This window comes from Streptomyces johnsoniae (genome assembly GCF_031845565.1).
Classification (GTDB): domain Bacteria; phylum Actinomycetota; class Actinomycetes; order Streptomycetales; family Streptomycetaceae; genus Streptomyces; species Streptomyces johnsoniae.
The window spans coordinates 113,454-154,885 of record NZ_JAVREV010000019.1 but is presented as its reverse complement, the minus strand read 5'-3'; the positions used below and the strand labels follow the sequence as shown (position 1 = coordinate 154,885).

The 41,432-nt window shown below is 75.2% G+C and carries 14 protein-coding genes and 2 pseudogenes; 11 read left to right on the top strand and 5 right to left on the bottom strand.

The window, feature by feature from the left end; all coding sequences use genetic code 11:
* The 10 genes and pseudogenes from RM779_RS28325 to RM779_RS28280 all read left to right on the top strand — a co-directional run.
* A partial coding sequence (locus RM779_RS28325) for a type I polyketide synthase (protein WP_311620620.1) occupies positions 1-2,203 on the top strand: 2,203 nt, incomplete at its 5' end.
* A 57-nt stretch (positions 2,204-2,260) separates the two neighbouring features.
* The gene (locus tag RM779_RS28320) at positions 2,261-7,582 is read left to right on the top strand and encodes an SDR family NAD(P)-dependent oxidoreductase (protein WP_449657309.1); all 5,322 of its coding nucleotides are present in this window, start codon (positions 2,261-2,263) and stop codon (positions 7,580-7,582) included.
* Positions 7,583-7,603: 21 nt separating this feature from the next.
* A pseudogene (locus RM779_RS28315) lies at positions 7,604-14,074 on the top strand (SDR family NAD(P)-dependent oxidoreductase); the annotation flags it as partial.
* A 25-nt stretch (positions 14,075-14,099) separates the two neighbouring features.
* Positions 14,100-19,646 carry an SDR family NAD(P)-dependent oxidoreductase gene (locus tag RM779_RS28310; protein ID WP_311620618.1) on the top strand — a complete coding sequence of 1,849 codons (5,547 nt, stop codon included), beginning with the start codon at positions 14,100-14,102 and terminating at the stop codon, positions 19,644-19,646.
* A 14-nt stretch (positions 19,647-19,660) separates the two neighbouring features.
* Complete coding sequence (locus tag RM779_RS28305; RefSeq protein WP_311620617.1) at positions 19,661-26,611, top strand: type I polyketide synthase; 6,951 nt, start codon at positions 19,661-19,663, stop codon at positions 26,609-26,611.
* On the top strand, positions 26,608-27,297 hold the full coding sequence (locus RM779_RS28300) for a class I SAM-dependent methyltransferase (protein WP_311620616.1): 690 nt from the start codon (positions 26,608-26,610) through the stop codon (positions 27,295-27,297). Before RM779_RS28305 ends, RM779_RS28300 begins: the two co-directional genes overlap by 4 nt.
* A 64-nt stretch (positions 27,298-27,361) precedes the next feature.
* Positions 27,362-27,904 carry an SRPBCC family protein gene (locus RM779_RS28295; protein ID WP_311620615.1) on the top strand — a complete coding sequence of 181 codons (543 nt, stop codon included), beginning with the start codon at positions 27,362-27,364 and terminating at the stop codon, positions 27,902-27,904.
* A gap of 1 nt (position 27,905) precedes the next feature.
* Positions 27,906-29,747: an asparagine synthase (glutamine-hydrolyzing) gene (gene asnB, locus RM779_RS28290; protein ID WP_311620614.1), complete on the top strand. Its 1,842-nt coding sequence runs from the start codon at positions 27,906-27,908 to the stop codon at positions 29,745-29,747.
* 12 nt (positions 29,748-29,759) lie between these two features.
* Complete coding sequence (gene ubiG, locus RM779_RS28285; RefSeq protein WP_311620613.1) at positions 29,760-30,554, top strand: bifunctional 2-polyprenyl-6-hydroxyphenol methylase/3-demethylubiquinol 3-O-methyltransferase UbiG; 795 nt, start codon at positions 29,760-29,762, stop codon at positions 30,552-30,554.
* Positions 30,541-32,352, top strand: a complete 1,812-nt coding sequence (locus RM779_RS28280) for an FAD-dependent monooxygenase (protein WP_311620612.1) — start codon at positions 30,541-30,543, stop codon at positions 32,350-32,352. Before ubiG ends, RM779_RS28280 begins: the two co-directional genes overlap by 14 nt.
* 20 nt (positions 32,353-32,372) lie before the next feature.
* Here the strand turns inward: RM779_RS28280 and RM779_RS28275 are convergent, their stop codons facing one another.
* On the bottom strand, positions 32,373-34,421 hold the full coding sequence (locus tag RM779_RS28275; RefSeq protein WP_311620611.1) for a GTP-binding protein: 2,049 nt from the start codon (positions 34,419-34,421) through the stop codon (positions 32,373-32,375).
* Between the two features lie 299 nt (positions 34,422-34,720).
* Here RM779_RS28275 and RM779_RS28265 point away from each other — a divergent pair.
* Positions 34,721-35,910: pseudogene (locus RM779_RS28265) on the top strand (S8 family peptidase).
* 37 nt (positions 35,911-35,947) lie between these two features.
* Here the strand turns inward: RM779_RS28265 and RM779_RS28260 are convergent.
* The 4 genes from RM779_RS28260 to RM779_RS28245 all read right to left on the bottom strand — a co-directional run bounded on the left by RM779_RS28260 (position 35,948) and on the right by RM779_RS28245 (position 41,305).
* Positions 35,948-37,195 carry a CynX/NimT family MFS transporter gene (locus RM779_RS28260; RefSeq protein ID WP_311620610.1) on the bottom strand — a complete coding sequence of 416 codons (1,248 nt, stop codon included), beginning with the start codon at positions 37,193-37,195 and terminating at the stop codon, positions 35,948-35,950.
* Positions 37,196-37,281: 86 nt separating this feature from the next.
* Positions 37,282-37,971 carry an HAD family hydrolase gene (locus tag RM779_RS28255; protein ID WP_311620609.1) on the bottom strand — a complete coding sequence of 230 codons (690 nt, stop codon included), beginning with the start codon at positions 37,969-37,971 and terminating at the stop codon, positions 37,282-37,284.
* A gap of 503 nt (positions 37,972-38,474) precedes the next feature.
* Positions 38,475-39,575, bottom strand: coding sequence for a LacI family DNA-binding transcriptional regulator (locus RM779_RS28250; protein ID WP_311620608.1), 1,101 nt, complete (start codon positions 39,573-39,575; stop codon positions 38,475-38,477).
* Between the two features lie 98 nt (positions 39,576-39,673).
* Positions 39,674-41,305: a cellulose-binding domain-containing protein gene (locus RM779_RS28245; protein ID WP_311620607.1), complete on the bottom strand. Its 1,632-nt coding sequence runs from the start codon at positions 41,303-41,305 to the stop codon at positions 39,674-39,676.
* Positions 41,306-41,432 lie beyond the last annotated feature (127 nt).

The following is a 41,432-nucleotide window of genomic DNA, read 5'->3' as shown; positions in this document are numbered from 1 at the left end:
GGCGTTCCGGGGGTTGCGTGCGGCGTGGCGGCGCGGGGAGGAGATCTTCGCGGAGGTGCGGCTGCCCGAGGAGCGGCACGGCGACGACTTCGACCTGCATCCGGCACTGCTCGACGCGGCCCTGCACACCAGCCTGCTCGGCGGGGTGGACGAGGTGCGGCTGCCGTTCTCCTGGACCGGGGTGGCCCTGCATGCCACGGGCGCGACGGCCCTGCGGGTGCGGCTCACGCCGACCGGCCCGGACACCATGAGCCTGGCCCTGGCCGACGAAACGGGCGCGCCCGTCGCCACGGTCGAGTCCCTGGCGGTGCGGCCGGTGCGGGCGGAGCAACTGCGCGACGTGGTCGGGGAAGCGCTGTTCGGCGTGGACTGGGCCGAGGTGCCGCCGGCGCCCGCCGACGCGGCGCGCCAGGCGCCGGTCGAGTCGGCCGAGTTGCTGCCCGGGGAGCCGGCGCCGCCCGCCGTGGTGGTGCGGTGGCTGCCCGAGCCCGGCGGCGGCCCGGCCGAGGCGGTGGTGCGCGCGGTGGCGTTGCTTCAGGAGTGGCTCAGGGACGAGCGGTTCGTGGCCAGTCGCCTGGTGTGGGTGACGCGCGGTGCGGTGAGCGTGTCCGAGGGCGAGGACGTCACGGATCTCGCGGGCGCGGCCGTGTGGGGAGCCGTGCGGTCCGCCCAGGCCGAACACCCGGGCCGGATCGTGCTCGTCGACCTCGATGTCGCCTCGGCCGACGGGGGTGGGGAGCCTGCGGCGCTGCCGTCGGCCCTGCCCCTGGAGGCCGAGCCGCAGCTCGCCGTTCGCGGCGGGCGGGTGCTGGCGCCGCGTCTGGCCCGGCTGCGGCGGCCCGCTGCCGCGCCCGCCGGGCCGGGACTCGGCGGCACGGTGCTGATCACCGGCGGGACGGGAACGCTGGGCGGCCTGGTCGCCCGCCACCTCGTGGAGGCGCACGGCGTGCGGCACCTGCTGCTGCTCAGCCGCCGCGGGCCGCGGGCGGCGGGCGCGGACCGGCTCGCCGCCGAACTGACCGGTCTGGGTGCCGAGGTGACGACGGTGGCGTGCGACGCCGCGGACCGCGACGCGCTGGCGGCCGTGCTCGACACCGTTCCGGCCGACCGCCCGCTGGCCGGGGTGGTGCACGCCGCAGGCGTGCTGGACGACGGCGTCCTCGGCTCGTTGACGCCGGAACGGGTGCGTGCGGTCGTCCGCCCGAAGGCGGATGCCGCCCGCCACCTGCACGACCTGACGCGGGACGCGGACCTGTCGATGTTCGTGCTGTTCTCCGCGGCGGGCGGCGTGCTGGGCGCGGCGGGGCAGGCCAACTACGCGGCGGCGAACGCGTTCCTCGACGCCCTGGCCCAGCGCCGCCGGGCGCTGGGTCTGCCCGCCGTGTCGATGGGCTGGGGCCTGTGGGAGGCCGTGAGCGGGATGACCGGCGGCCTCGACGGAACGGACCGCGCGCGCATGCGGCGTTCCGGGGTGCTGCCGCTGGCTTCGGCGGACGGCCTCGCGCTGTTCGACGCGGCTCTCGCCGAGGGACGGCCCGTCGTGCTGCCCGTCCGGCTGGATCTCGCCGCGGTGCGCGAGGCACAGGAGCCGCCGCCGCTGCTGCGCCGACTTGTCGACAAGGCCGCCCGGCGCGTGGTGCGGGCTCGGGCGGCGGGGGCGGGGGCGGAGCGCGACGCGGCGGGCATCCCTGGCGGACTGGCGGAACTGCCCGCCGCGGAACGGGCGGAGGCGCTGGTCGACCTGGTGCGGTCGCATGTCGCGACCGTTCTCGGGCTCGCCGGTCCCGGCCAGGTGGATGCCGGCCGCGGCTTCCTGGAGTCGGGGTTCGACTCGCTCCGCGCGGTGGAGCTGCGGAACCGGCTGGGTACGGCGACCGGGCTGCGGCTGCCCGCCACGTTGATCTTCGACTTCCCCACGACCGCCGCGCTGGCCGCGCACTTGGACGCGCAGTTGGCGCCGGAGCCGGCGGCCCCGCCGGTGCTCGCCCGCCTGGACGGTGTGGAAGCCGGTCTCGCCGGCCTTTCACCCGACGATCCGGTCCGCGGGCTCCTCGCTGCCAGGCTCCGGAGCCTGCTCACCCGACTCGGCGAGAACGGCGAGAACGGCGAGGACGGCGAGGACGGCGGCGGTTCAGGAGAGATCGAGGCCGCCGGCCTGGAGGAGATCTTCGACATCGTCGAGAACGAACTGCGCAACTCATGACGTGCCGCATGCGCCGGGCGCGGACTCTTCGTCGCGAAGGAAGGGCTCAGGGTCAACATGACGAGTGACGAGAAGGTGCTCGACTACCTCAAGCGCCTGACCGCCGACCTGCGGAAGACCCGTCAGCGGCTGCACGAGGTGGAGGCGGCCTCCAGCGAGCCGGTGGCGATCGTGGGCATGGCCTGCCGTTTTCCCGGCGGCGTCCGGTCCCCGGAGGACCTGTGGCGGCTGCTCGCGGACGGAACGGACGCGATCTCGGAGTTCCCGGCCGACCGCGGCTGGGACGAGGATCTGTACGACCCCGATCCCGCCCGGCACGGAAAGGTCTCCGTGCGGGAGGGCGGCTTCCTGCACGACGCGGACCGGTTCGACGCGGCGTTCTTCGGCATGAGCGCGCGGGAGGCGTCGGCCACCGATCCGCAGCAGCGGCTGCTGCTGGAGACGGCGTGGGAGGCGTTCGAACGCGCCGGGCTCGATCCGGCGGAGCGGCGCGGCAGCCGCACCGGGGTGTTCGCCGGGGTGATCTACCAGGACTACGCCTCGCGGCTGCGCCGGGTGCCGCCGGAGTACGAGGGGTACGTGGGGAACGGCAGCACGGGCAGCGTCGCCTCCGGGCGGGTCGCCTACACGTTCGGCCTCGAAGGTCCGGCCGTCACCGTGGACACGGCCTGCTCCTCGTCGCTGGTCGCCCTGCATATGGCCTGCCAGTCCCTACGGCAGGGCGAGTGCTCCATGGCGCTGGCCGGCGGGGCGACCGTCATGGCGTCCCCCATGGCGCTCGTCGAGTTCAGCAGGCAGCGGGGCCTCGCCGCGGACGCGCGGTGCAAGGCGTTCGCGGGGCAGGCGGACGGCACCAGCCTGGGCGAGGGCGTCGGGCTCCTGCTGCTCGAACGGCTGTCGGACGCGCGCCGCAACGGGCATCGCGTTCTGGCCGTGATCCGCGGCAGTGCCGTCAACCAGGACGGCGCGAGCAGTGGCCTGACGGCGCCGAGCGGCCCGGCACAGCAGCGCGTGATCCGCGAGGCCCTGGCGAACGCCCGCCTGTCTGCGGCCGACGTGGATGTGGTGGAGGCGCACGGCACGGGCACGTCGCTCGGCGACCCGATCGAGGCGCAGGCCCTGCTGGCGACGTACGGGCAGGAACGGCCCGCGGGGCGGCCGTTGTGGCTGGGCTCGGTCAAGTCGAACATCGGCCACGCGCAGGCCGCCGCCGGGGTGGCCGGGGTCATCAAGATGGTGATGGCCCTGCGCCACGCCACGCTGCCGGCCACGCTGCACGTCGACCGGCCGACGCCCGTCGTGGACTGGTCGGCGGGGGCGGTCTCCCTGCTGACGGAAGCGCGGCCCTGGCCGCGCGGCGTGACGCCGCGCCGGGCCGGCGTCTCGTCGTTCGGCGTGAGCGGCACCAACGCCCATCTCGTGATCGAGGACGCGGCGCCGACCGCGCCGGAAGGGCCAGGCGACGACGGTGTCGGGAGCGGGCCGGTCGCCGTGCCGTGGGTGCTGTCCGGCCGTACCGGGGAGGCGCTGCGCGCCCAGGCGGAACGCCTCGCCGCGCATCTGGCGGACCGGCCGGGCGCCACCGCGGCCGGGATCGGCGCGGCCCTGGCCCGCACCCGGGCCGTGTTCGAGCAGCGCGCCGTCATCGTGGGGACCGGCCGCGCGGACCTCGTGCGCGGCCTCGCCGCGCTCGCGGCGGGCGGCAGCGCGCCCGGCGTGACGTCGGGCGCGGCGGGGGAGGCGGGGAAGGTCGTATACGAGTTCCCCGGCGGCGGCGCGTGGTGGCCCGGCTCCGCGGCCGGACTCCTCGACGCCGCCCCGGTGTTCGCGCGGCGCTTCGCCGAATGTGCCGCGGCGCTCGCCCCGCTGACGGACTGGTCGCCGCAGGACGCGCTGCGCGGCGCGCCCCGCGGGGAGGCCGTGGCCGGGCCGCTGCGGTGGGCCGTGCTGGTCTCCCTGGCCGAGCTGTGGCGCGCGCACGGCGTGCACCCCGCCGCCATGGCGGGTGACGCGGCCGGTGAGATCGCCGCGGCCTGCGGTACGGGCGCCCTGCCGCTGGCGGCGGGCGCCCGCGCGGTGGTCTCCGGTACCGCGCCGCCCGCCGCGGTACCGGCCGCGCAGACGCCGTTCCACCGCACCGACACGGCAGACGCCGCCGCGGTGCTGCACCGGCTGCGGGAACGCGGACACCGGGTGTGCGTCCGCCTCGGCCCGGAGCCGGAGCCGGAGCCAGAGCCGGAGCCGGAGCCGGGCGAACGTGACGCCCCCCGAACGCTGACCGTCAGCTCCCTCCGCCCCCTCGGCACCGGCGGACCCGCCGCGGGCGGCGCCGAATCTGGCGGCGTGCCCCACTTCCTGACCGCCCTGGCCGCCCTGCATGTCCACGGCGTGCCGGTGGACTGGTCCGCCGCCTTTCCCGGCCCCGGCCCCGGCCCCGGCCATGCCCATGCCCATGCCCATGGCCACGGCCCGGCCGCGTCGGCCGACCTGCCGACCTACGCCTTCCAGCGCGAGCGGTACTGGCTGGCGGACGGCGCTCCCGCGGCCGACGTGGCCCCGGCGGGGCTGCGCGCGGCGGGCCACCCGCTGCTCACCGCGGCTGTCGAACTCCCGGACTCCGAGGCACTGTTGTTCACCGGTCGCCTCTCGCTGCGCACCCACCCCTGGCTGGCCGACCACGCCGTGCGCGGCGACGTTCTGCTGCCAGGCGCGGCCTTCGTCGACCTTGCGCTGTGGGCGGCGGAACGTGGTGGCTGCGCCCTGGTCGAGGAGCTGACGCTCCACGCCCCGCTGGTCGTTCCGCCGTCCGGCGGCGTGCTGATCCGCCTCGCCGTCGGCGCGCCCGACGCGTCCGGGCGCCGCGAGGTGAGCCTCCACGCGCGGCCGGACGCGGCCGGGCGGCCCTGGACGAGGCATGCGGTCGGGACGCTGGCGCCCGGCGGCCCTGACGGCCCGTCCGATCTGATGGCGTGGCCGCCGGACGGCGCGCGGCCGGTCGACACCGGCGCCGCCTACCGGCGTGCCGCCGAGCGCGGCTACGCCTACGGGCCCGCGTTCCAGGGGCTGCGCGCGGTGTGGCGCCGCGGCGAGGAGGTCTTCGCCGAGGTCGCCCTGCCGCGCGGGCAGCGCGACGACGCGCGGGACTTCTGCCTGCATCCGGCGCTGCTCGACGCCGCGCTCCAGTCCTGGGCGGTCGGTGCGCCCCCGGCCGCCGAGGACGGCACGCGGCTGCCGTTCACATGGCGCGGCATCACCGCTCGCGCCGCCGCGGGCGCCGCGGCGCTGCGGGTGCGGCTGGCGCCGCGCGGCGACGACGCGCTGACGCTGGACATCGCCGACGCCTCCGGCACGCCGCTGGCCCGCGTCGACACCGTGGTGCTGCGCCCGGTGCGGCACGCCGACGGCCCGCGGAACGTGCGCGACGCACTGTTCCGGCTCGACTGGCAGGCCGTGCCCGCCGGTTCGCCGTTCACCGGCCGGGCGGGGCTCCTCGGTACCGACGGGCGCGGCGCCCTGCCGCCGCTGGCCTGCCTCACCCCGTACGCGGATCTCGCGGCGCTGGGCGCCGACCCGCCGGACGTGGCGCTCGTTCCGCTCCAGGTCCCGCCGGGCGACATGCCGTCGGCGGTGCGGGCCGCGACGGCCGCCGCCCTGCGGCTGGTGCAGGACTGGTCGGCCGACGCGCGGCTCGCGGCGACCCGTCTCGTGCTGGTGACGCGGGGGGCCGTGGCCGCGGCGGCGGGCGAGGACGTGGACCCGGCGGTCGCGGCGGTGTGGGGCCTGGTGCGCTCGGCGCAGGCCGAGTACCCGGGCCGGTTCGCGCTGCTCGACCTGCCGGGCGAGCCGGTTGGGCCGGGTGGGCCGGGTGGCCGGGGCGGCGACGAGGCCGCGGCGGTGTCCGCGGCCCTCGCCCCGGACGAGCCGCAACTCGCCGTGCGCGGTGGGCGGCTGCTCCGGCCGCGGCTGGCGCCGGTGGCGTTCCCGGGTGGCGCGCCCGCGCCGCCGGAGCCGGACGGCACGGTGCTGATCACCGGCGGAACGGGGACGCTTGGCGGCCGCGTCGCCCGCCACCTGGCCGCGCGCGGCGCGCGGCACCTGCTGCTCACCAGCCGCGCGGGCGAACGGGCGCCCGGCGCCGCCGCGCTCGTGGCCGAGCTGCGCGCGCTGGGCGCGGAGGCGACGGTGGTTTCCTGCGACGTGTCCGACGGTGACGCGCTCGCCCGGCTGCTCGGCGGGCTGCCGCGCCCCCTGACGTGGGTGGTGCACGCGGCCGGCGAGCTGGACGACGGCGTCGTGGAGTCGCTTACCCCGAAGCGGCTCGCGCGTGTGCTGCGGGCCAAGGCGGACGCGGCCTGGCACCTGCACCGGCTGACGCGCGACCACGAACTCCGCGCGTTCGTGCTGTTCTCCTCCGCCGCGGGCACCCTCGGCTCGCCCGGCCAGGCCAACTACGCGGCGGCGAACGCGTTCCTCGACGCCCTCGCCCAGTGGCGGCGCGCCCGCGGCCTCCCGGCGCTGTCCCTGGCCTGGGGCCTGTGGGAGGAACGCAGCGCGCTGACCGGCGGCCTGGACGGCACCGGCCTGGCCAGGCTCGGCCGCGGCGGTGTGCTGCCGCTGTCCACCGCGGACGGCCTCGCTCTGTTCGACGCGGGCTGTGCGCTCGGCGAACCGGCGCTCGTTCCCGTGCACCTGGACCCCGACGCGCTGCGCGCCCGCGCGGAGCCAGGCCGGGTGCCCGTCCCGCTGCGGCACCTCGTCGAGCCCGCGCCCGCGCCCGGGCCCGAGACGCGGCGTGACGCCCGGCCCGAGACACGGCGCGACGCCGGGCCCGCCGCACAGCCGCTGCCGCAGCGGCTCGCCGCCCTGGGCGACGCGGAGCGCGAACGCGTCGTCCTCGACCTCGTGCGCACCCACGCGGCGGCTGTGCTCGGCGAGGTCACGCCCGAGGACATCGAGCCGGGCCGCGGGTTCATGGACCTCGGTTTCGACTCGCTGACCGATCTGGAGCTGCGCGACCGGCTGGCGCACGCCACCGGGCTGCGCCTGTCCGCGACCCTCGCGCTCGACCACCCCAACGCGGCCCTCCTCGCCGCGTACCTCCTCGACGAGCTGAACACGGCCGCCGCGACCACCCCCGTCGGACCCGCGCTGGCCGAACTCGACCGGCTCGAAACGTACTTGACGCCCTTCGCCGGGGACGAGGACGCCAGGGAGGCCATCGCGCTGCGGCTGAAGGACCTGCTGGCCAGATGGGGCGGCGAGCGGGCCGCCGCGCAGCCGCACGACCTGGCCTCGGCTTCGGACGACGAACTGTTCGAGGTCCTGGACGGGCTGCGCGCCGAAGAACGGGCGGCCTCCCTGAACTCCCACACGCCTTAGGAGCTGGCTCAAGTGGCAAACGAAGACAAGCTGCGCGAGCACCTCCGGTGGGCGACCGCAGAACTGACCGCGACCCGGCGGCGCGTGCGCGAACTGGAGGAGGCCGACCGCGAGCCCGTCGCCGTCATCGGCATGGCCTGCCGTCTCCCCGGCGGCGTCAGCACGCCGGACGACCTGTGGCGGCTGGTCGCGGACGGCACCGACGCCATCGGCGAGCCGCCCGCGGACCGCGGCTGGCCCGACGCGTTCTACGACCCCGACGGGGAAAGGACCGGCACCTCCTACGTGCGGGTCGGCGGATACATCGACGGCGCCGACCGCTTCGACGCGGCGTTCTTCGACATCAGCCCGCGCGAGGCGCTGGCCATGGACCCGCAGCAGCGGCTGCTGCTCGAAGCGTCCTGGGAGGCCATGGAACGCGCGGGCATCGCCCCGGCGTCGGTGCGGGGCGAGCGCGTCGGGGTCTACGCCGGGCTCATGTACCACGAGTACGCCGCCCGCCTGTCCGCGGTGCCCGAGCCCGTCGCCGGTTTCCTCGGCGCGGGCAACGCGGGCAGCGTCGCCTCCGGGCGCATCGCCTACGCCCTCGGCCTTGAGGGCCCGGCCGTCACCGTGGACACGGCCTGCTCGTCCTCGCTCGTGGCGCTGCACCTGGCGGCGGGGGCGCTGCGCCGCGGGGACTGCACCATGGCGCTGGCCGGCGGCGTCACCGTGATGGTGACGCCCAGCGGCCTGATCGAGTTCAGCCGCCAGCGCGGCCTGGCCCGCGACGGCCGGTGCAAGTCCTTCGCCGCGGCGGCCGACGGCACCGGCTGGGGCGAGGGCGTCGGGATGCTGCTGCTCGAACGGCTTTCTGACGCGCGGCGGAACGGGCATCCGGTGCTCGCGGTGGTGCGCGGCTCCGCCGTCAACCAGGACGGGGCGAGCAGCGGCCTGTCCGCGCCGAACGGCCCCTCGCAGGCGCGCGTGATCCGGCAGGCGCTGGACGATGCGGGGCTCGCCCCCGACCTCGTCGACGCGGTGGAGGCGCACGGGACGGGCACGTCGCTTGGCGATCCGATCGAGGCGCAGGCGCTGCTGGCGGCCTACGGCCGGGACCGGCCCGCGGGGCGGCCGTTGTGGCTGGGCTCGGTGAAGTCGAACATCGGCCACACCCAGGCCGCCGCGGGCGCCGCCGGGGTGATCAAGATGGTGCTGGCGCTGCGGCACGGGGTGCTGCCGCGCACGCTGCACGTGGACGAGCCGACGCCGCACGTCGACTGGTCCTCCGGCGACGTGCGCCTGCTCACCGAGGCGGTGGACTGGCCGGACACCGGCCGCCCGCGCCGCGCCGCCGTCTCCTCCTTCGGCGTGAGCGGCACCAACGCGCACGTCGTCCTGGAACAGGCGCCGCCCGAGGAGCCCGCCGCCGTGACACCGGGGCCGGAACGCGGGGCCGTACCGTGGGTGGTGTCGGCGCGGTCGGCCGCCGCCCTGGACGCCCAGGTCACGCGGCTGCGGGCGGCCGTTCAGGCGCACCCGGAGTGGGACCCGGCCGACGTGGGCTGGTCGCTGGCGGCGGGCCGCTCGCCGTTCGAGCACCGCGTCGTCGCCGTCGGCGCGGACCGCGCCGAGCTGCTGGACGCCCTCGACGCGCCGGCCGGCGGGAGCCGCCCCCGGCTGCCGGTGTTCGTCTTCCCCGGACAGGGCTCGCAGTGGCCCGGCATGGCCGTGGAACTCCTGGACCACAGCCGGGTGTTCCGCGAGGCGCTGACGGCCTGCGCCGACGCGCTCGCGCCGTTCACCGACTGGTCGCTGATCGACGTGCTGCGCGGGCGCGGCGAGCTGAGCCGCGTCGACGTGGTGCAGCCCGCCCTGTTCGCCGTCATGGTCGCGCTCGCCGCCCAGTGGCGCTCCCTCGGCGTCGAGCCGTCCGCCGTGGCCGGCCACTCGCAGGGCGAGATCGCCGCCGCCTGCGTCGCCGGGGCCCTGTCGCTCGACGACGCCGCCCGGGTCGTCGCGCTGCGCTCCCTGGCGCTGAAGGACATCACCGGTGACGGCGGCATGGCCTCGGTGCCGCTGTCGCGCGAGGAGACCGAGGCCGGGATCGAACGCTGGGGCGGCAGGCTGTCGGTGGCCGCCCTCAACGGGCCGCGCTCCACCGTCGTCTCCGGCGACCGCGACGCCGTCGAGGAGTTGGTGGCCACGGACCTCGGCGCCCGGCGGATTCCCGTCGACTACGCCTCGCACTCGCCGCACGTGGAACGTCTCAGGCAGCGCATCCTGAACGACCTGTCCGGCATCGCGCCGCGCGCCGGCGCCGTGCCGTTCCACTCGACGGTCACCGGCGGCCTCCTGGACACCACCGGGCTCGACGCCGCCTACTGGTACCGGAACCTGCGGCAGCCCGTCCGCTTCGACACGGTGGTGCGGGACCTCGCCGACCGGGTCTTCGTCGAGTGCAGCCCGCACCCGGTGCTGACGGTCGGCATCGAGGACGCCGCGGCCGTCGGGTCGCTGCGCCGCGACGAGGGCGGCCCGCGGCGCTTCCTGACCTCCGCGGGGGAGGCGTGGACGAACGGCGTCTTCGTCGACTGGCGGCGGGCGTTCACCGGCCGCCGCCGCGTCGACCTGCCCACCTACGCCTTCCGGCGCCGCCGCTACTGGCTTGAGGACACCGGCGCCGCGGCGGCGGACGCGGCGTCCCTCGGGCTGCGCCCGGCGCCGCACCCGCTGCTGCGCGCCGCCGTTCCGCTGGCAGGGGACGACGCACTCGTCCTCACCGGGCGGCTGTCCACCGCCACGCACCCGTGGCTGACCGGCCACCGCGTCTTCGGCAGCCTGCCGGTGCCGGGCGTGGCACTGGCCGAACTCGCCGTGCACGCGGGCGACCACGCCGGGTGCGACCTCGTCGAGGAGCTGACGCTGCGGACGCCGCTGGTCGTTCCCGAGGCGGGCGGCATGCAGCTCCAGGCGGCCGTCGGCGCCCCCGACGCGCACGGCCGCCGCGAACTGACGCTGTATGCGCGCCCGGACGACGCGGCCGACGCGGTCGACGCGCCCTGGACCCGGCACGCCACCGGCGTCCTGGCCGTCGCCGCGCGCCGGCCAGCGGCGGAACGCGACCCGCGGCCCGCCTGGGCGCCGGCCGTCTGGCCACCCGACGGCGCCGAGCCGGTGCCCGTCGACGGGCTGTACGAGCGGCTGGCCGCGGACGGCCTGGACTACGGGCCCGGGTTCCGCGGCCTGCGCGCGGTGTGGCGGCGCGGAACGGAGATCTACGCCGAGGTCCGCCTGCCGGACGGCCAGGAGGGCCGGAACGGACAGGGCGGCCCGGGTGAACAGGGCGTCGGCGCCGAAGGGTTCGGCCTGCACCCGGCGCTGTTCGACGCGGTGCTGCACGCGGCGGCGCTCTCGCACCCGGGCCGGGTCGCCCTGCCGTTCTCCTTCACCGGCGTGGCCCTGCACGCCACCGGCGCCACGGCGCTGCGCGCGCGGCTGACTCCCGTCGGCCGGGACGCGGTCGAGGTGGCGGTGGCCGACACCTCCGGCGCGCCCGTCGCCACCGTCGCCTCGCTGGCGAGCCGGCCGGTGACCCGCGACCAGCTCACGGCGGCCCGCGGCCCGCTGTGGCACGTCGACTGGGCCCCCGCGGCCCTGCCGGACGACCCCCCGGCGGGGCGGTGGGCGGTGGCGGACGAGGACACCCTCGGCCTCGGCGCCGCCCGCTGGGACCCGGCGGCCCCCGCGGCCGAAGTCCCGGCGCCAGACGTGCTGTTCCTGCCGTTCCTGCCGCCACCGTCGGGCACGGGCACGGGCACGGGCACCGTGGCCGAGGCGGCGTGCGGCGCCACCCACCGGGCGCTGGCCGTCATGCGGGACCGGCTCGCCGACGAGCGGCTCGCCGGAACCCGCCTCGTCGTGGTCACCCGCGGCGCCGTGGCCGCGGCGCCGGGCGAGCCCGTGCACGACCTGGTGCACGCCGCCGTCGTGGGCCTGGTCCGCTCCGCGCAGACGGAGAACCCCGGCCGGATCACGCTGCTCGACCTCGACCCCGCCGCCCGGCCCGCCTCCCGCGAGCTCCTGGCCCGCGCCCTCGCGGCCGACGAGCCGCAACTCGCCGTCCGCGGCGCGGAGGTGCTCGTCCCCAGGCTGGCCCGCGCGGACGCCCGCCGCGTCCTCCAACCGCCGCCGGACGGCGGCGGTTGGCGCCTGGACGTCACCAGCAAGGGCACGCTGGAGAACATCGCGCTGCTGCCCGCCCCCGCGGCCGACGAGCCGCTGAAGCCAGGCCAGGTGCGGATCGCGGTGCGCTCCGCGGGCGTCAACTTCCGCGACGTGCTGCTCGCGCTGGGCATGGTCGACCAGGACGTCATGGGCGGCGAGGTCGGCGGCGTCGTCCTCCAGACCGGCCCCGGCGTCACCGGCCTCGCGCCGGGCGACCGGGTGATGGGCATGGTGCCCGCCTCGTTCGGCCCGGTCGCCGTGGCCGACGAGCGGCTGCTCACCCCGCTGCCCGACGGCTGGTCGTTCACCGAAGGCGCGACCGTGCCGATCGCGTTCCTCACCGCCTTCTACGGCCTGGTCGACCTCGCCGCCGTCCGGCCGGGCGACCGGGTCCTGGTCCACGCGGCGACCGGCGGCGTCGGCATGGCCGCCGTCCAGCTCGCCCGCCACCTCGGGGCCGAGGTCTACGCGACGGCCGGTCCCGCCAAATGGGACACGCTGCGCGCCATGGGCATCCCCGGGGAACGGATCGCGTCCTCCCGCGACCTCGGCTTCGAGGAGCGGTTCCGCGACGGCACCGGGGGGCGCGGCGTCGATGTCGTCCTCAACTCGCTCGCCCAGGAGTACGTCGACGCGTCGCTGCGCCTGCTGGCCCCCGGCGGCCGGTTCGTCGAAATGGGCAAGACCGACATCAGGGACGCGGCGGAGGTGGTGGCGAAGCATCCGCGGATCTCCTACGAGGCGTTCGACCTCATCGACGCCGGTCCCGAACGCATCGGACGGATGCTGGCCGACCTGAAGGACCTGTTCGCACGCGGCGTCCTCGCGCCGCTGCCCGCGGCCACCTGGGACGTGCGGGCCGCCCCCGACGCGTTCCGCTTCATCGGCCAGGCCCGGCACGTCGGCAAGGTCGTGCTGACCGTGCCGCCCGACCGGCCCGACCCGCAGGGGACCGTCCTCGTCACGGGCGGCACCGGCGTGCTCGGCACCCTGGTCGCCCGCGAACTGGTGGCCGTCCACGGCGTGCGGCACCTGCTGCTGACCAGCCGCCGGGGCGCGGACGCGCCCGGCGCGAAGCGACTTGTCGACGAACTGGCCGCGCTCGGCGCCCGGGTGACGGTCGCCGCCTGCGACGCGTCCGACCGCGACGAGCTGGCCGCGGCCCTCCGCGGTATCCCCGCGGCGCACCCGCTGACCGGGGTGATCCACGCGGCCGGGGTCCTCGACGACGGCGTGCTGGCCGCCCTGACCCCGCGGCAGGTCGACGCCGTGCTGCGGCCGAAGATCCGCGCGGCGTGGCACCTGCACGAGCTGACCGCCGACGCCGACCTGAGGATGTTCGTGCTGTTCTCGTCCGCCACGGCCACCCTCGGCGGCGCCGGGCAGGCCAACTACGCGGCGGCGAACGCGTTCCTCGACGCCCTCGCCGCGCACCGCCGCGCCCGCGGACTGCCCGGCCTCTCCGTGGGCTGGGGCCTCTGGGCACGGGCCAGCGGCATGACCGGGCACCTGGACGCGGGCGACCTGACGCGGATGCGCAGGGCGGGCGTCACCCCGCTGTCCGACGAGGAAGGACTCGCGCTGTTCGCCGCCTCCCTCGCCGCGGAGCGCCCGCACCTGCTGGCGTTCCGGCTCGACCCGGCGGCGCTGCCGGGGCCCGTGCCCGCGCTGCTCCGTGGCCTCGGCGGCGCCCCCGCCCGGCGGGTGGCGGGCGCGGCCGGCGACGGTCAGGGGGAGCAGGCCCTCGCGGCGCGGCTCGCGCCGCTGACCGAGGCCGAACGGGACGGCCTGCTCCTCGACGTGGTCTGCACCCACGCCGCGACCGTCCTCGGGCATGCCACGCCGGACGACATCCGCACCGGCCAGGCGTTCCGCGCCCTCGGTTTCGACTCGTTGACCGCCGTCGAACTGCGCAATCGCCTGAACACCGTGACCGGCCTCCGCCTCGCGGCCACCGTCGTCTTCGACCACCCCACCCCGGCCGCGCTCGCCGCCCACCTGCGGTCCCGGCTCACCCCGGGCCCCGCGCCCGGCCGACCGGCGCAGGATGAGGACCGGGTCAGGTCGGCCCTGGCCGCCATCCCGCTGACCCGGCTCCGGCAGGCGGGCCTCGTCGACACCCTCCTCGAACTCGCGGGCCACGACCGCGACCGCGACCCCCGGCCCTGGCCCGGCGGTGACGGCAGCGGAGGCGACGGCGGCGACGGGGCGCGCGGGCCTCACGACATCGACGCCATGGACGCCGACGCACTGATCGGCATGGCCCTCGACACCACAGACCTCTGAACGCGCCGGAAGTGCGGAGACGACGATGGCGGCATCCCAGGAACAGCTTCTCGACGCGCTGCGCGCGTCGCTGAAGGAGACCGAACGACTGCGGCAGGCCAACCGGAAACTCGAAGACGCCTGGCGGGAGCCCGTCGCGATCGTGGGCATGGCCTGCCGCTTCCCCGGCGGCGCCGACTCCCCCGAGGACTTCTGGCGGCTGCTGGCCTCGGGCGGCGACGCCGTGGGCCCCTTCCCCGAGGACCGCGGCTGGGACCTCGACGACCTGTTCGACCCCGACCCGGACCGGCCGGGCAAAAGCTACGTGCGGCACGGGGCGTTCATCGCGGGCGCCGACCGTTTCGACCACGCGTTCTTCGGGATCAGCCCGCGCGAGGCGCTGGCGATGGACCCGCAGCAGCGGCTGCTGCTGGAAACCACCTGGGAGGTGTTCGAACGCGCCGGGCTCGACCCCCGCTCGGTCCGCGGCAGCCGCACCGGCGTGTTCGTCGGCGCCGCCCCGCTCGGCTACGAAAGCGCCGGGCAGCACGCCGAGGGTGCGGAAGGCTACCTGCTGACGGGCACCACCGTCAGCGTCGCCTCGGGCCGCCTGGCCTACGTGTTCGGCCTGGAAGGCCCGGCCGTCACGGTCGACACCGCCTGCTCCTCGTCGCTGGTGGCGCTGCACCTGGCCTGCCAGGCGCTGCGCCGCGGCGAGTGCACCATGGCCCTGGCCGGTGGGGCCGCCGTCATGGCCGCGCCCCACATGTTCGTGGAGTTCAGCCGCCAGCGCGGCCTGGCCCCCGACGGGCGGTGCAAGGCGTTCTCCGCCGCGGCCGACGGCACCGCCTGGGGCGAGGGCGCCGGGGTGCTGCTCGTGGAGCGGCTTTCTGACGCGCGGCGTAACGGGCACCCGGTGCTCGCGGTGGTGCGCGGCTCCGCGGTGAACCAGGACGGCGCGTCCAACGGGCTCACCGCCCCCAGCGGCCCCGCGCAGCAGCGCGTCATCCTGGACGCCCTCGCCGACGCCCGGCTGTCGGCCGGACTGGTCGACGCGGTGGAGGCGCACGGCACGGGCACGTCGCTCGGCGATCCGATCGAGGCGCAGGCGCTGCTGGCGACCTACGGCCAGGACAGGACCGCGGAACGGCCGTTGTGGCTGGGCTCGGTGAAGTCGAACATCGGCCACACCCAGCTCGCCGCCGGCGCCGCCGGGGTGATCAAGATGGTGCTGGCGATGCGGCACGGGGTGCTGCCGCGCACGCTGCACGTGGACGAGCCGACGCCGCACGCCGACTGGTCCTCCGGCGCCGTCGAACTGCTCACCGAGGCGGTGGACTGGCCGGACACCGGCCGCCCGCGCCGCGCCGCCGTCTCCTCCTTCGGGATCAGCGGGACGAACGCCCACCTCGTCCTCGAACACCCGGGAGCCGACCCACCTCCCGCGGACGGCGCCGCGGAAGCCGGGGCCGCGGCCGTTCCCCTGCCCTGGCTGGTGTCCGCCGCCGACGCCGCGGCCCTGCCCGCGCAGGCCGCGCGGCTGCGCGACGCCGTGGCCGCCCACCCGGAGTGGCACCCGCGCGACGTGGCCCGCGCCACCGCGACCACGCGCGCCGCCCTGGAGCACCGCGCCGCGGTGGTCGGCACGCACCGCGCCGACCTGCTCGCCGGACTCGACGCGCTCGCCCGCGGCGAGGACGCGCGGCACACCGTCCGGGACACCGCCCCCCGGCCCGGCAGAACCGGCTTCCTGTTCACCGGCCAGGGCGCGCAGCGCCCCGGCGCCGGCCGCGAACTGCACGCCCACTACCCGGTGTTCGCCGACGCACTCGACGAGGTGTGCGAGGCGCTGAGCGACCACATCGGGCAGCGGGTCCGCGACATCATGTTCGCCCGCGAGAACGAGGCGCCCGCCCGCCTCCTCCACGACACCGCGTTCACCCAGGCCGCCCTCTTCGCACTGGAGGTGGCGCTGTTCCGGCTCGCCGAATCCTGGGGCCTGCGCCCCGACTTCCTGCTCGGCCACTCCGTCGGCGAACTCGCCGCCGCCCACGCCGCCGGGGTCTTCTCGCTGGACGACGCCGTCACCGCCGTGACCGCGCGCGGGCGGCTGATGCGGGCCTGCCCGGCCGGCGGGCTCATGGTGTCCCTCCAGGCGGGGGAGGCCGAAGTGCTCGACCTCCTCGAAGGGCACACCGACCGGGCGGGCATCGCCGCCGTCAACGGCCCGCGGACCGTGGTGATCTCGGGCGACGAGGACACCGTCCTCGCCCTCGCCGGCCGGCTGGAGGCCCTGGGCCGCCGCACCAGGCGCCTGCGTGTCAGCCACGCCTTCCACTCCCCGCACATGGACGGCATGCTCCAGCCGTTCCGCGACACCCTCGCCCGCCTGACGCCGCACGAACCCGCGATCCCCCTCGTATCGAACGTCACCGGCCGCCCCCTCACCGGGGAACAGGCCCGTTCCCCCGAGTACTGGGCACAGCACGTCCGCCGTCCGGTGCGCTTCCACGACGGCCTGCGCCACCTCGCCGACCAGGGCGTCACCACCTACCTCGAACTCGGCCCGGCCGGTGTGCTGTCCGCCCTCGTTCACGACGCCCTCGTTCACGACGCGCTCGCCGCCCGCGAACCCGCCGCCGTCGCCCTGCCCCTGCTCCGCCGGAACCGGCCCGAGCCCGCCACGGCCGTCGCCGCCGTGGCGCGCGCCCACACCAGGGGGGTTCCCGTCGACTGGCGGGCCTTCCACGGCCCGCGCGGCGGGTGCCCCGTCGACCTGCCCACCTACGCCTTCCAGGGGCAGCGGCACTGGCCGGCGCCCGCGGCGGCCACCGCGGGCGCCACCGCCCTGGGCCTGGACGCGGCGGGGCACCCCCTGCTGGGCGCCGCGGTCAGCACCGCCGATGGCGACGGACTCGTCCTCACCGGGCGGCTGTCGACGCGGACCCACCCCTGGCTCGCCGACCACGTCGTGCTCGGCACCGTCGTGGTACCAGGCACCGCCTACCTCGAACTCGCCGCGCACGCCGCCCGCCTGGTGGGCTGCGGCGGCATCGAGGAGCTGACCCAGGAAGCCCCGCTGATCCTCGCGGGAAGCCGCGGCACCCGCGTCCAGGTGACCGTCGGCGCCGCCGACGACACCGGCCGCCGGACCCTCACCCTCCACTCCCGGCCCGACGACGCCGACCCGGGGCAGCCGTGGACGCGGCACGCGGACGGCGTGCTGGCCCCCGGCACCAGGCCGGACACGGACACGGCACAGGAACCGGCACCGGCACCGGCCGCCGAGTGGCCACCGGCCGGCGCGGAACCCGTCGGCATCGACGGCTTCTATGCCGAAGTGGCCGGGCACGGCTTCGCCTACGGGCCCGCCTTCCGCGGCCTGCGGGCCGTGTGGCGGCGCGGCGAGGAGGTGTTCGCCGAAGCCGCCGTCCCCGCGGAGGCGCGGACCGCGGCCGGCACGTTCGGCGTGCACCCCGCCCTGCTCGACGCGGCCCTGCACGCGGGCCTCGTGGGGAACACCGGCGGGCAGGTCCTGCTGCCCTTCGCCTGGCGCGGCGTCACCGTGCGCGCCGCGGGCCCCGCCGCGCTCCGCGTCCGGCTCGCCCCGGCAGGACCCGGGGCCAGGTCCCTGACGGTGACCGACGACACCGGCGCCCCCGTCGCGTCCGTGGACGCGCTGCTGGCCCGCCCCGTGTCGCCGGAACAGCTGCGCGCGGCGCGCGGGGGACACCACGACGCACTGTTCCGCGTGCGCTGGGAGCCGTCGGCGGGACCCGAGGACACCGGCACGTTCGCCGTCGTCGGCTCCGACCGGAAGCCGGACACGTACCCGGATCTCGCGGCACTCGCCGCCGCCGCCCGGTCCGGCACCCCCGTGCCCGGCACCGTCTTCCTCGCGGACGCCGCGCCCGCACAGCCCTTCCGCCCCGAGGCCGTCCGGGAAGCTGTCGACCGGACCCTCACCGCGCTGCGGGCCTGGCTCGACGAGGAACGGTTCGCCGCCTCCCGCCTGGTGTTCGTGACCCGCCGCGCCGTCTCCACCGCACCCGGCGAGGACGTGACCGACCTGAACCGTGCGCCGCTGTGGGGCCTGCTGCGGGCCGCGCAGGCCGAGCACCCCGGCCGCTTCGGGCTGCTCGACCTCGACGACCTCGACGACCTCGACGACGCCCTCCCCGCCGTCCCCGCCGACGAGCCGCAACTGGCCCTGCGCGGGGGCCGGTTGCTCGTGCCGCGCCTCGTGCGCGCCGGGCGGCAGGAAGGGAACGCGCCGCCGCCGCGCACGGACGGCACCGTCCTCATCACCGGCGGCACCGGCGCCCTCGGCGCCGCCGTCGCCCGGCACCTGGCCACCGTGCACGGCACGCGGCACCTGCTGCTCGTCAGCCGCCGTGGGCCCGACGCCGAGGGCGCCGACGCACTGCGCGCCGACCTCACCGCGGCCGGCGCCCGCGTCACCATCGAGGCGTGCGACGTCGCCGACCGGGAAACCCTGGCGAAGGTGCTGGCCGCCGTGCCCGCCGCGCACCCGCTGACCGCCGTCGTGCACGCCGCGGGCGCCGTCGACGACGGCGTGCTCGAAACGCTGACCCCGGAGCGCGTCGACACGGTGCTGCGCGCCAAGGCGGACGCCGCCTGGCACCTGCACGAACTCACCCGCGACGCCTCCCTGACCGCGTTCGTGCTGTTCTCCTCCGCCGCCGCCACCCTGGGCGGCGCGGGCCAGGGCAACTACGCGGCGGCGAACGCGTTCCTCGACGCGCTGGCCCGCCACCGCGACGCACTCGGACTGCCGGGCACGTCCCTGGCCTGGGGCCCGTGGGCGGGCGGCGCGGGCATGGCCGCCGCGCTCGGCGGTGCCGCGCAGGCCCGCATGCGCCGCACCGGCGTGGTGCCGCTGGCGACCGACGAGGCGCTCGCGCTGTTCGACGCCGCCACGACCGGCACGGAACGGAACCCGCTGCCCGTCCGGCTGAACCTCGCCGCGCTCCACCGGGCCCCCGACGATCCGCCGCCGCTGCTGCGCGGCCTCCTCGCCGCCGCGCCGAACCGGGCGGCCCCCGGCGCGGACCTCGCCCGGCGCATCGCCGGCCTGCCGCCCGCCGAGCAGGAACGAGCCGCCCTCGACTTCGTCCGCGGACAGGTCGCCCACGTTCTCGGCCACGGCGGAGCCGCCACCGTCGCACCCGAGCGGGCGTTCGACGACCTCGGCTTCGACTCGCTGACGGCCGTCGAACTGCGCAATCGCCTCACCACGGCCACGGGGCTGCGGCTGCCCGTGACCCTCGTATTCGACCATCCGACCTCGACCGCCCTGGCCCGCCACCTGCTCGCCGAACTGCCCGGGGCACGCGGGGACGAGACCGGCTCGACGAGTCCCGTGCTCGCCGAACTCGACCGGCTGGAAGCGGCCCTGTCCGACCTCGCGCCCGAAGCGGCCGACCGCGCCGGGGTCGCGGCCCGCCTGCGGGCCCTCGCGGACCGCTGCGACGACAGCCCGGCCGGCGACACCGCACGCGCCGACGGCCTCGCTTCGGCCGCCGACGATGAAGTCTTCGACTTCATCGAAAAGGAACTCGGCATCTCCTGAAGGGGTGGGCCGACGTGGCCACAGAAGACACAGAGGACAAGCTCCGCTACTTCCTGAAGCGGGTCACCGCCGACCTGCACGAGACCCGCCTGCGCCTGAACCAGAAGGAGGCCGCCGACCACGAGCCCATCGCCATCGTCGGGATGTCCTGCCGCTTCCCCGGCGGCGCCGACTCCCCCGAGGGGCTGTGGCGGCTGATCGACTCCGGCGGCGACGCCGTCGGCCCCTTCCCCGACGACCGCGGCTGGGACCTCGACAACCTGTACGACCCCGACCCCGACCGGCGGGGCAGGACCTACGGGCGGGAGGGCGGCTTCCTCGACGGCGTCGCCCGCTTCGACGCCGGGTTCTTCGGCATCGGCCCGCGTGAAGCCCTCGCCATGGACCCGCAGCAGCGGTTGCTGCTGGAGACGTCGTGGGAGGCGTTCGAACGGGCCGGGATCGTCCCGGACACCCTGCGCGGCAGCCGCACCGGCGTGTTCGTCGGCACCGGCCACCAGGAATACGCGGCGCTCATGCAGCGGGCCACGGACAACTTCGAGGGCTACCTCCTGACCGGCGGCGCCGCGAGCGTCATCTCCGGCCGCCTGGCCTACGTGTTCGGCCTGGAAGGGCCGGCGGTGACGGTGGACACGGCGTGTTCCTCGTCGCTGGTGGCGCTGCACCTGGCCGCGCAGTCGCTGCGCAACGGCGAGTGCACCATGGCACTCGCGGGCGGGGCCGCCGTCATGGCCTCACCCGGCATGTTCGTGGAGTTCAGCCGCCAGCGCGGGCTGGCCCCCGACGGGCGGTGCAAGGCGTTCGCCGCCTCGGCGGACGGCACCGGCTGGGGGGAGGGCGTGGGCGTCCTCCTCGTCGAACGCCTCTCGGACGCGCGGCGGAACGGGCATCCGGTGCTTGCGGTGGTGCGGGGCTCGGCGGTGAACCAGGACGGCGCGTCGAACGGGCTGACCGCGCCGAACGGCCCCTCGCAGCAGCGCGTCATCCGTCAGGCCCTGGCCGACGCCGGACTCACCGCCGCCGACATCGACCTGCTGGAGGCGCACGGGACGGGCACGTCGCTCGGCGACCCGATCGAGGCGCAGGCGCTGCTGGCGACGTACGGCCAGGAACGGCCCACGGGACGGCCGTTGTGGCTTGGCTCGGTCAAGTCGAACATCGGCCACACCCAGGCCGCCGCGGGCGCCGCGGGCATCATCAAGACGGTGCTGGCGCTGCGGCACGGGGTGCTGCCGCGCACGCTGCACGTGGACGAGCCGACGCCGCACGTCGACTGGTCCTCCGGCTCCGTCGAACTGCTCACGCGGGCCAGGGACTGGCCGGAGACCGACCGCCCCCGCCGTGCCGCCGTCTCTTCGTTCGGAGCCAGTGGGACGAATGCGCATGTGGTGGTGGAGGAGGCGCCGGTTTCTGAGTCGGGTTCTGTTTCCGTTGTGGGTGGTTGGGTGCCGTGGGTGGTGTCGGGTCGTTCGGTGGGGGCGTTGTGGGGTCAGGTGGGGCGGTTGCGTGATGCGGTGGTGGGGTGTGAGGGGTGGGGTGTGGGTGAGGTGGGGTTGGGTTTGGTGTCGGGTCGTTCGGTGTTTGGGCATCGGGCGGTGGTGGTGGGTCGGTCGCGGGAGGAGTTATTGCGGGGGTTGGGGGAGCCGTTGGTTGGGTCGGTGGTGGTGGGGTCTGATCGGCCGGTGTTTGTGTTTCCTGGTCAGGGGTCGCAGTGGGTGGGGATGGGTGTGGAGTTGTGGGGGGAGTCGGAGGTGTTTCGTTCGCGGTTGTTGGAGTGTTCTGAGGTGTTGGAGCCGTTGGTGGGGTGGTCGTTGGTTGAGGTGTTGTTGGGTGGGGGTGAGGGGTGGCTGGAGCGGGTGGATGTGGTGCAGCCGGTGTTGTGGGGGGTGATGGTGGCGTTGGCGGGGTTGTGGGAGTCGTTGGGTGTGGTGCCTGCTGCGGTGGTGGGTCATAGTCAGGGGGAGATTGCGGCGGCGGTGGTGGCGGGTGGTTTGTCGTTGGCGGATGGTGCGCGGGTGGTGGCGTTGCGGTCTCGGGCGATCGCGCGTGGGCTTGCGGGTGGTGGGGGGATGGTGTCCCTTCAGCTGCCGGTGGCGGATGTCGAGGAGTTGATTGGGCGGTTTGGGGGTCGGGTGTCGGTGGCGGCGGTGAACGGCCCGGCGTCGACGGTGGTGTCGGGAGACGTGTCGGCTCTTGAGGAGCTGGGTGGGCGGCGGGTTCCGGTGGATTATGCGTCGCATTCGGCTCAGGTGGATGCGATCCGCGATCAGATTCTCGAAGACCTTGCGGGGTTGGTGCCGGGGTCGGGTCGGGTGCCGTTTTATTCGTCGGTGACGGGTGGGTTGTTTGATACGGCGGGGTTGGATGCGGAGTATTGGTTTACGAATTTGCGTGAGCGGGTGCGGTTCGATGAGGTGGTGCGGGGGTTGGGGGATGCGGTGTTCATCGAGTGCAGTGGGCATCCGGTGTTGGTGCCGGGGTTTGAGGATGGGGTGGCAATCGGGTCTCTGCGGCGTGGTGAGGGTGGGTTGGGGCGATTTTTGAGGTCGGTGGGTGAGGCGTGGGTGCATGGGGTGCGGGTGGAGTGGGGGCGGCTTTTTGAGGGGCATTGCCATATCGACCTGCCGACCTACGCCTTCCAGCGCCGCCACTACTGGGTGGACACCGTTCCGGCCGACGCGCCCGAGGAGGAGGCGGACCCCGCGGCTTCGCCGCTCCGCGACCGCCTCGCCGGGCTGTCCGGGGGCGAGCGGGCGCGGCTGGTCTCCGACATGGTGGCCGCCCACATCGGTGCCGTCCTCGGGCGCACCGATCCCGTTCCGCCGGACCGCCCGTTCACCGAGCTGGGTTTCGTCTCCCTGACCGCCGTCGAGCTGCGTAATCGTCTCCGCGCGGCCACCGGCCTGAAACTCCCCGCGACCGTGGTCTTCGACCACCCGACCCCCGCCGCGCTCGGTGCTTTCCTGCTCGCCGAGGCGCAGGGCGCCCGGCCGGCGGATGACGCCCCGGCGCCCGTGGCGGCCGATCCCGCTGAGCCGATCGCCGTCGTCGCCATGGCCTGCCGCTTCCCGGCCGGCATCGCCTCCCCTGACGACCTGTGGCAGCTCCTCGACGGCGGCGGCGACGCGATCAGCGAGTTCCCGGCCGACCGCGGCTGGGACCTGGAGGGGCTGTACCACCCTGACCCCGACCACCCCGGCACGGCCTACACCCGCCACGGCGGATTCCTCGCGGACGCCGCGTCGTTCGACGCCGGGTTCTTCGGGATCAGCCCGCGCGAGGCGCTGGCCATGGACCCGCAACAGCGGCTGCTGCTCGAAACCGTCTGGGAAGCCTTCGAACGGGCCGGTATCGCGCCCGAGTCGCTGCGCGGCAGCAGGACCGGCGTGTTCGCCGGTACCAGCGGTCAGGACTATCCGCTGCTCGTGCGTGACGCCGCGGGCAGCACCGAGGGCTACACGCTCACCGGCAACGCGGCCAGCGTCATCTCCGGCCGCCTGGCCTACACCTTCGGCCTCGAAGGGCCCGCCGTCACGGTGGACACCGCGTGCTCCTCCTCGCTCGTCGCCCTGCACCTGGCGTGCCAGTCACTGCGCAGCGGCGAGTCCTCGCTCGCGCTGGCCGGCGGGGTGACGGTGCTGTCCACGCCCGAGGCGTTCATCGCGTTCAGCCGCCAGCGGGGCCTGGCCCCCGACGGGCGGTGCAAGGCGTTCTCCGCCGCGGCCGACGGCACCGCGTGGAGCGAAGGCGTGGGCGTCGTCGTGCTGGAACGGCTCTCCGACGCCCGCCGCAACGGCCACCCCGTGCTGGCGCTGGTGCGCGGCACGGCCACCAATCAGGACGGCGCCAGCAACGGCCTCGCCGCGCCGAACGGTCCCTCCCAGCAGCGCGTCATCCGGCAGGCCCTGGCCAATGCCCGGCTGACCGCGGCCGACGTCGACGCGGTCGACGCCCACGGCACGGGCACGGCGCTGGGCGATCCGATCGAGGCGCAGGCGCTGCTCGCCACCTACGGCCGGGACCGCGACGCCGAACGGCCCCTGTGGCTGGGCTCGGTCAAGTCGAACCTGGGCCACACCGCCGCCGCCGCGGGCATGGCCGGGGTGATCAAGATGGTGCTGGCGATGCGGCACGGGGTGCTGCCGCGCACGCTGCACGTGGACGAGCCGACGCCGCACGTCGACTGGGCGGGCGGCGGCGTCGAGCTGCTGACGAAGCCCACGGACTGGCCCGAGGCGGAACGGCCCAGGCGTGCGGGCGTGTCCGCGTTCGGCATCAGCGGCACCAACGCCCACGTCATCCTCGAACAGGCACCGCCCGCGGAGGAGCGTACGCGGGAACGGCCTCCGCCCCCGCCCGGGCCCGTGCCGTGGCTGCTCTCCGCGGGCTCCGAGGCGGCGCTGCGCGCCCAGGCGCGTCGGCTGCGGGCCCACCTCGACGACCGGCCCGGCCTCGGCCCGCTCGACGTCGGGCACTCCCTGGCGCTGTCCCGCGGGGCCCTGCCGCACCGCGCGGCCGTCCTCGGGCGGGAGCGGGAGGAGCTTCTCACCGGGCTCGACGCGCTGGCCGCCGGCGGCGCCGCCGCCGGGCTGGTGCGGGACGTCGCGGCGGCCGGGCGCACCGGCCTGCTGTTCCCCGGGCAGGGCAGCCAGACGCCGGGGGCAGGGCGCGCGCTGCATGCCGCGTTCCCCGTGTTCGCGGACGCGCTGGACGAGATGTGCGGGCATCTCGACGGGCATCTCGAACGGCCGCTGCGCGACGTGCTGTTCGCCGAGGGCGGCTCGCCCGGCGCCGCGCTGCTTGACCAGACGGTCTACACGCAGGCCGGCCTGTTCGCCGTGGGCGTGGCGCTGTTCCGGCTCTTGGCCTCCTGGGGCGTCGAGGCCGACGCCGTCGCCGGGCACTCGCTGGGGGAGCTGACGGCGGCCTGCGTGGCCGGGGTCCTGTCGCCCGCGGACGCCGCCGCGCTCGTCGCGGCCCGCGGGCGGCTGATGGACGCGACACCGCCCGGCGCGATGCTGGCGGTGCGCGCCGGGGAGGCCGAGGTGCGCGCGCTGCTCGCCGGGCGCGAGGAGGCGGTGGACGTCGCCGCGGTGAACGGGCCCGCCGCGACGGTGATCTCGGGGACGGAAGACGCCGTGGCCGCCATGGCCGATGACCTCGCCGCGCGCGGGCACCGGGCCAGGCGCCTGCGGGTCGGCCGCGCGTTCCACTCGCCGCTCATGGACGGCGTGCTGGAAGATTTCGGCCGGATCGCGAAGGAGCTGACGTTCCGCCCGCCGCGGATCACCCTCGTCTCCAACGTGACCGGCGCGCCCGTCACCGACGAGGTGTGCTCCGCGGAGTACTGGGTGCGCCACGTGCGCAGGCCCGTGCGGTTCCTCGACGGTATCCGGGGCATGGCGGCCGCGGGCGTGACCACGTTCATCGAGGCGGGTCCTGGCGGCGGGCTCTCCTCGCTCGTGCAGGACGCCCTGGCGGGCGAGGGAGACCGGGCCGCGGTGCCGCTGCTGCGGCGCGGCCGGCCGGAGACCGACAGCGTCGTCGCGGCCCTGGCGCGGGCGCACGCCCGGGGCGTGCCCGTGAAGTGGCGCGCGGTGTTCGCGCCCTGGGGCGGGCGGCGCGCCGATCTGCCGACGTACGCGTTCCAGCGGGCACGCTACTGGCCCGGCGGCACCGTCAGGACCTCGCCGCCGCGTCAGGACGAAGGCCCCCCACTCGCCGCCCAGAACGCCCAGAACGCCCAGAATCCCGAGAACGCCGACGCGCTGCGGCAGCGCCTCGCCGCCCTCCCGGGGCCCGAGCGCGCGGCGGCCCTGCGGGATGTGGTGGCCGCGCACGTCGCGGCCGTGCTGGGGCACCAGAACACCGAGGCGGTGGTCGCCAGCCTCGGGCTGCCCGAGCTGGGCTTCGACTCGCTCGCGGCGGCCGAGCTGCGCGGCGCGCTGCACGCCGCGACCGGTCTGCCCCTCGCGGCCTCCGCCGTCTTCGAACACCCCACCCTGGACGCCCTCACCGCACACCTGCTCGCCGGGCTCGACACCGTCGCCCCCGCCGCCCCCGCCGCGGGCGGAGTCGGGACCGGGGTCGGGATCGGGACCGGGCTGAGCGGGCTGGCGCTGCGGGCCGCGGGGCGCGGCAGGTTCGAGGAGTTCCAGCAACTGCTGGCGGCCGCCGCCCAGTTCCGTGACGTCTTCACCGCCGAGGAGGAGCCCGCGCCAGGCCCCGCGGCCGTCCGCCTCTCCCGCGGCCCGGCGGGCCCGGCGCTGTACTGCTTTCCTTCGTTCGCCGCCCGCTCGGGTGCCCACCAGTACGCCCGGCTGGGCGCCGCCCTGCGCGGCGAACGCGACCTGTGGGCGCTGCCCGCCCCCGGATTCGCGGGGAAGGAACGTCTGCCGGCCGACCTCGGCGCGCTGACGCGGGCACACGCGGCCGAGGTCGAACGGCACGCGGGCGGCGCACCGTTCGTGCTCGCCGGCCACTCCGCCGGCGGCTGGATCGCCCACGCCGTCGCCGCCCGGCTGGAGAGCGGCGGCACCGCACCGCTCGCCGTGGTGCTGCTGGACAGCTACTGGCCCGGCAGCGCGACGCTGCCGCTGATCCAGGCCGAGATCGGGCGGCGGCTGCTGCGCGGCGGCAGCCGGGAGCGACCCGCCGAGGAGCCGTGGGACGACACCTGCCTGACCGCGATGGGCGGCTACGCCCGGCTGTTCGCGGACTGGCGGCCCGAGCCCCTGGCCGCACCCGTGCTCCACATCCGGGCGACGGACCCGCTGCCCGGTTTCCCCGACCAGGGCTGGCATGCCGCCTGGCCCCCCGCCCGGCGCACGGACCCGGCGCCCGGTGACCACTTCACGCTGCTCGGCGAGCACTCCGCCACCACCGCGCGGGCCGTTCGCGACCTGCTCACCGGCCTCTCCCCGTCGGGGGAGCCGCGCCGGGACCCAACGGAAGGACACCGATGAGCATTGACCACGACCGCGAGCGGGAGGCCGCGGACCGGGCCCTCGTCGAAGGGCACGCCCCCTACCACCGACGCGCGCTGGCGTTCTACGACCTGTTCGTCATGCACGGCAGCGCGCCCTGGTGCTGGCGCTGCCCGTCCCGCAACTTCCGGCAGCTGTACGACACTTGCATCGGCGCCCGGCACGCCGAGATCGGCGTCGGCACCGGCTATCTGCTCGCCCGCTGCCGGTTCCCCGTGCCCGACCCGCACATCACGCTCGTCGATCTCAACCCCGCCACGCTCGACTACACGGCCGAGCGCCTGGCGGACTTCCGGACCGAGCGGGTCCTGGCGAACGCGCTGGAGCCGCTGCCGCTGGACGAGGGCGCCTACGACTCGGCCGCCCTCAGCTTCCTCCTGCACTGCATCCCCGGCAGCCTGAAGGAGAAGGGCATCGCCCTCGCCAACGCCGCGCGGGTCGTGCGGCCCGGCGGCGTCGTGTTCGGCAGCACGGTCCTCGCCTCCGGGGTGCCGGTCTCCCGCGCCGGGCGCTTCCTCATGCGTGACCTCAACCGCAAGGGCGTCTTCCACAACGACCGCGACTCGCTCGGCGATCTGCGCGACCAGCTGCACACGCCCTTCGAGCGGCACGAGCTGGTCGTCCGCGGATGCGTCGGCCTGTTCCGCGCCTGGACGCCTTCCTGAACGCCGCCCGCCCGACCGTCCCCGTCCCCACCCCCGTCCACCACCCGAGGGAAGGAATCCGCCCATGGGCAGCCACCGCTGGTATCCCATCGAGGAAGCCGACGACTCGTTCCTTACCACCGCCCCGCTGCGGCACGCGCGCTCCGTCGACGTTCCCTTCCCCGCCGAGGAGACCTGGGCGGCCCTCACCGGGGACGGCGTCTCCAGCTGGACGCGCGGCATGCGGAAACTCACCTGGACCTCCCCGCGCCCGTTCGGCGTCGGCACCACCAGGGAGATCCACATGAGCGGCAACTTCCTGCTCCGCGAGCGCTTCTACCGCTGGGACGAGGGGCACCGCAAAACGTTCACCGGGGTCGCCGGCACCCGCGCCATCTTCCGCAGGCTCGTCGAGGACTACGTGGTCGAGCCCACCGCCGACGGCTCCCGGTTCAGCTGGCGGTGGGCGGCGGAACTGCGCCGCCCGTGGCGCTGGTTCGGCTACCCGCTCGACCTGCTGATGTTCGCCCCGACCGGGCGCTCCCACATCGACGGGCTGCCCGGCTACCTCGCCGGTCCCGGGCACCCGGGCCGCAAGCCGTCGGACGCCAGGCCGGAAGGACAGTGACATGTGCGGCATCACCGGCTGGATCTCGTTCGACCGCGACCTCACCCGCGAGGAGGCCGACCTCGCGGCCATGACCGCCACCATGGCCTGCCGCGGCCCCGACGCCGAGGGCACCTGGCTCGCGCGGCACGCCGCGCTCGGCCACCGCAGGCTCGCCGTCATCGACCTGGCGGGCGGCGCCCAGCCCATGGTCGTCGACACCCCGGACGGACCCGTCGCCATGACCTACAGCGGCGAGGCGTACAACTTCACCGAGCTGCGCGACGAACTGCGCCGCAGAGGGCACGCGTTCCGCACCGCGAGCGACACCGAGGTCGTCCTGCGCGGCTACGTCGAGTGGGGCCCGGCCCTCGCCGACCGGCTGAACGGCATGTACGCCCTGGGCATCTGGGACGGCCGCACCGACCGGCTCGTGCTCATCCGCGACCGGCTCGGCATCAAACCCCTCTACTACCACCCGACGGACGACGGCGTCCTGTTCGGGTCCGAGGCCAAGGCGATCCTGGCGCACCCGCTGGTCGAGCCCGTCATCGACACCGACGGCTTCCGCGAGCTGTTCGGCTTCGTCAAGACGCCGGGCGCCGCCGTGTGGTCGGGGATGCGCGAGGTGCGCCCCGGCGCGGTGGTCACCGTCGACCGGGCGGGCCTGCGCGAACACGTCTACTGGAAACTGGCGGTGACCGAGCACCGCGACGACACCGACACCACCGTCGCCCACATCGGGGAGCTGCTGGACGACATCGTCACCCGGCAGCTCGTCGCCGATGTCCCGCTGTGCGTGCTGCTCTCCGGCGGCCTCGACTCCAGCGCGCTCACCGCCCTGGCCGCCAGGGCCATGCGTGAACGCGGCGAGCGCGCCCGCAGCTTCACCGTCGACTACGAGCAGCGCGGCGACTTCGCGCCGGACGAGCTGCGCGGCAGCCGCGACGCGCCGTTCGCGCGGGAGCTCGTCGCCCACGTCGGCACCGAGCACCACGACATCAGGCTCGACCACCGGGAGCTGGCCGACCCCGGGGTCCGCGCCGCCACCGTCACCGCCCGCGACCTGCCGTTCGGCTTCGGCGAGGCGGACAACTCGCTGTATCTGCTGTTCCGGGCGATCCGCGAGCACTCCACGGTCGCGCTGTCCGGCGAGTCGGCCGACGAAGTGTTCGGCGGCTACCCGTGGTTCCACCTGCCGGTGGTCCAGCAGGCCGCGATGTTCCCCTGGGTCACCGCCTCGGGGCTCGACCCGTCCGGTCACCCCACCAAGCTGATCGACCCCGACCTGCTGCTGTCCACCCTGGACATCCCCGGCTACTGGGCGCAGCGGTACGCGGAGGCGGTGGCCGAGGTCCCCGGGCCCGACGGGGAGGACCCGCACGAGCGCCGGATGCGCGAATTCTGCTACGTGCACCTGACGAGCCTGCTGGGCATGCTGCTCGACCGCAAGGACCGCATGAGCATGGCCGTCGGACTCGAAGTGCGGGTGCCGTTCTGTGACCACCGGCTCGTCGAGTACGTCTTCAACACCCCCTGGTCGATGAAGACGTTCGACGGCCGCGAGAAGAGCCTGCTGCGCTCGGCCGTGCGCGGGCTCCTGCCCGCCTCGGTCGCCGACCGGCGGAAGGCGCTGTACCCCAAGACGCAGGACCCGCGGTACGTCACCGCGCTGCAACGACAGGTCGCCGACCTGCTGTCGGCCGCCCATCCGGCGGCCGACTACTTCGACCGCGACGCGCTGCGCACGGCCGCCGCAGGGCCCCCGGAGGCGGTCCACCGCGACGCGCGCGAGGCGTTCGAGCGGGTGCTCGACCTGGCGACCTGGCTGGACGTCCGCCGCCCCGTCATCAAGCTGTCCTGAGGAGAGCCGATCATGGTAGTCGACAACGACCTTTACAACGCGCCGGATTCCTGGTGGCGCGACGACCAGCCGTTCGCCACCCTCCAGGCGTTCACTCCCGCGCGATTCGCCTACTTCCACAAGGTGCTGACCGAGACCCTGGAACTCGATCTGGCGGACACCCCGGTACTGGACATCGGCTGCGGCGGCGGGCTGCTGGCCGAGGAGTTCAGCCGGGCCGGCTGCCGGGTCACCGGCATCGACCCGTCCCGCACCTCCCTCGCGGCGGCCGGGGAGCACGCCAAGGAGTCCGGCCTGGAGATCGAGTACAAGCACGCCGTCGCCGAGCGGCTCCCGTTCCCCGACAACAGCTTCGACCTCGTCTACTGCTGCGACACCCTGGAACACGTCACCGACACCGACCAGGCCATCCGCGAGGTGGCCCGGGTGCTGCGGCCCGGCGGCTACTACCTGTACGACACGATCAACCGGACGTTCCGCTCCTGGATCGGGATGATCAAAATGGCCCAGGACTGGAAGTCCGTCAGCTGGGCCCCCCGCGACCTGCACGACTGGCGCAAGTTCATCAAGCCGGCGGAGCTGTGGGCGCTGTTCGCCGCGCACGGCCTGGACAACCGTGAAACCGTCGGATTCGCGCCCGGCCGCGGCCCGCGCGAGATCCTGCGCCTGGCGCGCAGCCGCGCCCGCGGGCGGATCACCTACGGCGAGCTCGGCCGGCAGTTGCGGATGGGCACGGCCAAGGACACGTCCGGCATCTACGCCGGCTACGCCCGCAACACCGAAGGGACGACGCATGCCGAGCAGTGACGGCCGCGGGACCTGGGACATCCGGGTGCCGGTGCTCATCGCAGGCGGCGGGCCCGCGGGCCTGGCCGCGTCCCTGGCCCTGTCCCGCTACGGGGTGCACCACCTGCTGGTGAACCGCCATCTCGGAACCGCCCACACGCCGCGGGCGCACCTGATCAACCAGCGCACCGGCGAGATCCTGCGCGACCTGGGCGTCGAGGACCGCGTCCTGGCCAGCGCGGTACCCGGCGAGGCCATGGCCAACCACGTGTTCATGTCCACCTTCGCCGGGCCGGAGGTGGCCAGGATCGACGCCTACGGCAACGGCCAGGACCGGGTCGGGGCATACCGGGCCGCCAGCCCCAGCCCGCTGTGCAACCTGCCCCAGCACCTGCTGGAACCGATCCTCGTGGCGGCCATCGAGGAGGCGTGCGTCGGAGAGCTGCGCTTCGGGCACGAGTTCGTCTCCCTGGAGCAGGACGAGCACGGCGTCACGGCGGTCATCACCGACCGGCTCTCCGGGCACGAGTACGTGGTGCGCGCCGACTACCTGATCGGCGCCGACGGTGCCCGCAGCCGCGTGCTCCGGCAGCTCGGGCTCGACCTGGAGGGGCACACCGGCGTCGCCCGGGCCGTCACCACCTGGTTCGAGGCCGACCTCTCCCGCTACGCCGCCCACCGGCCCGCCCTGCTGTACATGGGCGCGGTACCCGGCCACGACCCCGCGGACGGGCGGGTCTTCGTCAGCCTGCGGCCCTGGCACGAGTGGCTGCACCTCACCTTTCCCCCGCCCACCCAGGAGGTCGACGAGAACGACCACGAGGCCGTCCGCGCAGGCATCCGCGAAAGCATCGGCGACCCGTCCGTGGACATCACCATCAAGAACGTCTCGGCCTGGGAAGTCAACAGCGCGGTCGCGCCCCGCTACGCGCGCGGACGCGTGTTCTGCGTCGGCGACGCCGTCCACCAGAACCCGCCGACCAACGGCCTGGGCCTCAACTCGGCCATCGCCGACTCGTTCAACCTCTGCTGGAAGCTCCGTCTCGTCCTCGACGGCCTCGCGGGGCCCGGGCTGCTCGACACCTACGAGGCCGAACGGCAGCCTGTCGGGCGGCAGATCGTGGACCGTGCGTTCCGCAGCATGCTGGACCTCATGGGCATCCCGCAGGCGCTCGGCTTCGCCGACGGGCAGAGCGCCCAGGAGCAGTGGCACCTGCTGGAGACCCTGCACGACGAGACTCCGGAGGCGGAGAAGCGGCGCGCCGCCCTCGCCGCCGCCACCGCCGCGATCCACGGACAGGCCAACGCCCACGGCGTCGAACTCGGCTACCGCTACCGCACCGGCGCCACCGTCCCCGACCACACGCCCGAGCCCGTGCAGGACCGCGACCCCGAACTGTACTACCGGGCGACCACGTGGCCGGGCGCACGGCTGCCGCACGCCTGGCTGGAGAACGGGCGGCGCCGCTGCTCGACGCTGGACGTGACCGGGCACGGCCGGTTCGTGCTGCTCACCGGCCCAGGCGGCGAACGCTGGCACGAGGCGGCGCGCGACGCCGCGCTGCTCACCGGCCTGCACGTCACGGTCCGCGGCATCGGCACCCGCGGCGGGCTGCGCGACCCGTACGGCACCTGGGCGGACCTCCGGGAAGTCGAGGCGAGCGGCGCCGTCCTGGTCCGCCCCGACGGCCACGTCGCGTGGCGGGCCGCGGACAGCGGGCACGCCGGGGAACTGCCGCAGGTGATGGCCACCATCCTGGCCACGTCCCCGCAGCACCCCGACGGCGAACCGCCGCCACCCGCACGCCCCGCGCCCTGAGCGCGGCCGCGCGGCCGCGATCAGCCGCCGTTCGCGGCCGTGCGGGACAGGCTCCGGTCGGCCAGATACCGCAGGTACTCCTCGTAGTTCAGCGGGTTGCCGTCGAACCGTTCACGGCGCGGGGGAGTGCCCCGCACCGGCCGGTCCCGGCCCCCGCGGGACCACAGCGCGCCCTCGCCGTGCGTGAGCCCCGGCAGGGCCGCCGTCAGGTCCTGCACCAGCCGCGTCGGTACCTGGGCGCCGACCACCCACGACGCCCCGCGGCCGGTGGTCCCCGTCGTCTCCGCGCCGAGCGCGGCGAGAAAGCCCACGACACCGCCGAGCGTGTCCGGCGGAATCTCGATCTCCACCGACTGGCAGGGCTCGAACAGCCGGGAACCGGCCGCCCGCAGGGCCCGCAGCAGGATCACCGGAGTCAGGCCGCGGAAGTCGGCCGCCACGCTGGCCGGCGCCAGGTAGCCGACGCGGACGAGCGTCACCGTGCAGTCCGTCACCTCCCAGCCGTGAAGACCCTGGTGCAGCGTGCGGAGCGCGGCCTCCTCGATCGCGCGGTGGAACGCGCGGGGCAGCGCGCCCCACTCCACCTGCCGCCGGAAGGCGACGCCCGAGCCGAACGGGGCCGGCTCGACCCGCAGCCCGACCGTGGCCCAGAACTCGTCGGTGCCCGGGCCGAGGTCCTGACTCGCCTCGCCCGCCCCCACCGGCCGTTCCACGTACACCGGCCTGATCTTCTCGAAGACCGGGTCGATTCCGTGGCTGCGCCTGATCCGCTCCGCGATCACCTCCTGCTGCACCGCGCCGTAGAGCAGCACCGAGGTCGCGCCATCGCCGGCCGGGCGCGTTCTGATCAGCGGGTCCTCGTCGGCGAGGTCGGCAAGGGCGGCGTGCAGCGCCGCCTCCTGCCCGGCCTGCCGGGGCCGGACCGCCGACTCGAGTCCGGGCGGGGCGAAGTGGGCCAGGCCCTGCCCGTCCCCGTGCCCGTCCCCGTCCCCGTGCCCGTGCCCGGTCCCGTGCTCGCCGAGCCGGTCGCCGACCCGCACCCGGGGCAGGCCCCTGAGCCTGCCGATGCTGCCCGCGGCCAAGCGCCCGCCGCCCGCCTCCCGGCGGCGGGACCCGGGCGCCGTGACGACGTCGAGGCGGGTCACCCGGCCGCTGAACTCGGTTGTCGCACCGCCCGGTTCGCGCCGCCGGAAGGTCAGCCGCTCGCGTTCTCGCACCTCGCCGGAGAACATCCGCACCAGGGCGACCTTTTCCCCGCCCCCGGCGCGTTCGACGGCGAAGACCGTGCCGCGGGCCGGCGCCTCCCGCCGGGCCTCGGGGCGCGGCAGGAACGCGGTGATGCCCGCCACCAGGTCACCGACGCCCGTGCCCGTCAGGGCCGAGCCGAACCAGACGGGATGCACGAGACCGGCCGCCGTCTGGGCGGCGAGCAGCCGGTGCACCTCGCCGGCCCGCGGCACGTTCCCCTCGACGAGCCCGGCCAGTACGGTCTCGTCGTGTTCCGCGAGTACCTCCGCGGCCTGCTCGCGGACGTCGCGCCGCTCCGGCGGGCGGGGCAGGGACCTGGCGGCGGTGGTGCCCGCGTGCCGCACCGCGCTCATCGGCACCAGGTGCGGGGCGAGTTTCTGCCGGATGTCGGCGAGCAGCTCCTCGGGCCGCGCACCCGCCCGGTCGATTTTGTTGACGAACAGGAGGGTCGGCAGCCGCAGGTTCCGCAGCGACCGCATCAGGACGCGGGTCTGCGCCTGGACGCCCTCGACGGCCGACAGCACGAGCACCGCGCCGTCCAGCACGGCGAGTGCCCGTTCCACCTCCGCGATGAAGTCCGGGTGGCCGGGTGTGTCGACGAGGTTGACCTGCAGGTCGCCGACGCCGAACGCCGCGACCGCGGAGCGGATGGTGATGCCGCGTTCGCGCTCCAGGTCCCCGGAGTCGGTCTGCGTGCTTCCGGTGTCGACGCTGCCGAGCGACGCGATGGCGCCGTGGTCGAACAGCAGCCGCTCGGTGAGGCTGGTCTTACCTGCGTCGACGTGGGCGAGAATGCCAAGGTTCAAGGTCTTCGGGGGCACAGGGGTCCTCGGGAGTCAGGAAGGGGGAGTCCAGCAGCTCGACAACTCCGAGGTGACGCCGCATCTCGTTCCTCCCTGTTCTCCCGGACCGTTCCCGGGGCCTTGACCGCGGCGGGGAAACCGCGGGGACGGACGATACCCGAGCCCGGCCCGCCGGGCACGGCAATAACGAGCCCGGCGTGCACAACGCGCGCGGGGCGCGCCGGCCGCCTCGTGGCACTCACCGTTATCGTCACGTTACTTTGCGTGATGGGCGGGTGTGGCGCGGGCTTGCTCAAGTCGACGTCATGCCTACGCAGATGAAGCCTCGCGCCCTCGCCGCCGCCGCGGCTCTCCTGCTCCTCGCCGCCCTGTCCCCGGCCACCACCGCGACCGCGGACACCGAGCCCGCCCCGCCCGCGCCGCTGCGCCGGGCCGCGGACCCCGTCCCCGGCCAGTACATCGTCACCGTCAAGGACGGCGCCGCCCCCGCCACCGTGCTGCGGGACGCGGTCCCCGAGGTGGAGCGCTGTTCACCTACACCGCGGCCCTCAACGGCTTCGCGGCCCGGCTGAGCGCTGAGCAACTGGCCGCCGTGCGGGCGCAGCCGGACGTCGAGGCCGTCGAGGAGGACGGCATGGCCTCCGGCGACGAGCCCGCCGCCGACCCCGCCGCCGATCCCCTGGCCGCGGCGGCCAGTTGGGGCCTCGACCGCATCGACCAGCCCTACCTTCCGTTGAACCAGGAGTTCAACGTCGAGGGCACCGGCGCGGGCACCACCGTCTACGTGATCGACTCCGGTATCGACTTCGGGCACGCCGACTTCCAGGGCCGCGCCGTGCGCGGCTACGACGCGGTCGGCGACGGGCGCGACGGGGCCGACTGCGCCGGCCACGGCACGCACGTGGCGGGCACCGTCGGCGGCGCCACCTACGGGGTGGCGCGCGAGACGACGCTCGTCAGCGTCCGGGTCCTCGGCTGCGACAACAGGGGCGAGTGGTCGCAGATCATCGCGGGCTTCGACTGGGTCGCCCAGCACGCCCGGCAGCCCGCCGTGGCGAACGCCTCACTCGGCGGCGACCTGACCGAGAGCGTCAACGAGGCGGCCGACCGACTGGCCGACCGGGGCGTCCTGCCCGTGATCTCCGCGGGCAACGAGGGCGAGGACGCCTGCGACTACTCACCGGCAAGTGCCCGCGGGGCACTGACCGTCGGGGCGACGGACGCCGACGACCAGGAGACCGCGTTCAGCAACTTCGGCACCTGCCTCGACCTGTACGCCCCCGGACAGGCCATCATCTCCGCCAAGCTCGGCGGCGGCAGCACGGCGAAGAACGGCACCTCCATGTCCGCCCCCCACGTCAGCGGTGTCGCCGCGCTCCGCAAGGCGGCCGACCCGGACGCCACCCCCGCGCAGCTCACGGACTGGCTGATCGAGCAGTCCACGAAGGACGTCCTCGACGTCACCAAGACCTCCCCCGACCGCCTGCTGTCCACCGGCGGCCTGTGACCGTCCGGCCACGCCGCCGGCCGGGGCCGGGCGATCGTCAGCCGAGCTGCCGGTTGCGGCCGGCGAACACCCCCGCGAGCAGCTGCGCCACCATCAGCGCCGCCATGAAGACCAGCGGCACCTGCCAGTCGTCCGTCCGTTCATACAGCGCACCCACCAGAATCGGTCCCGGAATCGACATCAAATAGCCCACGCCCTGCGCGAATGCCGACAGCCGCGTCACGGTCGCGCCGTCCCGGCCGCGCATCCCGATCATGGTCAGCGCCAGCGGGAACGAGCAGTTGGCGACCCCGAGCAGCACGGCCCACAGCCACGGCACCGCCGAGGGGGCCGCCCACAGCCCCGCGTACCCGGCGAGACCGAAGACCGCGAGGACGACGGCGATACCGCTCTGGTGGCGCAGCCGCCCGGCGACGGCGGCCAGCGCGAAGGACAGCGGAACGCCGAGCACCGAGGTCACGGCGAACAGCAGCCCCGCGGACTCGGCGGAGAGCCCGGCATCGCGGAACATCGTCGGCAGCCAGCCGATGATGACGTAGGCGGCGGTCGCCTGAAGGCCGAAGTAGACGGCCAGCGCCCACGCCGTCGGACTGCGGCGCAACCGGACGTCGCGCCCCGCCGCGGCACCCGGCGCGCCCGGCACCCGCCCCGCGTCGGCCACGTCGCGGCGGCGCGCGAGGCGCAGCCAGGGCGGCACGGCGACGGCGGCCAGCAGCGCCCACGTGCCCAGGCCGATCCGCCAGTCGCCGTCGGCGACGTTCGCCAGCGGAACGGTCGCGGCGGCGGCACCGGACGCGCCGAGGTTCAGCGCCATCGAGTACAGCCCCGTCATGGCGCCGACCCGGTGCGGGAAACGCTGCTTGACCACGACCGGCAGCAGCACGTTGGCCACCGCGATACCGGCGAGCGCCAGCGCGCTCAGCGCGACGAACAGCGCGGTGGCGTGCGCGAAGGAACGCAGCACGAGCCCGGCCGTGATCGCCGCGAGCCCGGTGACGATGACGGCTTCCGCCCCGTACCTGCGGGCAAGACGGGGCGCGGCGAAGCCGATCAGCGCGAAACACACCGCCGGCAGGGAGACCAGCAGCCCGGCCAGGGTGGCGCTCATCCCCAGGGAAGCACGGGCCTCGTCCAGCACCGGGCCGAGGCTGGTGACCGCGGGACGGAGATTCAGCGCCGCCAGGATCAGCGCGGCGACGGCGAGCCGACGCGCCCAAGCGGCGGAAGGAGGCGCCGCCCGCCGCCGCGCGGCCCGGTCCGTGGCCACGGACTCCTCGTTCGACATCCGGGCATTCTAGATTCGAAGAACCGGCGCCCCGCAGGCCGCACGGAGCCGGCCGGCCCCGGGCCGGAACCGCACGTGCCCCGCGCTCACCATGCCGGCGCCGCGGGCCGACCGCGGCGGGCCGCGGCGAGATGTGCCAGGACATCGTCGAACGTGTCCGCGAGCCAGGTGGCCCCGGCCGCGCGCAACTGGCGCGCGCCGTGCACGCCGTAGGTGACGGCGATCGACCGCATGCCGCAAGCCTTGGCCATCAGCAGGTCATGCGTGGTGTCCCCCACCATCACCGCCTCTTCCGGCACGGCCCGCAACGCGCTCAGGACCGCGAGGCCGGTCTGCGGATGGGGTTTGGGGTGGGTGACCTGGTCGGCCCCGATCACGACGTCGAACTCGGCCCGCAACCCGGCCGCCGTCAGCAGCGCGTCCGCACCGGCGTGGAACTTGCTGGTCGCCACCGCCAGCCCCACCCCCTGCGCCCGCAGCGCGGCGAGGCCGGCGACCACGCCGGGAAACAGCAACTGCCCGGCCCTGGGCAGCACCAGCTCCGCGAAATATCGCTGATGCCGCCGGATCGCCTCGTCGATCTGCGCGTCCTCCGGCTCGTCCGGCAGCAGTTGCCCGAACGCCCGCTCCAGGGGAATGCCGATGGTCGCGCGCACCGCGGCCGGGTCGGGCCACTCCAGGCCCATGGAGTCGAAAACGGCCGTGAACGTGGCCACGATGCCGCGCGGCGTGTCGATCAGCGTGCCGTCGAGGTCGAAGACGGCGACCGCGGTCACCGTTCCCCCTCGGCGCAGGCCGCGCCCGCAAGGAGCGGCCGGGCCCCGTTCCCGGCGCCCGGCCGGGGCCGGCAAGCCGTCACGTCGGTCCGCTCCGCACGGCCGTCGCGGTCGCCCGCCGGTCCGCGGTCCCGCGGCTCCGCAGGAGATCCCACACCGTTCCCCGGCGGCGGTGGCATCGACCGGCGGTGGGGGAGTGCGGCGGGCCCGCGGATAATCGACGGGCCCGCGGAGGCGCTGAGCGTTGCGCGGTCAGGCCTCCGACGACGGATGCGGTCATGCGACGATTCCCCCCGGTGATCGGCAACGCCCCGGCGCCCGGCGACGACCGCGCGCTGCGCGCGCCGTCATTCGCGCTGGTGCCGCAAGATCGCAAAAAACGCTACCGGGCGGTCCGTGCCGGGGCAACAGGGCCTCGGCAGGATGGCGAATTCCGCCTTCCCGCCCCGCGAGGCAACGGCGGGGAACCGACCGGCGCCGCACGGGGAATACTCCCCGGCGCCTCACCGCTCCGTGAGAGGCCGACGGCTCCTGGACCGGTGCGGGGGGCGGCGCCCTGCGCCTCCGGACCTGGCGGGCGGGGCCGTGGAATCGCGCAGGATGATGCGGTTGAAATTCTCGATGTCCCTGGGGCCGATGGCCGGCTCGCCGCGCAGCAGGGCAAGCAACCGGCGCACCGCTTCGCGCCCCTGGCGCTCCCGGTCGACGGCGATGGTCGTCAGGGACGGCCGGAAGAAGCGGCTGAGCTCCAGATCGTCCCAGCCGAAGACGCTCACGTCCTGGGGCACGCGCACGCCGGCACTCTGCAAGCCGGTGATGACGCCGTACGCCACGTTGTCGGACGCGGCGAACACCGCGGTGGCCCCCGAGCCCGCGATGACCTCGGTCGCCGCGTGCCAGCCGGACTTCGCACTCCAGTCGCCCTCGACCACGGCCAGCGATTCGAGCCCCGACTCGGCGATGGTCGCCTCGTACACCGCCCGCCGGTCCCTGGCCGAGGGCCACTGCGGGTGTCCGGCGACGTGGACGAAGCGGCGGTGGCCCAACTCCGCCAGGTGACGCAGCATGTCGGCGGCCATCGAAGCCTCCGCGAACAGACCGAGCGACCGCATCTTGTCGTCGTACGCGCCGTCCACGACGATCGGCACCGGGAAGTCCGCCAGCGCCAGCCCGCCGAAGCTGTCCCCCAGCGACGTGAACGACAGGATGCCGTCGGTGCTCTCCGGCTGGAGCAGCGCCTCCAGCCGGGCGGCGCGCGCGGTGGCATCGCCCTCCAGGCTCACCACATCCAGCAGATACCCCGCCTCGTGCGCCGCGGCGGCCGCACCGCTGAGCACCCGCGTCGGCACCCGCCCGGTCAGACCGGGCAGGATCGCCGCGATCCGGTTCGACCGGCGGGTGCGCATCGTCCTGGCCGCCAGATTCGGCCGGTATCCCAGCTCCGCGACCGCCCGCGCCACCCTGCGGCTGGTCTCCGGACGCATGGTCGGGTCCTTGCGCAGGAAACGGGACACGGTCTGGTGCGACACCCCGGCCAGCCGGGCGACCTCGTGGATGGTCGGCCTCTTCCCGGCGCGTGAGCCCGCGGGCAGTCTGTCCACCATGCGCGTCACCCTATCCGCGCACCCGCGGGCGAAGACCCCGCCCCGGCGGGGGATACGGCGCCGGGGCGGGATCGTCGGCGGTGTGCGGCGGAGTCTGATCAGGAGGTGGCGCAGGTGATGTCGCCGGGCTCGGTCGCCGAGTTGCCGGTGGCGGTAAAGCCGAACGTGACGGTGCCATGGGGCGCGATGCTGCCGCTCCAGGGGGCATTGCGCACCGTCACGGTTCCGCCGGTCCCGGTCCGCTCGCCGTTCCAGAGGCTGCTGATGGACTGGCCGGCGGCAAGAGTCATGCTGACGGTCCAGCCGTTGATCGCGCCGCTGCCGTTGTTGCGCACCGACACCTGGCCCTGGAAGCCGCCGGACCAGCTGTTGATGGTCTGGTAGGTGGCGGTGCAGGCGTTCTCCGTGCCGCCGCCACCGGTGTCACCCCCCGTGTCGCCGCCCGTGTCGCCGCCGGTGCCGCCGTCGTCGGTCAGGCTCGGAGTCTGCCAGTCCCGCCACTCCGACAGGTTGCCGGACTTGCCGGCGGCGATCCTGAACGCGCCAGGAGTATCGCCCGTTCCCAGCAGGAACTTCTCGATGTGCTGCTGCAACGGGCCCCGCCATTCGTTCCTGGAGGCGCAGTGGTTGCCGTCCTGGACGTCGGACCAGTAGGTGATGTTGTCACCCGCGCCGAGCGCCTTGTAGACCTCCGCACCGCCCAGCGCCGCCACGCTCCCGGACCTGGCGCCCAGCCAGTCGATGTGCGGGTTCTCCATGATGAACAGCCCACGCGGCGCGACCATGGCCACGATTTCGTGCGTGTCCACCGGAAGCATGGCCGGATTGCCGGTGAAGGAGCCGAACGCGTCACCCAGCCAAGGCTGTTCCGAATAGGCACTGCTCAGCGGCTGCGAGCCGTTCTCCCCGGGAATGCCGCGGAAAATGGGGGCACCCGCGGTACCCGACTCGATCGGCATGGTCAGATCGATGCGCTGATCGAACGCACCGGCCACGAAAGCGCCCTTTCCGAACCGCGAGCATCCCGTGACGCCCGTGGCATCGGCCTGGAGGATGCTGCCGTCCGACTGCTCGATGACGTCGATGATCCGGCTCACCCCCCAGGACCAGGCCATCAGCAGCCCTGTGCTGCTCGACGAGCCGTAAATGCTGTAGAACGCGCCCTGCTTGTTGTTCCGCGGCGTTCCCTCGTTCCCCACCAGGTAGGGGTCGAAATTGATGACCGCGGCACCGGAGGCTTTGATGGTGCTGGTGTCCGCGCCGAATCCTCCGAGGACGACGACTGCCGGGAAGGGGCCCGGGCCACTCGGCAGGTCGACGCTCGCCGAGAAACTGGCATTCCTGCCCTGATCCGTCACGTTCACGGTGATGTTGGTCGTCGAGACCGTTCCCGTGACACTGTCGGGGCTTTCCGGCTTCTGGCCATAGACGGAGCCCTCCGCCAGTTCCCGGATCTCCGCCCGCCGGCACCGCCAGTCGGACGTGTCGGTGATGCGCGTACCGTCGATCCGCGTGAAGGGGTCGGGAAGCAGGGAGTTGGCCGTCGAGCCGCCCGGATCGGGCACCGGGCAGTCGGCGCCGTCGTCTTCATCGGCGGCTTGGACCTGCGGGGCGGCCCGCAGGCTGCCGGCGGTGCCGGTCTGAGCGGTGAGGGTGGTGGTTGCCAGGCTCGCGACGGCCACGAAGGCCACGGCTGCCCACACCCGGGGGCGATATCGATGGAAGCGCATGGGGACCTCCAGAGAGGAAGGCGGGCAGCACGTCGTATACCTGCCGGTGCCCGTCTGATAGTGGGGAGTGTGCCGGTCCGGCCCGGCGGAGGTGCCGTCGCGAACGCGGCGGCAGGGGAAAAGGTGT

Excerpts from the sequence above, each read along its gene's own strand:
- RM779_RS28320 (WP_449657309.1), top strand. The coding sequence starts at position 2,261 with ATGACGAGTGACGAGAAGGTGCTCGACTACCTCAAGCGCCTGACCGCC.
- RM779_RS28310 (WP_311620618.1), top strand. The coding sequence starts at position 14,100 with ATGGCGGCATCCCAGGAACAGCTTCTCGACGCGCTGCGCGCGTCGCTG.
- RM779_RS28300 (WP_311620616.1), top strand. The coding sequence starts at position 26,608 with ATGAGCATTGACCACGACCGCGAGCGGGAGGCCGCGGACCGGGCCCTC.
- RM779_RS28295 (WP_311620615.1), top strand. The coding sequence starts at position 27,362 with ATGGGCAGCCACCGCTGGTATCCCATCGAGGAAGCCGACGACTCGTTC.
- asnB (WP_311620614.1), top strand. The coding sequence starts at position 27,906 with ATGTGCGGCATCACCGGCTGGATCTCGTTCGACCGCGACCTCACCCGC.
- ubiG (WP_311620613.1), top strand. The coding sequence starts at position 29,760 with ATGGTAGTCGACAACGACCTTTACAACGCGCCGGATTCCTGGTGGCGC.
- RM779_RS28280 (WP_311620612.1), top strand. The coding sequence starts at position 30,541 with ATGCCGAGCAGTGACGGCCGCGGGACCTGGGACATCCGGGTGCCGGTG.
- RM779_RS28260 (WP_311620610.1), bottom strand. The coding sequence starts at position 37,195 with ATGTCGAACGAGGAGTCCGTGGCCACGGACCGGGCCGCGCGGCGGCGG.
- RM779_RS28250 (WP_311620608.1), bottom strand. The coding sequence starts at position 39,575 with ATGGTGGACAGACTGCCCGCGGGCTCACGCGCCGGGAAGAGGCCGACC.
- RM779_RS28245 (WP_311620607.1), bottom strand. The coding sequence starts at position 41,305 with ATGCGCTTCCATCGATATCGCCCCCGGGTGTGGGCAGCCGTGGCCTTC.